40 protein-coding genes, 1 other RNA gene and 1 pseudogene (1 of these 42 cut by a window edge) are annotated in these 57671 nt (G+C 49.2%); 14 read left to right on the top strand and 28 right to left on the bottom strand.

The features are described from left to right. Nucleotides 1-142 precede the first annotated feature (142 nt). Nucleotides 143-1015 (bottom strand): hypothetical protein, encoded by an 873-nt coding sequence (locus tag J0A65_RS06760; protein ID WP_206593378.1) that lies wholly within the window; start codon nucleotides 1013-1015, stop codon nucleotides 143-145. Between the two features lie 70 nt (nucleotides 1016-1085). After that, the gene (locus J0A65_RS06755) at nucleotides 1086-2123 is read right to left on the bottom strand and encodes a S66 peptidase family protein (RefSeq protein WP_206593377.1); all 1038 of its coding nucleotides are present in this window, start codon (nucleotides 2121-2123) and stop codon (nucleotides 1086-1088) included. A gap of 146 nt (nucleotides 2124-2269) precedes the next feature. Between J0A65_RS06755 and J0A65_RS06750 the strand changes: the two genes are divergently transcribed. Continuing rightward, a complete protein-coding gene (locus J0A65_RS06750) occupies nucleotides 2270-3655 on the top strand; it encodes a M14 family zinc carboxypeptidase (RefSeq protein ID WP_206593376.1) in 1386 nt (461 codons plus the stop codon). 11 nt (nucleotides 3656-3666) lie between these two features. On the opposite strand, the gene J0A65_RS27900 is transcribed toward J0A65_RS06750, so the two are convergent. From J0A65_RS27900 to J0A65_RS06710, 9 genes and pseudogenes are all read right to left on the bottom strand, one after another. Then, nucleotides 3667-3981 carry a CZB domain-containing protein gene (locus J0A65_RS27900; RefSeq protein ID WP_232849787.1) on the bottom strand — a complete coding sequence of 105 codons (315 nt, stop codon included), beginning with the start codon at nucleotides 3979-3981 and terminating at the stop codon, nucleotides 3667-3669. An 87-nt stretch (nucleotides 3982-4068) separates the two neighbouring features. Further along, a pseudogene (locus tag J0A65_RS27895) lies at nucleotides 4069-4452 on the bottom strand (methyl-accepting chemotaxis protein); the annotation flags it as partial. A 445-nt stretch (nucleotides 4453-4897) separates the two neighbouring features. Beyond that, the gene (locus J0A65_RS06740; protein WP_206593374.1) at nucleotides 4898-5602 is read right to left on the bottom strand and encodes an OmpW/AlkL family protein; all 705 of its coding nucleotides are present in this window, start codon (nucleotides 5600-5602) and stop codon (nucleotides 4898-4900) included. 133 nt (nucleotides 5603-5735) lie between these two features. Next, nucleotides 5736-7229 carry a tryptophan halogenase family protein gene (locus J0A65_RS06735; RefSeq protein ID WP_206593373.1) on the bottom strand — a complete coding sequence of 498 codons (1494 nt, stop codon included), beginning with the start codon at nucleotides 7227-7229 and terminating at the stop codon, nucleotides 5736-5738. Between the two features lie 125 nt (nucleotides 7230-7354). Beyond that, nucleotides 7355-10150: a TonB-dependent receptor gene (locus J0A65_RS06730; RefSeq protein ID WP_206593372.1), complete on the bottom strand. Its 2796-nt coding sequence runs from the start codon at nucleotides 10148-10150 to the stop codon at nucleotides 7355-7357. A gap of 424 nt (nucleotides 10151-10574) precedes the next feature. Continuing rightward, nucleotides 10575-12464 carry a glycoside hydrolase family 13 protein gene (locus tag J0A65_RS06725; protein WP_206593371.1) on the bottom strand — a complete coding sequence of 630 codons (1890 nt, stop codon included), beginning with the start codon at nucleotides 12462-12464 and terminating at the stop codon, nucleotides 10575-10577. A gap of 64 nt (nucleotides 12465-12528) precedes the next feature. Next, nucleotides 12529-14781 carry an alpha-amylase family glycosyl hydrolase gene (locus J0A65_RS06720; RefSeq protein WP_206593370.1) on the bottom strand — a complete coding sequence of 751 codons (2253 nt, stop codon included), beginning with the start codon at nucleotides 14779-14781 and terminating at the stop codon, nucleotides 12529-12531. A gap of 141 nt (nucleotides 14782-14922) precedes the next feature. After that, on the bottom strand, nucleotides 14923-15930 hold the full coding sequence (locus tag J0A65_RS06715; RefSeq protein WP_206593369.1) for a M48 family metallopeptidase: 1008 nt from the start codon (nucleotides 15928-15930) through the stop codon (nucleotides 14923-14925). Next, the gene (locus J0A65_RS06710; protein ID WP_206593368.1) at nucleotides 15930-17138 is read right to left on the bottom strand and encodes a YjgN family protein; all 1209 of its coding nucleotides are present in this window, start codon (nucleotides 17136-17138) and stop codon (nucleotides 15930-15932) included. The genes J0A65_RS06715 and J0A65_RS06710 overlap by 1 nt, the downstream gene beginning before the upstream one ends. Before the next feature lie 232 nt (nucleotides 17139-17370). Here J0A65_RS06710 and J0A65_RS06705 point away from each other — a divergent pair, with 232 nt between their 5' ends. Continuing rightward, nucleotides 17371-18987, top strand: a complete 1617-nt coding sequence (locus tag J0A65_RS06705; RefSeq protein WP_206593367.1) for an alpha-glucosidase family protein — start codon at nucleotides 17371-17373, stop codon at nucleotides 18985-18987. Between the two features lie 247 nt (nucleotides 18988-19234). On the opposite strand, the gene prsT is transcribed toward J0A65_RS06705, so the two are convergent. Then, entirely contained in the window at nucleotides 19235-21982 is a 2748-nt protein-coding gene (prsT, locus tag J0A65_RS06700; RefSeq protein WP_206593366.1) for an XrtA/PEP-CTERM system TPR-repeat protein PrsT, read from the bottom strand. A 219-nt stretch (nucleotides 21983-22201) separates the two neighbouring features. On the opposite strand from prsT, the gene J0A65_RS06695 reads away from it, so the two are divergent. Then, nucleotides 22202-24058 (top strand): DEAD/DEAH box helicase, encoded by a 1857-nt coding sequence (locus tag J0A65_RS06695; protein ID WP_206593365.1) that lies wholly within the window; start codon nucleotides 22202-22204, stop codon nucleotides 24056-24058. A gap of 59 nt (nucleotides 24059-24117) precedes the next feature. Here the strand turns inward: J0A65_RS06695 and J0A65_RS06690 are convergent, their stop codons facing one another. Genes J0A65_RS06690 through J0A65_RS06675 form a run of 4 tightly spaced genes read right to left on the bottom strand, consistent with a single transcriptional unit; the run spans nucleotide 24118 to nucleotide 28395 of the window. Continuing rightward, on the bottom strand, nucleotides 24118-25329 hold the full coding sequence (locus tag J0A65_RS06690; RefSeq protein WP_206593364.1) for an FAD-dependent monooxygenase: 1212 nt from the start codon (nucleotides 25327-25329) through the stop codon (nucleotides 24118-24120). Beyond that, complete coding sequence (gene ubiH, locus J0A65_RS06685; RefSeq protein WP_206593363.1) at nucleotides 25329-26516, bottom strand: 2-octaprenyl-6-methoxyphenyl hydroxylase; 1188 nt, start codon at nucleotides 26514-26516, stop codon at nucleotides 25329-25331. The genes J0A65_RS06690 and ubiH overlap by 1 nt, the downstream gene beginning before the upstream one ends. Further along, nucleotides 26513-27823 (bottom strand): Xaa-Pro aminopeptidase, encoded by a 1311-nt coding sequence (gene pepP / locus J0A65_RS06680; RefSeq protein WP_206593362.1) that lies wholly within the window; start codon nucleotides 27821-27823, stop codon nucleotides 26513-26515. The genes ubiH and pepP overlap by 4 nt, the downstream gene beginning before the upstream one ends. Nucleotides 27824-27825: 2 nt before the next feature. Next, complete coding sequence (locus J0A65_RS06675; RefSeq protein ID WP_206593361.1) at nucleotides 27826-28395, bottom strand: UPF0149 family protein; 570 nt, start codon at nucleotides 28393-28395, stop codon at nucleotides 27826-27828. Between the two features lie 316 nt (nucleotides 28396-28711). Here J0A65_RS06675 and ssrS point away from each other — a divergent pair. The 5 genes from ssrS (at nucleotide 28712) to serA (ending at nucleotide 32392) form a co-directional block, all read left to right on the top strand. Beyond that, a non-coding RNA gene (ssrS, locus tag J0A65_RS06670) (6S RNA) lies at nucleotides 28712-28894 on the top strand. Between the two features lie 205 nt (nucleotides 28895-29099). Further along, nucleotides 29100-29519: a DoxX family protein gene (locus tag J0A65_RS06665; RefSeq protein WP_206593360.1), complete on the top strand. Its 420-nt coding sequence runs from the start codon at nucleotides 29100-29102 to the stop codon at nucleotides 29517-29519. 152 nt (nucleotides 29520-29671) lie between these two features. Next, on the top strand, nucleotides 29672-30268 hold the full coding sequence (locus tag J0A65_RS06660; protein ID WP_206593359.1) for a 5-formyltetrahydrofolate cyclo-ligase: 597 nt from the start codon (nucleotides 29672-29674) through the stop codon (nucleotides 30266-30268). 47 nt (nucleotides 30269-30315) lie between these two features. After that, nucleotides 30316-30969, top strand: a complete 654-nt coding sequence (rpiA, locus tag J0A65_RS06655) for a ribose-5-phosphate isomerase RpiA (RefSeq protein WP_206593358.1) — start codon at nucleotides 30316-30318, stop codon at nucleotides 30967-30969. 193 nt (nucleotides 30970-31162) lie between these two features. After that, complete coding sequence (serA, locus tag J0A65_RS06650) at nucleotides 31163-32392, top strand: phosphoglycerate dehydrogenase (protein ID WP_206593357.1); 1230 nt, start codon at nucleotides 31163-31165, stop codon at nucleotides 32390-32392. A 178-nt stretch (nucleotides 32393-32570) separates the two neighbouring features. On the opposite strand, the gene J0A65_RS06645 is transcribed toward serA, so the two are convergent. Continuing rightward, complete coding sequence (locus J0A65_RS06645; protein ID WP_206593356.1) at nucleotides 32571-34373, bottom strand: alpha/beta fold hydrolase; 1803 nt, start codon at nucleotides 34371-34373, stop codon at nucleotides 32571-32573. Between the two features lie 126 nt (nucleotides 34374-34499). Between J0A65_RS06645 and J0A65_RS06640 the strand changes: the two genes are divergently transcribed. Beyond that, nucleotides 34500-36497: a winged helix-turn-helix domain-containing protein gene (locus tag J0A65_RS06640; protein WP_206593355.1), complete on the top strand. Its 1998-nt coding sequence runs from the start codon at nucleotides 34500-34502 to the stop codon at nucleotides 36495-36497. Nucleotides 36498-36735: 238 nt separating this feature from the next. Next, nucleotides 36736-37995 carry an outer membrane protein transport protein gene (locus tag J0A65_RS06635; RefSeq protein ID WP_206593354.1) on the top strand — a complete coding sequence of 420 codons (1260 nt, stop codon included), beginning with the start codon at nucleotides 36736-36738 and terminating at the stop codon, nucleotides 37993-37995. A 286-nt stretch (nucleotides 37996-38281) separates the two neighbouring features. Here the strand turns inward: J0A65_RS06635 and J0A65_RS06630 are convergent, their stop codons facing one another. The 3 genes from J0A65_RS06630 to J0A65_RS06620 all read right to left on the bottom strand — a co-directional run bounded on the left by J0A65_RS06630 (nucleotide 38282) and on the right by J0A65_RS06620 (nucleotide 40144). Continuing rightward, nucleotides 38282-38659 carry a hypothetical protein gene (locus J0A65_RS06630; protein ID WP_206593353.1) on the bottom strand — a complete coding sequence of 126 codons (378 nt, stop codon included), beginning with the start codon at nucleotides 38657-38659 and terminating at the stop codon, nucleotides 38282-38284. A 152-nt stretch (nucleotides 38660-38811) separates the two neighbouring features. Beyond that, nucleotides 38812-39465, bottom strand: coding sequence for a tRNA1(Val) (adenine(37)-N6)-methyltransferase (locus tag J0A65_RS06625; protein ID WP_206593352.1), 654 nt, complete (start codon nucleotides 39463-39465; stop codon nucleotides 38812-38814). Nucleotides 39466-39520: 55 nt separating this feature from the next. Next, nucleotides 39521-40144: an NAD-dependent epimerase/dehydratase family protein gene (locus J0A65_RS06620; protein ID WP_206593351.1), complete on the bottom strand. Its 624-nt coding sequence runs from the start codon at nucleotides 40142-40144 to the stop codon at nucleotides 39521-39523. Between the two features lie 89 nt (nucleotides 40145-40233). Between J0A65_RS06620 and J0A65_RS06615 the strand changes: the two genes are divergently transcribed. Continuing rightward, complete coding sequence (locus J0A65_RS06615) at nucleotides 40234-42450, top strand: S9 family peptidase (protein WP_206593350.1); 2217 nt, start codon at nucleotides 40234-40236, stop codon at nucleotides 42448-42450. Nucleotides 42451-42459: 9 nt separating this feature from the next. Here the strand turns inward: J0A65_RS06615 and J0A65_RS06610 are convergent, their stop codons facing one another. From J0A65_RS06610 to J0A65_RS06595, 4 genes are all read right to left on the bottom strand, one after another. Continuing rightward, on the bottom strand, nucleotides 42460-43980 hold the full coding sequence (locus tag J0A65_RS06610; protein ID WP_206593349.1) for a putative bifunctional diguanylate cyclase/phosphodiesterase: 1521 nt from the start codon (nucleotides 43978-43980) through the stop codon (nucleotides 42460-42462). Nucleotides 43981-43998: 18 nt separating this feature from the next. Further along, nucleotides 43999-44373: a PH domain-containing protein gene (locus tag J0A65_RS06605; protein WP_206593348.1), complete on the bottom strand. Its 375-nt coding sequence runs from the start codon at nucleotides 44371-44373 to the stop codon at nucleotides 43999-44001. Nucleotides 44374-44434: 61 nt separating this feature from the next. Then, complete coding sequence (locus J0A65_RS06600; RefSeq protein ID WP_206593347.1) at nucleotides 44435-47323, bottom strand: EAL domain-containing protein; 2889 nt, start codon at nucleotides 47321-47323, stop codon at nucleotides 44435-44437. Between the two features lie 103 nt (nucleotides 47324-47426). Further along, nucleotides 47427-48323 carry an aldo/keto reductase gene (locus J0A65_RS06595; protein ID WP_206593346.1) on the bottom strand — a complete coding sequence of 299 codons (897 nt, stop codon included), beginning with the start codon at nucleotides 48321-48323 and terminating at the stop codon, nucleotides 47427-47429. A gap of 162 nt (nucleotides 48324-48485) precedes the next feature. Between J0A65_RS06595 and J0A65_RS06590 the strand changes: the two genes are divergently transcribed. Then, entirely contained in the window at nucleotides 48486-49481 is a 996-nt protein-coding gene (locus J0A65_RS06590; protein WP_206593345.1) for a serine/threonine dehydratase, read from the top strand. A 95-nt stretch (nucleotides 49482-49576) separates the two neighbouring features. Beyond that, nucleotides 49577-51232, top strand: a complete 1656-nt coding sequence (locus tag J0A65_RS06585; RefSeq protein WP_206593344.1) for an amidohydrolase — start codon at nucleotides 49577-49579, stop codon at nucleotides 51230-51232. A gap of 25 nt (nucleotides 51233-51257) precedes the next feature. On the opposite strand, the gene J0A65_RS06580 is transcribed toward J0A65_RS06585, so the two are convergent. Next, the gene (locus J0A65_RS06580; protein ID WP_206593343.1) at nucleotides 51258-52013 is read right to left on the bottom strand and encodes a LytR/AlgR family response regulator transcription factor; all 756 of its coding nucleotides are present in this window, start codon (nucleotides 52011-52013) and stop codon (nucleotides 51258-51260) included. Then, the gene (locus tag J0A65_RS06575) at nucleotides 51991-53106 is read right to left on the bottom strand and encodes a sensor histidine kinase (protein ID WP_206593342.1); all 1116 of its coding nucleotides are present in this window, start codon (nucleotides 53104-53106) and stop codon (nucleotides 51991-51993) included. The genes J0A65_RS06580 and J0A65_RS06575 overlap by 23 nt, the downstream gene beginning before the upstream one ends. Before the next feature lie 308 nt (nucleotides 53107-53414). Between J0A65_RS06575 and J0A65_RS06570 the strand changes: the two genes are divergently transcribed. Beyond that, nucleotides 53415-56465, top strand: coding sequence for a TonB-dependent receptor domain-containing protein (locus J0A65_RS06570; protein ID WP_206593341.1), 3051 nt, complete (start codon nucleotides 53415-53417; stop codon nucleotides 56463-56465). Nucleotides 56466-56524: 59 nt separating this feature from the next. Here the strand turns inward: J0A65_RS06570 and J0A65_RS06565 are convergent, their stop codons facing one another. Together J0A65_RS06565 and J0A65_RS06560 are read right to left on the bottom strand one after the other, a co-directional pair. Continuing rightward, complete coding sequence (locus J0A65_RS06565) at nucleotides 56525-56767, bottom strand: DUF1653 domain-containing protein (RefSeq protein WP_206593340.1); 243 nt, start codon at nucleotides 56765-56767, stop codon at nucleotides 56525-56527. An 81-nt stretch (nucleotides 56768-56848) separates the two neighbouring features. Continuing rightward, nucleotides 56849-57671, bottom strand: the 3' portion of a protein-coding gene (locus tag J0A65_RS06560; RefSeq protein ID WP_206593339.1) for a M17 family metallopeptidase. The gene runs 734 nt beyond the window's last position; 823 of the gene's 1557 nt are visible here — the last part of the coding sequence; its start codon lies beyond the right edge, outside the window; its stop codon occupies nucleotides 56849-56851.

Genomic DNA, 57671 nt, shown 5'->3' with positions numbered 1-57671 from the left:
GGTATTGGCAAGCCTGACTAGCCAATAGCGCATGCAAGGGCAAATTTTACAATTATGTTACCTAGCTCACATTTTTCATGCAGCTTCCTGCATACGTATTCATCTGTATTCTTCGCGATGCACTGGAATCGGGGGCAAGCAGCTACCTATTCAACGCCAGAAAGGTTTCCACTCGCTGGCGATATAAATCAACCAGTCGACGCGGAAGATATTCAGCATAAATGGCGGACGCCTCGGCCAATAACGGACTGTTTTTTAATAGCTCATTAATCCTGGCTATATACCGGGCCCCCCACTCTCCTTTAGTACAGCCAAAATACAGATACTGTTCATTGTTTTGCGCCATCAAAGGCAAAAAATGCAGATTGTCCTCCAGTTGCCCCAGTTTCTGCACACGTCCTATTTCAGTGGGATTAACAATGGCAATGTCCAGACGTTTTAAGGACACCATGTGCAGCAGCTTCTCTGCGTCATTGGTCTTGGTGAAGGCCATCAGCCTGGACTTCATTCCCGCCTGCGTCAGCAAACTATCGAGTAACTCACCGTTTGAGCGTCCATCGATAAGTCCAATGCGTAACTTAGGCTCCATCAACAAGGCAGCGGCATCAAAATGCCCGTTATGATCATGGCGTTCAATCAGTGCCGAGGAAGATGTCGAGTAGGCCAATCCATTGGGAAGAAAAGGTAAAACGGGTTGCGAAAAATGCAGCAGGCTTTCACGTTGAGTTTTTTTTACCAAGCCGCCAGTGCAGCGCAGCTTGCCTTGAAGAATATCGTTAAAACCGCGGTTATTGTTAGACACCTCTACAACATGCTGTACCTCAGGCATCTGTTGAACCAAATGCAAAAGCAGTATGCCAATGGCACCGCCGGCCAGCCTGCCATTATCGACAATAAATAACGGTTGTGAATCAACCACCAGCCAGTGGATAGCTTCTTGTTCATCAGCATAGGCATAGCTTGTCATCGAAATCGAACATAGCAGCAAAGCCCACCAGCAGATTTTGGCTCGCATAAGCATCTCCTTTTCCTTTTGCGAAGCCAGTCTTGCTTTTCGACATCCCTGTCTGAATCACCTTATGTCTCTAGCCTAACACGCCGGCTTGCATATCCAGCGTACAGGCGTCAGCATCCAAGGTCACCTCACCACCAACAGGTAAGATGTGATTATCCTTAATATGGCCAAACTGAGCCCCGACATAACATGGAACCCCCAAAGGCTTGAGGTAATGCTCCATAACTTCCATCAGGGTAAAACCACCATAACCTTTCTGCGGCTCGCATTCTGTACAGTGACCAAAGACCACCCCGGCCACCTGCTCCAACATTCCCGATAACTGCAAGGTAGAAAGATATCTATCTATACGATAGATGGCTTCTCCCACATCTTCCAACATCAATATCTTGCCACGCATATCTGGTAAGTAGGGCGTGCCTACCAGGCTGCAAAACACGGTCAAATTCCCCCCCACCAACACACCTTTGGCTTTGCCACCTGTGATAGTCCGCGCACGATTACTGCGCATGGTCAGAGCATCACTGTCCTCAGCGAGATTTTGCATCTTGCTGGGTTGTCCCTCGAACAACAGCTTCTGAACTTGCTGGGCCTGAAATTGCCCCCAATACGACAACCCAACCGGACCATGAAAAGATACCAAACCGGTATTGCGGTAGAAGCTATTCAGCAATGAAGTGATATCACTGTAGCCCAAAACCACCTTGGGGTTCTCAGCTATAGTGGCAAAGTCCAGATAGGGCAACAGTCGATTACATCCCCAGCCACCACGAAGTGCCACAATGCCGCTGACTGACTTGTCGGCGAAAGCCTGGTTGATGTCCGCAGCACGATCCTTATCCTGTCCGGCCAGATAACCATGGCGGTCAAGAACATGTTGACTAGGCTCGACTTTCAGCCCCATCGCCTCAAAAGACTCCTTGGCAACATCGAGCTCGATGGGGTCAAAGATAGCGCTGGCTGGTGCAATTAAGCGGATTGTATCGCCTGGCTTTAATGCCTTGGGTCTGACACTGACCCTGGTTTGGGCAGCCTGACCAACCGACGGAATAAGTTGACTGGCCAACAGGCCAGCGGCGGATGCTTTAAAAAAGCCTCTGCGATCCATGATAACTCCTCATATTTGTACCCAGGTTCCGTTGCATAGCGGATAATTCAAGACTAACTGCAGCCAGGACTTTGACTTACACTCGACCTGTCATTAACCTTTTAAAAATAAATTATTACCACAAAATCACATATAAGTAATAAACAATGAAATCCGTTATCTTGCTTGCGAGTCTTTTTATGCCACTGTCAGCATCAGCCGAAAATTGGCAATCATTTCAGGTTGAAGGCTTGAATAAAGCGCAAATCCGCCAACAGGATATTCAGCCTCATCTGCAACAGATTATCGACAGTCCAGTGTTCGACGTAGAACACATTGGCAGTTCCTATCTTGGCCGACCTATCCACCGAATTAAAATAGGCAAGGGCAGCACCAAGCTCTTGCTGTGGTCACAAATGCATGGTGATGAGTCCACCGCCACCTCCGCGTTATTTGATTTAATGCGGCGCATGGAAAAAGACCAAGTGTGGCGGCAAAGTTGGCAGGACAAACTGACCATTTATATGATCCCAATGCTCAACCCCGATGGTGCAGAGCAAGCTACCCGCACTAATGCCCAAGGCATAGATATCAATAGGGACGCCCGCGCACTACAGACACCGGAAGGGCGTCTTCTGCTGGCACAGGCAAAAGAACTGCAACCGGACTTTGGTTTTAATCTGCATGATCAGAATCGCTTTTATAGTGCCGGACACCATGACAACCCGGCCACCATTTCACTGCTGGCACCAGCCTTTAATGACAGGAAAAGCATCAGCCCAGCCAGACACCGCGCTATGCAGGTAATTGGCGTTTTGAAGGAGGTGGCCGATGCGCGCATCCCCGAGCATCTGGGTCGTTACGACGATACTTATGCTCCTCGCGCCTTTGGTGACAATCTGGCTGGCATGGGGATCAGTACCATTTTGATTGAATCCGGCGCTCACCGCCAGGACCCCAACCGTCAGGTGGCCAGGGAAATGAATCTAATCATGCTCAGCGCTGCCATCGATAGTATTCAGTCTGGCAGCTATGCCCAGCAGGATTTATCCGCTTATCAAGACATTCCGTATAATCGCCGGGAGGCATTTCGCGATGTGCTGATGAGTGATTTAATAGTGAAGGAAGGGACACAGCAATACCGCATCGACCTGGCGATTGACTTGAACTTACCTAATGCACGGCAACCCAGAATTAAGGAAGTGGGGGACCTGACAGTCTACTCTGGCTTTTTTGAATTTGACGCCAATGGCTGGCAATTTCAGCCAGCTAAGGGCTATACCCTGAGCGACGTCACCACACTTACGCGTGACGACTATCTTGCACTTCTCAAGCAGGGATACGGGTATTTTGCATCCGATGAAGATAAGCTGGACAACCAAAGTGGCTTACCCATGGCTTTTAGCAACGTCAGTATGTCTGATAGCCGTCCAAGAGCAGGCCATCGGGCAGTATTCTTTCTGGAACATAAGGACGGCAGAAAAATTGCTGTTATTGAGGGCTTATTGATAGACCTTGGCAGCGGCAAGGTGCTGAACAGTTACAGCACCTGAGAAAAAATAGATTATTTACCTATCTGTTGCCCCATGTGCGATAAGATCTTGATCGTCTCATCACTGGCAAGCTCCATTTCTTTTAAAGCAGAAATGGAGCCATGCATATCTCCAGAACTTAGCGTATCCAAAGCTTTCAAACCGCCTTTATGTACGCCTGCATGTGGAGCTTCCAGGCTGGCGTAGCTGTCTAAGTGACGGAAGTTACTTGCTCCTTCACCTTCGTAGTACCATTTACCTAAGCGGCATTGGTGGTGGTCGGAAATTTCTCCATTGGCTCTTTGGTTGTTTAACCAGCGACGATAGATGACTTGTTTCCATACCATATGGTCAAGTTTGACCGTTTCGATAAAGCTAGCCATAGCTTCATCGGTAATAGTCTCATGCATAGAACGTGAATGACCTATAAGGGACTCTAATGATTCGGCAGTGACAGTCGCCGTATCCAACATGTCATTACACAAACTCAAAGTAGAAGCCATATTGGCATCTGCCTGTAGCGTACTCTTATCAATATCGGACACCAGCTTGGCAATTTCAGCGCTGGCTTCACCTGCACGCTTGGCCAGGGCTCGCACTTCGTCGGCGACCACTGCAAATCCGCGCCCCTGTTCACCAGCTCTCGCGGCTTCAATGGCTGCATTGAGTGCTAACAAATTAGTCTGATCGGATATGTTGTTGATGATACTGACAAATTGAGTGATTTCCTGCGCGGCACCACGCAATTGTGCAACTCCTGCATGAGTTGTTTTAACCTCTGAATCTACTTTATTCAGACCACTTAACAGACTGGCCATATTACCCGAAGACTGGTCGTAGATAGTCGCGGAGCTAATAATATTGTCCCGTTCTTTCAGCAAACTATTGGCTAATTCAGCCACTCTGGCACGAATATCAGACAATGGTGTCAGGCCATCAATGGCCAGTTTCATAACCCCCAAGTCATGACGTTCATTGGCTTTTTCCTCTATTTGCAAAGTTAACGCGTCTGCATAGGCTTGAGCTTGTCTTAACTGTTCTTCGAGATCTTGATTTTTCTTTTTCAGACTGACAAGTTCATTTTGAGCATCGATTAGCCGACTGGCCTTAACGAACATAGTGAGAAGTCTCCTTAGGTAGTCACCTGGCACAGAGCTTATCGGCTTTATGTGTTGTTTACCAAAACATAACATTCAAAAAGGTGCGAAAAATAAAAAAGGCGGTGTCTTTCAACACCGCCACCCCTGACAGAGGCTGGGAACTTTAGAAGCTGTAACGCGCACCCAGCATGAAGATCATGGGGTCGATGTTAACTTTTGCAGACTGCACATTAGTGCCATTAATGCGTACTTCGGCGTCAGTATCAATGTCAGCCCAGGCAACCATGGCATGCACGCCCCAGTTGTCATTTAAGCGGTAGTTAAAACCCGCTTGAACGGCAATACCTACCGAATCATCCAAATGCAGGCTAACTTTGTCGCCAGCGGACGCTGCGCCTGTCGCTACCAGCACATCAGTCAGAGCCGGGCTGACCTTCTCAGAGAAGAACAGCGTATAGTTCAGACCAAGGCCAACGAAGGGACGAAACGCTTGTTGCTTGTCCATAAAGTGATATTGGGCCAGCAAAGTTGGTGGCAAATGCTTAGTTTCGCCTACATCCAGACCGTTGACCGCACCTACAGTGCTATCCAGAGTAATGTCATGGGAAAACGGCGTGGCAGCAATCAGCTCCAGGGTCCAGTTGTCATTCAAGTCGTAATCAAAAGTCAGGCCTAACTGAGTATTGCTGTCGACATCCAGTTTGCTGGAATTCTGTGGCAGGCCAGCAACAGTCTCAACAACGTTCAGGTAAGTACTGTCCGCATTAGGGTTAACATTGATGGCGCCTACATTTACATGGAAATCGGCCAGCGCAGCTGGGGCGAATAAAGCGGCAACCAAAGCAGAAGTGGTGAACAGAGATTTCATTTGTTCTCTCCAAAGTGTTGTGTGTCTGGAGAGGATTGTCTGCTCCTATTGATCTTAAAAAGCTGATTGAGATCAAGTTTTCACTTGCTGTTTTAGCAGGGCATAGTGGCAAACAGCACAACTATGATCCAGGTCAACAAAAGGTGCTGGTCGATGCACAATAACTGTTGATAAATTCATCATGGGCAGGGAGACGTTGCACAGTGCCGGCAAAAATAGTTCTGAGACTGTCCAGCAGTTCATTGAGCTGCGCTGCGGATAATGCATCCGCCATCGGATGATATGCCTCAGGCTGAATCCCCTGCCCTAGCATGACCTGTTGCCAGGCAACCTCGGTAAATAACTCGTCCTGTTCTCTGAACACCTTGCCGGTCTTGGCAAAAAGCGCCAGCTTTTGGTTCAAACTTTCGGGGATCGACATATCCCGGCAACGCTGCCAAAACGGCTCGTCCCGTCGATTCAATGCATAATGCAGAATGATGAAGTCACGAACTTGCTCAAACTCGGTTTGTGACTGACGGTTAAACTCATCAATCTCCTGTTGCACCAAACCTTGTCTGGGAAACAACTTAAGCAACCTGACAATGCCACTTTGCACCAGATGTAAACTGGTCGATTCCAAAGGCTCCAGAAAGCCACTGGCCAGACCCAGTGCCACACAATTTTTATGCCACTGCTGCTTGCGTCTGCCTGTAGTAAAGCGAATCAGCCGGGGCTCAGCCAAAGCAGGGGCATCCAACTGCTCCATCAACAGGGCGGAAGCTTGCTTATCCGTTAAATACTCACTGCAGTACACCAGTCCGTTGCCGGTTCTATGCTGAAGCGGAATGCGCCAGCGCCAACCGGCTCGATGAGCGATAGAGCGGGTATAAGGTTGCAGAGGTGCAGTGCGCTCACTTGGAACCGCCATGGCCCGATCGCAGGGTAGCCAGTGACGCCAGTCATCAAACTCGACCTTAAGCGCTTCACCCAACAACAAGGATCTAAAACCGGAACAGTCAATATACAAATCAGCCTGGACAAACTCACCGCTACGCAGCCGCAGACTCTCTATGCTTCCATTTTGCTTGTTGAGGTTCACTTGCTCAATCAGACCTTCAAGGCGCTTAACCCCCCAGCCTTGGCAAAGCTTACTCAGGTACTTGGCATAAAGGCCGGCATCAAAATGATAGGCATGTACCAGTCCGGGTAACTTAGTATCAGGGATGCTGCTGAGCGGTTGAAACTTGTTAGCCTTTGCCGCCTGATAGTTAAGGGAAAAGTCCCACAGGCTGTCGTTGCGACCATGGGCAACAGCACGCAACCAACTGTGATGAAAAGGCGCTAAGCCCATCTCTTTGCCCAAACCACCGAACGCGTGCATATAGCTATGCCCCTGCTCGCGCCAGTTCTCAAACTCAATACCTAGTTTAAAGGTGCCACCGGTTTCCCGTAAGAAGTCCGCTTCACTGATGCCTAACACCCGGTTGAAGTGCTGAATCGGCGGAATGGTTGCCTCGCCCACCCCCACAGTGGCAATGTCATCGGACTCAACTAGCGTAATATCCAGTTGTCGTCCCATCATACGCGACAACATGGCTGCAGCCATCCAACCGGCCGAACCGCCTCCGACTATCACTACGCGCATGTTATGCCACCTTATTGCTGGAATCCGTTAACCACACAATCGTCATTATGCAGACTGAATTTGAATAACAAAACACCCCTGCCGATGACTCAGACAGAGGTGTTTTGTTTAATCAGCAAGGCTGATTAGAACTTGTAGTTCAGACCCAACATAAAGTTGCGGCCGAATACTTGTGCGTCACGTACATCAAGACCATTGCCATCGGCAGTATGAGCCGTGACAAAGGCTTCGTCCGTCAGGTTTTGGCCTTGCAATGTCAGGGTCAGGCCATACAGTGCCTCAATGCCAGACTCAGAGAAATCATAGCTAATTTGCGCATCAACCAGATCACTCCCCAGTACCTGCACTGGTACCTTAGACAAGCTTAAACCAGACACTTCACCCAGGAAGTCACTACGACTACGCCAGCTTACCCGGAACTCAAAGCCCGCATTTTCATAGTAAAGGGTGGCGTTATACACCTCGTCGGACAAGCCTGGTACTGTGATGTTGAACTCACGCTGCTCCATACCACCACTGGTATCGGTTGGCACGTCCAGCATAAAGTCGATGGAACTGTCGAGGAAAGTGGCAGAGAAAATACCACCAAAACCTTCCAGTGCATCAGAGAACATGCCGCCGGATAAGGACAGGGTGAATTCCGCACCTTGAATGTCACCATCACCCAGATTCTGCCAGGACGTCATCACACCAAGTGGCGCAACAGGTTCACCATTAGGCGGGGTCAAATCCGAGGTATCGACCAGGCTCGGGACTTCCAATTGCCAGTCTTTCAGCGATTTGTAGAACACCGCTGCGGCAAAGTAGCCTTCCTCATGGAAGTAGTTCTCATAGGTCAGATCCAACTGGTCAGCCATCACGGGGCGAAGCTGCGGGTTGGCGATATAGCCAGACCACACGCCAACCGTCTCGTTCCAAGACAATTCACCCGAGCTGGCATTCATTCTGTCCATTCTGGAGCGTGACATAGTGCGGGCAGCACCAAATCTCACCAGTTGCTGATCCGCCACATCAAAAATCAGGTTCAGGCTCGGCAGCACTTCAGTAAACTCTTCACCGCCGAAGGTAGGCTGTACATCAATAGTACGATCGGCCAGACGTCTTGCACCACCACCCGTTGACTCCTGCTCGGTACGTACCACTTGCAGTCCCACATTACCTCTTACCGGGATGCTGCCAATTTCGGTTTCCAGATTCGCTTTCACAAAGGCTGTATAAACTTTCTCTTTGACTGTCCAGGTTTGCTTGATACGCTCAGGATCCGATAAACGTGAGTCATACTCGGTGTAGTTGCCATCCTGCCAGAAGCGGAAAGAATCGTAGGCAATCATGTCACCAAAGCCAATGAAATCCAGTGACACATTAGGTAAGCGATATTCTTCCGGAACCGGCATACGGTAGCCTGGGATAACGTTGCCGTTAGCATCCAAGGCTTGCGGCAGGGTTAGGAACAAACCCTGATCGAACTTACTTTTTTCTCTGTCACTATAGTAGCCACCGAACTCGATACTGCTGACGATACCGTCCTCAAATACCCGTTTAGCCGCGAGCTTTAAGGTCATCAGTTCATCATCCACCTCGGGGGTGTTGATAAAACCATCCTGATCGTCATCACTTTCCAAATCGGTCAGGTTACCCCAGCCCCAGGACTGAGGGTTACCCAACTGAATAACATCATGGCTACCGTAGTCCAACTGCGGATCAAAGTTAACCCCTTGATTGTTGTTGAGCATGGTGAACCCAATCTGTTCGGGTTGACGGAAGGCCGCACCGCGGCCAGAGCCAGCGTAAGACTCCAGTGACCAGGTTTTTCTGTCCACCTTTGAGTACGCCGCATCAAACTCCAGGCTCAGTAAATCGGTCAGGGCATATTCGGCGTTAAAACCGACGGCCGTCAGATCTGCCTTGCGCAGGTTCATATCATTACGAATCACCGCACCAACCGGGGAGTCGGCACTGCCGATAACACCCGACTGACTCAGACCATTGACCGTGTTCGTTACTGTTATACCAGCATCGCCCCATGCAGCGGGTATTTCAGCACCACGCAGCAGTTGCTCGTCTTCGAAATCAATATACAGCGCATCCACATTGATTTTGAGTTTATCGTTAGGAGCCACCTCCAATACCGCCATGACAGTGTCACGGGTCAGTTCTGATGAACGAACGAATGGTTTGAAACCACCCACTACACCATCAGGCCATCCCCAGGTATTAAAACGCTCTTCGTTATTAGGTGATTGCATATGCGCCACGGCTACGGCCAGACCCACGGTATCGTCATTAAACTGATCAATGTAAGAGAAGCTGCCACGCCAACCGGTGTCTTCGCCATCAGGGTTCAGCTTGCCAATATCATTCTTCTCACCACGTAGTGTAAAAGACATGCTTTGCTCGCCAAAACTCAAAGGTTTAACCGTGCGCATATCAATAGTGCCGCCAATACCCTGAGTCATCAGAGACGCATCGGGGGTTTTGTAAACCATGACTTCATTCATGATTTCAGAAGGATATACATCGAACTCAACGCCGCGGTTATCCCCTAGCGATACCTGTTCACGACCATTAAAGGTGGCGGCGCTGAAGTTTTCACCCAGACCACGAATAGAGATAGAGCTAGCACGGCCATCGAGTCGCTGTGCGGCCAGGCCAGGCAGTCTGGCAATAGATTCTGCAATACTGGAATCAGGAAGTTTGCCGATATCTTCGGCGGTAATCACTTCAACCAAAGAAGTGTTATCCATTTTTAACGCCTGAGACCGCTGTAAACTGGCACGGATACCAGACACTTTGATCACTTCAACGTTTTCTTCTGCGCTTTGTTCGGCATTTGCCTGCTGTGCCATTGCGGGCAAAGACATCAATGTCAAACCACCGGATAACAAAGCCATGGTAATGAGATTGGGTTTAAATGTTTTCATGCCTAGTGTCCTGAGTTGTTGTGTGCTTTTAACCAGCCCGCACATGCGTGCCGAACTTTCACAAACAGATGCGAAAGTGTGTCAAAAATGTTGCAAAGGATAGTATCGCTGGCGGTTTAATCGGCACAACCATCTGCATACGTATTCATAAGTCAGGGAAGAACATTTTGTTAACATTCCTTTGTTGACCCCAGTATTTACAAGGTGTGAATAGAGTAGAAAACTAAAGATAACCTTAGAACACTGTACAAGATGTTTACAAATCACACCAAGTTAAATACTTGAAAGTCAAACTGAAAGCTTTCAGCTTTAAGCCATTGTAAACAGCCAAAGTAACAGGCGGGCGAAGGTCTCTGGCCTGACGCCGGATAAGAAAACGGGGAGCTTAAGTGCTCCCCGCGCGATTCAGACACCGGATATGGCGTTATTGGGATCCTGCCACTAATACGGCTCCCCAATAAGGCGGTATCGATAGTTGCAGCTTACCTTCTTTAATTGCGGTAGGAAGGTTGCTGAGCAGCTCCTGCCAATGTTGTCCGTCGGCATTATCCAGTGCTACCTGACGAGACTCTGCGCTGTTGTTGAGAATCACCCTCACTCGCTGCCCCTGATGTTGACGTTCATAGCCGTACAAGCCTTTTTCATCATCTACCAGTATGCTTTGGTAGTCACCTCGCTGTAAGGCCGGATGCTGATTACGAATATGAATAAGCTTACGATAATGAGCCTGAAGTTGCTGATTAACCTCCACGTTGTCAGCCGCACGCTTGCTACCGTCAGAGTTGGTCACTTCGTCTTCATATTCTATGTCAGACCAGATCATGGGCTTGCGGTCATCCGGGTCATTAGCCCCCCACATACCCACCTCATCGCCGTAGTACACCATCGGTGCCCCAACATAAGTCATTTGCAGGATCACAAATAGCTTCTGAAGTTGCAGCTCGTCATCATTGGGTTTACGTACCTGATAGTCGGGGTTGTTACCCACCTGCGAAAGATTGAAATACTTACCCCAGTCACGGAAGTTCCCAATCCCCCGATTCACAATGTGAGAACCAATACGATTCGAATCATGGCTGCCAAACAAGTTCTGCGTCACATAAGCCACGCCTTTAGGGTAAAGCTCGCGCATCTCTTTGAGTTTGCTATCAAACTCACTGGCACTAATGGCCATGTGAGGCGGGTTGAATAAAAACTCAGCCGCCGTAAAAGCAAAGTTGTAATTCATCTCACCATCGAATTCGTCCCCTTGCAGATAGGGCTTAACCTTGTCCGGATGGTCAACAATTTCTGCGGTAAGGTACGCCTCGGGATTCAGGCCTTTGACATGGGCACGCCAATCCTTCCAGAAGCCATGACCAACACAAAAGGCAACATCCAAACGCCAGCCATCAATGCCTCGGGAAAAGCCAGCGCCTTGAGGTTTCATCCAGCGTTCGGTGGCAGCAAAAATATATGCCTTGGGCCCAGGAGCCAGGTCTTCCTCGGTTTCACGAAACTCGGGTAAAGACTTCACACCAAACCAGCCTAAATAGTCGAATTCTGTGCCCTTTTTGGGGTCATCCCAGGACACCACATTGAACCAGTCTTTATAGGGAGATGCCTGCTGGTTCTTTTTTAGATCCACAAAGGCAAAACTGTTAATCCCCATATGGTTGAATACGCCATCGAAGATAATACGTATGCCACGCTGGTGAGCTTGCTCAATCAGTTTCAGGGCAAGCTTATCGGCTTTAGTCCATACCCAAGTGCTGGGATCCCAGGCCTGTTCTGTGGCCATTAGGGCTCTGTCGCCTTCTGGATCCGGACCGAAATTTGGGTCGATATGGTGATAGCTGGCACCGTCGTATTTATGTAGCGAAGGTGCATCAAAAACCGGATTGAGATAAATGGCACTGATGCCCAGGTCTTTTAAATAATCCAGCTTATCTATCACCCCTTGCAGATCACCACCATAACGACGGCGAAGCATATGCATCCACAAGGCCTTTTCACCATTTTCCAGCTCATAAGGCTGTAACTTGTACCAGTCACTGCCCCAGGGATGGATATTCCAGGCCTTGGGAGGCTGCGCCGGGTCAGCACCTGCAATGTCCTTAACCTTGGGATTATTGCTAGGATCGCCATCGCGAAAACGCTCTGGAAAAATTTGATACCACACTACGTCCTTAGCCCAGGCTGGCACAAATTCACCATTGGCATCCAAAGCAATAGGCCCCCTTGGTGTAGCGTCTGAATTTTGCGGGCACTGCGCCAGGGCAGCATCATTAGCAGTCAGGCAGGTTAGCAAGGCAAATAGTTGACGCTTTTTCATAGGTTGTGACACTGTCCTTATCTAAAAGATGGGACTGATTGCTGACAACCAGCCCCCCCCTCAGTTATTGAAACGTATGCAAGGGTAAATCCACTACCCCAGATGCTATTGCAGATGAACTGGCTGAGCGGTTAGCGCCAGACTCCCAGGTTACATTACCCATACTGTCTTTGATGATGTACTTAAATTGGATATTAGTTCCCTTGGGAACACTGACAGGTAAGAACCACTTCCACCATTCACTTGGATTGGGATTATGGAACGCGTCCAAGGCTTTGGCCGGATCCCAGTTACCCAGTTCAGGGATATTCCCCACCACATACACTTGCTCCCCAGGCTGGGTGTAAGCCACCACATGGAAGATCATCTGATTCTGATCATCGGATAGCACTTCAAATGCAAAGGTATTGCTAGTTACCCCACCTTTTACCACTGACACTGAGCGAGAACCGGCAGCAACAGCAGGGATAGTCACAGTTGCACTGTGATAATCGTTGGCGACAACAGTGGCATTAGTGGTGTCAAATTTCACTTGCAACGAGCCGTCAAGACCAGTACCAAAGAGCTTGACCTGATTACCGCTGCGCCCAATAGTGGATTGCATGTCGCCAATTTTTGGCGCAGTACCGAGGTTAGGGTCATAACTCCATACGTTAACTTCTTGCTGACTAAGTTGGAATGACGCCAGTTGTCCACCACTGACACTAACACTGCTACCGCCCAGCTCACCGGTCAACACGTCGGTATAGTTGCCGGCTGCCATCGAGGTGGAAAGCGTAGGCACGGTGTAACTGTTGTAGGGACTGCGGTTAACCGCAATAATGACTTGTTTGTCGTAGAACTTACGGGACATCACCAGCACGTCGGCACTGGAATACAAGATGCTGGTTTGGCCATAAGCTAATGCATCATTTTGCTGGCGCAGTGCCGAGAGCTTTTGAATGATTTTGTAGGCTCTGGTGGTCTGACTGAAGCTGGTATCAGTTTGCATAAATACCCGCCCACCATTCTCACTACCGTCATGCCCGTTCACATACTGCTCAGTACCATAATAGATGTTCGGAATACCACGCGAGGTTAATGTCAGGGCCAGCGCCACATCCAAACTGCGTTGGTCACTGTTTACCCGCAAGAAGCGCGGTACATCGTGGTTATCGATAAAGGTAACCGTTTGATTTTCATAGGCGTAGTCGTTATCGGTGTACTGATAAAAACTGGCCAGGTCCTGCATATTCTGCGAACCGTTGCCTATTACATTGGTCAGGGTACGAAAATACTCAAAATCCAGATTATTGATGCCTGTGCGGTCGGGAAACGACTCATATTCCCCATACTTGGGATCGGGTTTACCAATAAAGAACTCACCAAAGTGGGTTACCGCGCCCCCCGGTGCTGAATCTATGGCGTCTCTGAAACCTTTGGCAAAAGCCGGATTCATATGCAAGGTGGCATCGTGACGATAACCATCTATGCCCTTGCCTTTCCAAAAGGTAGCCGCTCCTTCCAAATAGGCCACAACCTCGGGAAGCTCATGGGTAAAGTCAGCCAATGAGCCAAGATCACGATAACGATAGCCAAAGCGGCTGCTGTCGGTGCCTCGGTCACCTATACTGTGAAACCAGCCGGGATTGGTTGTGCCATTGGGGTCAGCAATCAGGTTGTCACTACTGCCATCGCTGTTTAAATCAACCGGATTGCCGTTTCCATCAAATACAAAATTGCCGTTGCCGTCACGGTCTGGCTCGTAAAGCTTACCGTTCTCTGCTGCAAAACTATTAGTGGGATTCTGCCAACGGCTACTGTGGTTGGAAACAAAGTCGATAACTACCTTAATGCCCTCGTTGTGCAGCGCATTGACCATGTCGGTAAAATCCTTCATGTCACCAAAATGCGCATTGGTTCGGTAGTAATTACTGACATGATAACCATGATAGCTGGACCATACCATCTGACCACCGCCAGACTGATAATCAATGATAGGTTCGTCGCGGTTGGCATAGGGTGCTGAAATCCAAACAGCCGTTACCCCCATGTTCTTTAAGTAGGGAATTTTGTCGATGATGCCCTGAAAATCGCCGCCCTGATACAACTTCAGATCACTACCTGTACCATCAAAAATCTGAGAAGGTGAACCGGTTGGAATGTTATTGGTACTGTCACCATCGTAAAATCTGTCGGTTAGGATTTGATAAACTACATCCTTACCTGTTACCGGCCCGATGGCTTGTTGAGCCAGGGCCAATGTGGAAAAGCAGGTTAATGCCAGTAAGCTAAGTTTGCTGCGGATACTTGCGTATCTAAAATGACGGAACTCCATGCTATGCCTCCTATTCGTGATTGAAATCGCGAAGGTACCGCTCGACGTTTCATCCTTCGGGACCAAGTAAAAGGCAATTACATTTTATTAACAACAGACTGCATACGTATTCAGCAAAGAACTGTACAGACTATTCCTGAACTATCGACGGGCGTTATCAATCCGGTCTTTTAACATAGGGTGGGACGACAACCACCGTTCCATACTAGAAGCTGGGGCCAGACTGGCTAGCTTTTCCATTGCCAACGCAAAACTTTCGCCGTCTTGTCCAAGCTTGTCCAATTGTGCCAGCGCGTAGTTATCAGCCTCCCATTCCAGATCTTGGGAAAACTGGTTTTGCACTAAGGTAGTAGAAGCGCCCGCGAATAAATCAGCCATACCGGACATATCGCCAAACAGATAGCTGATGACAACAGAAGAGGCCAATGTCTGGGCAATAAGGCGCATAGAGTGACGATGCTCCACATGACCAATTTCATGCAGCAATACCGCCTGTAACACCTGTTTGTCTCCTTCCAGCAAGGCCACCATCTGATCGGTAATCACTATAGTACCGTTTGGCAAGGCAAAGGCATTTGGCCCAAGCTTTTCAGCGTGACGAAACTGGATATGATACCGACTTGGTGGCAGTCCCAAGCGACTTACGGTGTTCTGCCAGTAGGTCAGATATTCCTGTTGGGTTGCCTGGTTAAGCTGACTGGGTTCCAGAATAGATTCATCCAGCGCCAGCAAGGTATGTTCAGATGCCGTATTGATATACGCCTGCGGAACATAATGTGCGAAGCTGACCGCCATAGCCGGTATACCGAACTTAAACAGCCCAAACAGAAATAAAGGGGCCAGCACCAGGCTGGCTATCACGCCCCATCTGTTTGTTTCCAGCGCAGCTAGGCGGGCCGACAGCTTCTGACCATCCAACCAGCGATTAACCTCTGCGGACGCAGGAACATGCAGCAGGCCGCCATCCGGCAATTTAATATCCCTTGGCATACGGCCAAGTGCAGCCGGACTAGACACACTTTGTTTGGTATAACTGTGCCAACTGTCGCTGACCAGAACACGCAGCTCTCCCTCACAAAGGTGCACAAGCACCGGGCAGCTAGCGCTGCTGCCCGGTGGATACAGAGTTCCTTGCAACTCGTGACGCATTAAGTCAGGCCTATATCCATATCAAATATATCCGACACTTCTTCGGCGATGGCGTTAGGCTCGGCGCTATACTCAGCCAGCACCTGGTCAGCCTCGCTCAGCACTTTGATATGGGTGGCTTCGGCAAATAGCATTGCGGTTCTGACTTTAACCCAGGGATAAGCCAAACCAAGGCTGCAAACCAGCATCACCAGATTCACCAGACGCAACTTGGCAAGTGCCCAGAAACTAAGCGCCGATTCAAGTTCTGCCACATTATCGATTTGGGTGTTGTTATACAGATGGTTACGAATCTGTGCCTGGTAGTAACAGCTCGCCACCGTCAACACCAATACATAGACAAGCATGGTGGCAACAAGAAAGCCAGTAGCCGCCGCACCGCCAGGTTCTTGCATGGCACCACCTCCGGCGAGAAAAGCAATCAACATAGCGGCTGGGACAAAAATGACGGTAGCCACGATACAGGCAATAATGCTGGTACCTATGGCGGCAACATAGTATTCACCGGTGCGCAAATGAGTCCGGAACTGACGGTCCCCAAAACGCATCCCGCCATAAATAAACTCGTCGATCTTCTTCAACACCAGCGGCATGGTCAGATAGAAAGTAAAAATGCTCAGAATCGGATAGATCATGAACAATACATAGGCACGCCCAAAGCCGCCACGAAAGGCAAACCTGATATTTCTATAGGCTGTCATACGCATATTGAAGCGTAAGCTAAGACAGATCATCACCGGCATCAGGGCAAACAGCAGTAGCATAATAACAACCGCCACAAAGGGACTAAGGTAACTGGCCAGAAAATAACTACCGAACAGCAGTAAGCCAATAATGCGACCTTTTAGAATTTGTAATGGCTCAGCCAGATAACTGAATCTATGCCCATCTGCTTCCAGATTGCCATAAAAATATCTGTTGGTTCGCACCTTCGCCCAAGCAGAGTAAATACCCAGTGTTACTATGCTGAGTAGCAGATTGACAATCCAGATACCGAAAAACTCTTGTCCGTCACCATGAAAACGCACTGCTGAGCGGCGCGCCACGCCGGATGTATTGCCGGTTGAGGCGGTTTGCGGCTCTTGCTGGCGATGAGCTATCCAGGCATCCAGTATCTCGGCATGCTCAGGATGCATGCTGTCATCTAGTTGTTTACGAGCCTCATAAAGCTCGCTGAGGCTGTAAGTTGAATAATCGATGGGTTCCATTTTTTCCCCTGAAGTACGGTGATATTCCATTTTACTGCCCTATTCCAAGGGCTTAGGCGCAAGCATAAGCGAAGACACCGGCCAGGAAAAGCAAAGCGTAACAAAGTGTATCAGAAGCCCATTATTCGGCTCGCCAGGAGAGGTATTCGCGTTGAATACGTATGCAGGGTTTTTACAGTCGCAAGGCCGCTGACGTATCCTTCGGCAATCGTAATTAATCATCAAGCATTCCATGACAGAGCAGCCATGGTGGCGGGGCGCCGTCATCTACCAGATATATCCACGCAGTTTTTTTGATACCAATCAGGATGGCATTGGCGACTTGCCCGGCATCATAGAGAAACTGGATTATGTGGCCAGCTTAGGGGTAGACGCCATTTGGATTTCCCCTTTTTTTAAGTCCCCAATGAAGGACTTTGGCTACGACATCAGTGACTACCGTGATATCGACCCTATGTTTGGCGCCATGGCAGACTTTGAAAGGTTGGTGGAAAAAGCCAATCGGCTAGGTATCAAGCTGATGATTGATCAGGTGCTTAGCCACACCTCTGACCAACATGCTTGGTTTGAGGAGAGTCGTCAGAGCAAGGGTAACCCTAAGGCCGACTGGTACGTATGGGCTGACGCCAAAGCAGATGGCTCCCCCCCGAATAACTGGCTGTCGATTTTTGGTGGCAGCGCCTGGCAATGGGAGCCGAGACGCTGTCAGTATTATTTGCATAACTTCCTGGTCAGCCAACCGGATCTGAACTTCCATAATCCTGATGTTCGCCAGGCGGTGCTGGATAATGTCGAGTTCTGGCTGAAGAAAGGGGTACATGGCCTGCGTCTGGATGCCATTAACTTCTGTTACCACGACGCACAGCTGCGGGACAACCCTGCCAAACCAGCGCATGAACGCAAAGGGCGGGGTTTTCGAGAAGACAACCCGTACGCCTTTCAATATCACTACTTCAATAACACCCAGCCAGAAAACCTGGGCTTTATTGAAGCACTCAGAGCACTGCTGGACAGGTATCCCGGTACGGTTTCCCTTGGTGAGCTGTCATCGGAAGATTCGTTAGCCAGCATGGCCGAATACACCGAAGGCAACAAACGCCTGCATATGGGCTACAGTTTTGAGCTGCTCTGTGATGATTTCTCGGCAGCTTATATACGCCAAACAGTGCAAACACTGGAAAACAAAATGCTTGATGGCTGGCCGTGCTGGGCAATCAGTAACCATGATGTGGTCAGAGCCGCCAGTCGCTGGGGTAAAGGCGATGCATCCCCACAGTTGGCCAAATTACTGCTGGCCATGCTGTGCTCATTACGCGGTAGTATCTGTCTGTATCAGGGGGAAGAGCTTGGCCTACCGGAAGCCGAGTTGGCTTATGAGGATCTGCAAGATCCCTACGGCATTACCTTCTGGCCTAATTTTAAAGGGCGTGACGGATGTCGCACCCCGCATCCTTGGCTAAGGACACAAAATGGCGGTTTCAGCAGCCACAAACCCTGGTTGCCCGTACCTGATGCGCATCTGCCGCTAAGTGTAGAAGTGCAGGAAAAACAACCAGATTCGGTGCTGAATTGTTACCGCAAGCTGATGAAGTGGCGTAAAGCGCAACCCGCTCTGCTATTTGGTGATATTCAGTTTATCGACACAGACGAACCCATTTTGGCATTTGTCAGGGAATGGCAGGGTGAACAGCTACTGGCCTGTTTCAATTTGTCAGGTGAGGCAGCAACTATGGCAATTCAACAGTCACTCGGCGAGTTGATTGAGGGACATGGTGTGACAACTGGCACAATAGTGCAAAACACTATCCACCTGCCCCCTTACGCCTGTCTATTTGCCAGGCTCGGGTAGAGAGTCAAGGTGCAATTCCTCAAGCAGGCTTTCTAACGCCTGCTTGAGTTGTCGCATTTCTTCGACACAGGAGGGATCAGCCTCCAAACAATTATTAAATTCCCTGAGCTTATCTTTTAACTGCACAATGGATTTGGGCGTGGCAGCCATTTTTTATATTCCTTGCTTATGAGCAGGTTATTTTTTGCGCAACAAAGCCTAACAGATTTTTTGCTGAGCTGAAAAGCAACTTTTCAGCTCAGTTTTCTTATAGCTGTCCTGCTAGCTTGTCTGCTCGTTCCTGAGCCCCTTCTTGCTTGTATTCGCGCTGGGCTAATCTGCGTTTAGCAAGTTCCTTCTTACCCCTTTTAATCAGCAGATCAACATAGTTAAGGTAGACCTCATCTGTCACCGCCTCGCTGTTTACGGCCTGCTCCAGATAGGTCTCAGCCTGCGCCATATCTTTCTTAGCTATCAGGATTTGCGCGGCGGTATCCAATACCGAAGGCTCCGTTGGATTCAGTTCTATTGCGCGCTTGGCAAACTTCTCAGCTTCATCCAACTTGTTTTGTTCGAACAACAGATAAGCCAGGTTGTTTAGCACCAGATAATTGGCCTCATGTAAAGCCAAGGACTTTTTATATAACTCAATGGCTTTGCCTTTATCTCGCGATAACTCCTGCTCAGCCAGTAACATGATGGCAGGTAAATCTTTGTCATTTTGCCCAACATGCTGATTAAGCATCTGATAGGCCTGGTCTTTTTGACCCAAGCGGTTATAACAGAAAAGCGCCAATGTCAGGTTGCGCTGATTCTGTTTCGATCCATAGGCTTCTAGAATATTTGGCAAGGCATTCTGACAGTCACCTTCTCCGGCCAGCAGTCTGCCCAGCATCCCTTTGCCTGTAGGGGTGGATTTAAGCGCCGCGGGCAATGTATCAAACTGTTTGCGCCCTTCGGCATAATTGCCTTTCATTAACAAAAAGTGGGTATAAATCTGCAAAAAACGTACATCGTCAGGGTATGACTCCAGCATAGACTTAGCCAGCGTCAATCCTTGATCAAAGTTGCTACGTACATCCAGCAGGAAGAGTTTGCCAAGAATAGCGCGCGTGTTACCAGGTTGTGCTTTCAGCCATCTGTCATAATGGGCCTCTGCGTCCACCACCTTGTCACTTTGCAAGTAAGCTTTACCCAGCAAATCCCAGTATGCACCGGACAGAGCCTTATCATCCTCGTCCTTCACCGCTGCCAATAAAGCAATAGTGTCTTGTCTTTGACCCAAAATCATATAGGCGTTGGCTAATAGCAAACGCAATGACATGTTCTGAGGTTGCTTGTCAAAAGCCTGCTTTATCTTTGCCAGGCCCTTTTCACCTTGCTGCTGCACTTGCATCAGGTCAAAATAACGTGACAAGGCGGCAATATTGTCCGGGTAGTCCTGCAAAAACGCGGCAAGCTCCTTACCACCTTCCTCGTATTGTTTATCCACCAGTTGAATATCAATCAGCGCCAAGCGCACCTTAGGATTATCAGGGGAAAGCGCTTTGGCTTGCTGCAGCTCGGCCATGGCCTTGTCTTTTTCACCCTTGCGCTGATAAGCCGTTGCCGCCAGCAGGTAACCTTGTTCTGACTCGGGTTCTTGCTTCTTCCAATCCGCCGCTAAAGACAGGGCTTTGTCGTATTGTTTGGTTGCCAAATAGGCTGTGGCCAAGGTGGTACGAGTGACTTCCTGATCCGGTGCCTGCTCTAGTGCTTGTTCCAGATTCAAAATGCCATCTACGTCATTCATAGACAGTTGCAGTATGCCCAGGCGGGTTAAATCCAATGCAGAATGACTAACCTGCTCTGATTTCTCTATCATGGCCTGAGCTGCCTGTAAGTTTCCCTCTCTTAACAGGCCAAAGCCGGCGGCAGAAAACAGCGAAGCATCGTCTTCATTAGCGCCTTCCAGCTTGTTGAGGGTTTCCTCTGCCTGCTCATTCAAGCCTAGTTTTAATTGTGCAGCGGCCAGCAAACGCAAAGCAGGATGGTTAGGCGGAAGATCGCTTGCCACCAAGGACAAATGCGTGCGCGCCCCTTCATAATCTCCGCTCTGGTAAGCTGCAAAGCCTGCGGTTAGACGCATGGCGGGATCTGTGGTTTCTTTTAACAGGGCTTTCTCGGTATAGGCCAGGGCCCCTTCGAAATCACCGGCGTCGGCTCGGCTAAGCCCCTTGAGCTGGTTAAGACGTGGATTATCTTTACTCAGTTTCAGCAAGGCATCCACTAACGGCTCGGCTTCTTTAGCACGGCCGTTATCCGTGAGTAAACGCGCCAACATAAAAGTAATCTCATGGTCCTGAGGATTAGCCTCATGATAAGCCTGATAGGTAGCAATCGCCTCACTCATTTCGCCTTTCTGCAACTGCAGACGGGCCTTCAATTTCAAGGCATCTGGTTGTGCGGGAGTGGCACTGAGAATGTCATCCAACTGGATTCTCGCGGCTTCAATATTTTCTTCCAAGAGGAAGTCGTACACTAACGCCAATGACTTAAAAGGTGACTTGGTCTGATAGTTTTTAATCTCTTCGATCAAGCTTCTGGCTTTCTCTTTTTGATCTAACCTAACCATGGACTCCAATCGATAAAAACCAACCTCGGCGGCTTCGGCTTCACTTAAGCCTGCATAGCGATTCGCCAGTTTACTCAGTGCTACGTCGGCACCCGTTTTCTGATAGGAACGGGAAAGCAGTGGCACGACCTCTGCCGCTGGATGGCCATACTCCATAGCCCTGTTCAACTCTTTCTCTGCATCCTGATACTGACGTTGTTCCAAGTACAGTTTGCCCAATTCAAAACGCGCTTGTGCATTTTGTGGCGCAACCTGCACGGCATTTTTTAACTGCAGTACCGCGGCCTGTGTATCGCCTTTAGCCAGGGCATCTCTGGCGGCAGAAAGATAAGTGTCTGAATCTTTTGGAGAACAGGCCAGCAGGCTACCGAGCACCAGGGAAGCAATGAGAGTTCTACGCACTTGAAATCCTTATATCTGCGAAAGGGGTCACTAAGCTAGTTAACTCCCTAGGCTATTGCGCTTGAGACTTTATTGCAATGACCAAGACGTGCTTTTGCGAAGGATTATTGGCATAAATTTGTCCACAACATGGTGTAAGTTGCGCTGATCTAATATAATAGCGCTTTTGCAGTCGGCCCAAGCAGTTGTAATTGCCTTGCCACCCTTTCAGGATCCCAGATGACCAGCACCACAGACCTCAGCTTCAAAGACCTTAACCTGCCAGAGCATTTGCTCCAAGCCCTGGAAAAAGTGGGGTATGAAAAGCCTTCCCCTATCCAGGCGGAGAGTATTCCCCTGCTGTTGGCAGGCCACGACCTGCTGGGACAAGCACAAACCGGTACAGGTAAAACGGCGGCTTTCGCTCTGCCTATGCTGGCCAGACTGGATCCTGAAGATACCACCACGCAATTGCTGGTGTTAGCACCGACCCGCGAGCTAGCTATTCAGGTAGCTGAAGCTTTCCATACCTATGCCAGCTTCAATCGTGACATCAAAGTACTTCCGATTTACGGTGGTCAGTCTTATGACAACCAGATCCGCCCTCTTAAGCGTGGTGTGCAAGTGGTGGTGGGTACTCCTGGTCGTGTTATCGACCATATCAAGCGTGGCACGCTGAAACTGGACAAGCTAAGATTTCTGGTACTGGACGAAGCCGATGAAATGCTGCGCATGGGCTTTATAGACGATGTGGAATGGATCCTCAGCCACGCCCCAAAAGAGCGCCAGACTGCGCTGTTTTCAGCGACAATGCCAGATCGTATCCGCAACATTACCAACAATTACCTGAAAAATCCGAAGCTGGTAAAGATTGCTTCCAAGGTCAGCACTGCTAGCACTATTCGTCAGCGTTTTTGTCAGGTTGCAGGCCATCACAAACTGGAAGCTCTAACCCGTATTCTGGAAGTAGAAGAGTTTGACGGCGTTATCATATTCGTTCGTACTAAGACTGCTACGCTGGAACTGGCGGAAAAGCTGGCTGCCCGCGGCTATGCGGTGGAACCGCTAAATGGTGATATTCCGCAGAATTCCCGTGAGCGCACAGTTGAGCGTCTGAAAGAAGGCAAGATAGATATCCTGATTGCCACCGATGTTGTGGCCCGGGGTCTGGACGTAGAGCGCGTCAGCCATGTTATCAACTTTGACATTCCGTACGATACCGAATCCTACGTACACCGCATCGGTCGTACCGGTCGTGCTGGACGTCAGGGTGACGCTATTCTGTTTATCTCGCATCGCGAGAAGCGTTTGTTGTTTGCTATCGAAAAAGCCACCAACCAACGCATTGAGTCCATGCCGATTCCGTCTGTTTCTGAACTAAATGAACAGCGTCTGAAGCGCTTCAAGCAAGCCGTGGTTGAAGCCATGGAAGATGACAGCATTGAGTCGTTGATCCCTATTATTGAAGCCATTCAAGCCGAAACCGAAGCGACGCCGGAAGTATTGATGGCAGCGCTGGCGAAAATCGCACAAGGCGATGAACCTTTGCTGCTGAAAGAAACTGATCGCCCGGATCTGTCAGAGCGCGCCCCTCGTGGTGACCGTCCAGAGCGTGGTGAAAGATTCCGCGAACGCGGTGAGCGTGGCGAAGGTCGCGGTCGTGGTGACAGAGGTGGCGAACGTGGTGATAGAGGTGGAGAGCGCGGTGACCGTGGCCCTCGTCGCCGCAGTACACCAGATGAAGGCATGCAGCGTTACAAGTTGGAAGTCGGCCATGCCCACGGTGTTAAACCAGGCAATATCGTTGGCGCCATTGCCAACGAAGCCGGTATCGAAAGCAAGCACATCGGCGCTATCGAAATTTACGACAACTACAGCACGGTGGATTTACCTCAGGGTATGCCGGCTGAGATCCGTCAGATCCTGCAAAAAGCCAGAGTTGCCGGTCAGCGCATGAACTTGCGTGAATGGTCTGATGAGCCACCACGTCGCGACAACCGTGACAAGCCAAAGTTCGACAAACCCAGAGGCGACAAGCCCAGGGGTGACAGACCTCGTTCGGATCGCCCAAGACGCGACCGAGCAGACAAAGAGTAAATAGAAAAGGGGCCAGATAGGCCCCCTTTTTTATTCAGCTAAAAAAATACCTATTTCAATCAAATCAGCGGTTTAGCCAGGTTCGGTGTATCGCCTGCCAGACCAGCAGCCATAGCCATAGCTTGTTGCTTCAGCAACGGCAAATGATTGATGGCCGACATGCCAGCCCCACGCATGAGCTTTTTCAGTGGATGAGCACCGCTGAACAAGGTTTTAAAACCGCCCATCGCCGCAAGCATGCGCACCGCTTCCGCTTTACGCCAGCGCTCATAAGGGCGCAGATTAGCCAGTAGCCCGATATCTTTATTATCAGATTTAAGCTTTAGTAAACGCTCCGCCAAGGCTGCGGCATCCATCAACCCCAGATTAGCGCCCTGCCCCGCCAATGGATGAATAGTATGGGCCGCATCACCCACCAGCACCAAACGCTCATCCAGCCAGCGTCTGGCATAACGCATGGTTAAAGGGAACGCCAGTCTTTTGCTGTGCACCTGACATACCCCGAGTCTGGCATCAAAAGCACTGGTCAACGCATGAGAAAAGGCTTGCTCATCCAAAGTCATCAATCGGTCAGCTTCACAGGTGGTTGCTGACCAGACAATAGAGCACAGGTTCTCTTCATACAGGGGTAAAAACGCTAATGGTCCATCCGCTGTGAAGATCTGTCTGGCACAAGCGCCGTGCGGCAATTCAGTCTGTACCGTGGCAACGATGGCTTTATGTTGATAGTCGGCAAAGCTGATAGGCAGCCCGGCTTGCTGTCTTATTCTGGAGTTGGCACCGTCCGCACCAACCAACAAGCCGACCCGATAAGTGTTGCCATCCGCCAATTGCAACTCAACCCCATCATCCTGTCGTTGCCAGGATTGTACTGATACTGGCGCCAGTAATTGGACATTATCGGCATCCAGCAAAGACTCCCACAAGGCATTCACCACCACCTGATTCTCGATAATATGCCCGAGATGACCTTGATGCAGCATCTGATGGTCAAACTCAATCGCAGCAAAACTATCCTGCTCCCACACGTGCATATGACCATAGGCTTGCAAGCGAGCAGCTTGAATAGCCGGCCAAACGTGCAGGCGGCGCAACAAGTTCTCGCTGGCCTGATTGATGGCACTCACCCTGAGTTCAGGCTGTTCAGTCAAAGGCTTAAGAGGAAACTGTGCGTCTACCACCAATACCGACAACCTACTGTTCTTCAGGGCGCTGGCCAGGGCCAGCCCCACCATCCCGCCGCCGATAATGGCAATATCAACATGCTGCATCAGTTTTCTCCGTTATAGCCCATGGCTTGCCACGCCAGCAGATTCTTAACCCCCTGACAGCCTTGTAAAAACGACAATCCCAAATTACGTCCCATCACCAGTGGCGCATGCTGATTAGAGAAGATTCGCACCAGTCCATCGGTTAAACCAATCACTTTACGTTGATCCCAGTGGCGCTGCTGTTGATAGCGCTGTAGCAGGTCGAAACCACCAGGGTCAGCGCCATTAAGCTTATTTAACTGCGACGCCAGCTGCTGCACATCTCGAAGCCCGAGGTTAAATCCCTGCCCGGCAATGGGGTGTAAGGTATGAGCAGCGTTGCCCAGAATCACAGCTCTATGCGCGATGCCGCGCTCGGAGCGCACCAACCTTAGCGGATAAATAGCTCGTTGACTGACCCGGGTAAAACGCCCTAAATCGTAACCAAAGGCCTGTTGCAGGCGATGCAGAAACTGAGTATCCGATAGCTGACCAAATTCATTCTGACTCGCCGTATCCAGGCTCCAGACCAAACCAGCCTGACGTTCGTCGATAGGCAATAGGGCCAGTGGACCATTTGGGGTGAATCGTTCAAAAGCACGTTGATGATGGGGCTGCTCGGTTTCAACATTGGCCACCAATGCCACTTGACCATAATCATGGATGTCACTGCTAACCCCCAGCATTCTGGCCGTGCTGGAGTCACCGCCATCGGCCACCACCAACAATCGGGTTGTCAGTTGTTCACCCGAGGTAAGCGAAACCTGCACAGTGTCGGCTTGTTGTTGCACCGCTTCAACCTGCTCCGGACAAAACCATTGCATAGCTTGCGTGGCGAGCTGCGAATACAGCATATTGCCAAGGTGCTGCTGACTAATGACATAGCCCAGGGCTTCAATGCCCTGACTTTTGCTGTCCAGATAACACTGACCCAAATGTCCCTTGTCGGTAATCTTGATACTCAAAATAGGGGTGCTGGCGGCCTGCAGCGCGGACTTAAACCCGAGCTGCCAAAGGTAGTGGGCGGAATGACGTGCCAGTGCCAGCGTACGACTGTCAAAACCAGGATGGTTTTGTTGAGCTTCATACGGCCGGGCTTCCACTATGCCCAGTTTCAGCCCGGAATTTGCCAGGGCGCGCGCCAACAAACAACCGACGACACCGCCACCCACAATTAATACGTCCAGATTGATACGCTGTGCTTTCACTGCTTCGCCATTAATGCTTCTATCTCTGCAATCTGCTTGGGACAGGCGGCGGTCAGGTTTTCATGTCCGCCAACTGTTACCAACAGATTGTCTTCAATACGGATCCCAATGCCGCGCCACTTGGCGTCCACATCGGCCTCTTCACTGATATATAAACCCGGCTCTATGGTTAATACCATACCGACTTCAAGAGGCAAGTTTTCGCCGTCGCGCTTGTAATCACCCACATCATGCACATCCAGTCCCAACCAGTGACCTATGCCATGCATAAAGTAAGCGCGGTAGCTCTGCGAATTGATATTGTCTTCCAGTTCGCCGGATAAGATACCGAGCTGGATCAATCCTTGGGTTAAAACCCTGACGGCCGCATCCATCGCATCCGGTAAAGTACCGCCAGGACGGATATGCTCAAAAGCCGCCATTTGCGCATCCAATACAAGCTGATAGAGCTGAGCCTGTGCAGGATTGAACCGCCCATCAACCGGGAAAGTACGGGTTATATCAGCGGCATAGCCGTCCAACTCAGCACCGGCGTCAATCAACACCAGGTCGCCGACTTTCAGCTCATCAGCATTTTCCGTGTAATGCAAAATACAGCCATTCGCGCCACTGCCAACTATGGTGCCATAAGCGGGATATCGTGCGCCTTGCATGGCAAACTCATGGTGCAGTTCTGCTTCCAACTGGTATTCAAAGCGGCCGGGCTGACAAAACCTCATGGCCCGTATATGCGCCTGACAGGAAATATCTGCAGCGCGGCGCATTAAACTCAGTTCCGCCTCTGATTTGATATGCCGAAGAGCATGTAAGTTCGGACGAATATCCTGCATCAGGTTAGGCACATTAAAGCCGCGTTTAGGCGTATTGCGCAGGGCAGCTAGGGCGGCAAACAAGCGATTATCCAGCGCATTGTCTGCGCCCTGGGCGAAGACTAAACGTGTTTTACCGGTCAGCCTGGCGAACAACTCTTGATCAAACTCGGCTAAAGGAAAAGCCTTATCCACCCCCAGGACCTCAACCGCACGCTCGGGCCCAAGACGACGGCCTTGCCAGATCTCGGCAACAGGATCCCGCTCGCGACAAAACAACAAGGCTAAGCTGTTGCCCTGGTACTTTTCCAGCAGCAGTATGGCGTCAGGTTCGTTGAATCCGCACAAATAAAGAAAGTCGCTGTCCTGGCGAAATGGAAATTCAGTATCCCGACTGCGAGTGACTTCCCGCGCCGCCGGAATCACACAGACCACGTCGTTTTCCAGACTATCCAGTAACTTCTGTCGCCGCGCGGCAAACTCGCTCTTGTTTATCATGATTAGTGCAGGGTTTTATTGGTTTGTGCCGAAGGACCGCGATGTGCGCCTAACTCACTGAAACACAGCATGGCAGACATACGTACATATTCCATCACTTCAAACAGCGCCTGCTCGGACTCTTCGTTCTCCGGCATTTCTTCGTCCATGCGGGCAATTTCAGCGAAATCTTCCAGCGCTTCTTTCACGTCCTCTGAGCAGCGGGTTAAATCGGCCTGATGCAATCCGAACCCGAGCATAAACCCCTGCACCCAATTAACCAGTGCCTGACCACGGTCGTTAATCGGAGCCGCATCGTCGGGCATACACAAGAGCAGAGCAAAATCTCCGGCTTTCAACTGCTCACAAGTTAAATCAAACAAAGACTGTACTGCATTCTTTACCTCAAGTGGCAACGCTTCGCCCTGGTTAACAAAATCAGCCAGCGCGCCCATCCATTCTTTATTGTCCGTCGGCATGCCGCCAGCCAGCATACCAATCTGCATACCTTGCAACTCTGCGGCGTCACTGGCGATGCTATGACGGTCCAAAAGTGCGCTTAACTCATCAAAGGTGTTGTTCAGGCTGCTCAAACCTATTCCATCCCAATCAATTTCATAATCTGCATATTACCCCCAAACCCGCCCACACAACAGCGTTGCCGCAACGTGCAATGCGTTGGATAGATTATGCCTTGTGCAATACGCTGGTTTATTCGGCTATCGGTCAGTTAGCACTGGTTTTCCTGCCAGGCTAAGGCCTATAATGAGCAGGTCGAGATGCTACTGCTACAACAATCACAATAACGTCGGCGCCTATGCGCCCAGCCGCACTCTCTTTACACGGAAAATCCTGATACGGATATATATAAATTCGGCTCATCCGCCCTGGCGGGTTAGCCAACCGGTTTGTCTCCTGAAGTGTTCGCCAGTTCAGTAACGTCCCTGGCCGATGCTATCAACTCAGGGGGTTGATTCGGCTGCTTTTGTGCAGGCTCGGCTCGTACCGAGAAGCCTACGGTAGTGATGATACTCCCGCCCTGAACTTTTCGGTTCTAGGGCTAATTCTGGGCAGCGGCATTTTGGGAGACGCCCTCTTCTTTCTCTCTTTTACTTCGTCAAGCCAAATAATCTATCTATGTCCTACTCGGAATGATATTTGTTGTCTGAGGATGCATAGCTACGAAAACCTATCAAAATTCTAATTTTAAGAATATAAAGTTGAATTTTACCTAATTTTAATTCTTAAAATTCGGACTATCATTAATCTCGTCAACCACATTTAACGAGGCATATTGATGAAAACCGAAATCCTGACCATCACACCCGATTCTACCTTTTCTTCGCTAACTAACCTGTTGGCACGAGTACTATTAATCATTTTGTTTTTCCTGGCCGGCACCAGCAAAATCAGTGGTTATGAAGCCACAGCTGGCTGGATGGATGCTATGGGCGTACCCGGCAGCCTGCTGCCGTTGGTGATTTTGGCCGAGATTGGCGGCGCACTGGCACTGCTGGTCGGTTTTCAAACCAGACTGGTAGCCTTATTGTTGGCGCTCTTTACCCTAGCCTCTGCCTTTATCTTCCATATGAATCTGGCTGATCAAACCCAGTTCCTGATGTTCTTCAAGAACCTTTCTATCAGCGGTGGCTTCCTGGCCCTGATGCTATTAGGTGGCGGTAAATTCAGTCTGGATGCCAAGCTTAACAAAGCTTAAGGTAAACCCAAGGCCGTCTGCAGACGGCCTTGGTGCTTTTGCACTTCACAAGTTCAATCAACCATCTCTGAGCAATCGCAACCACGTCCCTTGACATTCGAGGCAATCCCAGAGAAAAGAAGGGGCATATAAACTTTCGGCTCACATAACTGATGTCTGTATCCAGCCCGAATTCACTACGCCAACATTATCGCGCTTGCCGCAACGCGCTTTCACTTCAGGAGCAACGACAGGCTGCCAATTGCCTGGTCGAACAATGCATGGAGCTTGCCGCCTTCCAGCAAGCCACTCGCGTGGCTTTATATCTGGCCAATGACGGAGAGCTTAACCCCTGCGAACTGATAAACCATTGCTGGCAACAAGGTAAAGCGGTGTACCTGCCGGTATTGCACCCATTTACCCCAGGAAATCTGGTATTTGTGCACTACCATCCTAGCTCCCCTATGGTTGCTAACAAGTACGGTATTGCCGAGCCGAGGGTAAGTAGCACCAGTATCTGTCCACTGCCGTGGCTGGATATTGTGTTTACCCCGCTGGTCGCTTTTGATAAATCAGGTAACCGTATGGGAATGGGAGGCGGCTATTACGACAGAACCTTAAGGCCCGTAGAGCGTGACGAGCTTAAGGTAGACGTTATCGGCCTGGCCCACAACTGCCAGCAATGCGATAACTTGCCGGTTCAGCCCTGGGATATTCCTATGCATAAAATTATAACCCCCGGCAAAATCTTTCATTTCCAAAGCCGCTAACATTGAGGGATGATATGCACCCAGCTTATTTCCTGGTGCAACCTCACATGAACCAAAACGAACTGAAGAAAGCCGCCGCTCTGGCAGCCTTGGATTTTATTGACGATGACAGCATTGTAGGTGTCGGCACAGGCTCTACGGTAGGCTATTTTATTGAAGGACTGGCCAGTATTAAGCACAAGCTGCAAGGTGCGGTATCCAGCTCCGAAGATTCATCGAACAAGCTGCGCGCCCTGGGTATTGAAGTATTTGACCTCAACTCAGTGGATAATCTGGATCTGTATGTCGACGGTGCGGACGAGATCACCGTACACAAGCATATGATTAAAGGCGGTGGCGCTGCACTTACCCGCGAGAAAATCGTTGCTGCTGTAGCAAAAACCTTTGTTTGTATAGTAGACGGCAGTAAGCAGGTAGATGTGCTGGGCAGCTTCCCATTACCCGTCGAGGTGATCCCTATGGCCCGCTCTTATGTGGCCCGCGAGTTGGTTAAACTCGGGGGGGATCCGGTCTGGCGCCAAGGCGTGGTGACAGACAACGGTAATGTGATCCTGGATGTGCATAATCTGGAGATTTTAAATCCAGTAGAACTCGAAGCAAAAATTAATCAGATCGTTGGGGTAGTCACCAACGGCTTATTTGCCAAGCGTGGCGCTGATATTGTGCTGGTCGCCAGTGAATCAGGTGTGAAACAACTCTGAAACAACTGATATACATCCTGGCCGCCAATTGAAATAGTCCTCAAATTGGCGGCAAATTCAGCAAAAATTCCCTTTTCGAATAACTTCAGTTCTGTTATTTTAGACGTCCAGACGCCTACATTTAGGAATAACTATTCCAATTAAGCGGATGGTTATTCATTCCCCAAGCATGCAAACCAAGTTGGAAATTTCGATGAGCAAAGTGTCACTGCCAAAAGACAAAATCCGTATTCTGTTATTGGAAGGATTGCACCAAAGTGCCCTGGAAACCTTGAAAGCCAATGGCTACACCAATATCGAGTACCTCAAGACCTCTCTGCCAGAGGCCGAACTCATTGAAAAAATTCAGGATGTACACTTTATCGGCATCCGTTCCCGTACCCAACTTACCGAAAATGTGATCGATGCAGCACAAAAGCTGGTTGCCATTGGTTGCTTCTGCATTGGTACCAACCAGGTGGATTTAGACGCCGCACAGCGTCGCGGTATCCCGGTATTTAACGCCCCATTCTCCAATACCCGCTCGGTTGCTGAGCTGGTACTAGGTGAGATTTTGTTGTTATTGCGTGGTATTCCGCAGAAGAACGCCCAGTGTCATCGTGGTGGTTGGGACAAGAGTGCAGTCGGCTCATTTGAAGCGCGCGGTAAAACCCTGGGTATTATCGGTTATGGTCATATAGGTACACAGCTGAGCATTATGGCTGAGCATATCGGAATGCGCGTGCAGTTTTACGATATCGAAGACAAACTGGTGCTGGGTAATGCTCGCCAGATTAAGAGCCTTAACCAGTTGCTGAAAACCTCTGATGTCATCAGCCTGCATGTCCCAGAAACGCCGCAGACCAAGAATATGATTGGCCCGGCCGAACTGGATGCCATGAAGCAAGGTGCTATCCTGATCAACGCATCACGTGGCACTGTGGTCGACATTGATGCCCTGGCTGATAGCATTAAAGATAAGAAGCTGTCCGGTGCTGCCATCGACGTATTTCCGGTTGAGCCAAAGTCTAATGATGAAGAATTCGTTTCTCCATTACGCGGCCTGGACAACGTATTGCTGACCCCACACGTAGGCGGCTCTACTCAGGAAGCCCAGGAAAACATCGGCATAGAAGTCGCGGGCAAGATGGCCAAATACAGTGACAACGGTTCGACCTTGTCGGCGGTAAATTTCCCCGAAGTATCGCTGCCTGAGCACCGCGGTCGTTCACGCCTTCTGCATATTCACCGCAATATTCCAGGGGTACTGACCAAGATCAACCAAGCCTTTGCTGAAATGAACATCAACATTGCCGCTCAATATCTTCAGACAAATCCAGAGATTGGTTACGTGGTAATAGATGTGGATTCTGACGATGCCGAGCAAGCCTTCCAGCGTCTGATCAGCATTGAAGGCACGATTAAGACTCGTATCCTGCACTAAGTTAAGTGCCTTAGAGAACAAAATTGCTCTAACAATGCCGTTCACCAAAAGTGAACGGCATTTTTTATATCAACAACAAGTGGCTATCTGTCATCACAAAGATCCTAAGGGCACGAAGTGCAGACGTGCCTGCATTCCTTGTCACTTTTTGTGCCCTTTATAGTAAGCGGCTCCTACGCTACTGCCCATGGGCCACCAGCCAATCAATGGCCTGCTTAATTGCTTCAGGCTTTTGAAACATCACCATATGGTCAGTCTGTTCCAGGCTGATATATTGCCCGCTGGAAAATTCGGCAACCTGTTTACTCCAGGCCGTGCCTTCTTGTTGCCACAGACGCAGCATCTCAGCATTATCTGGGTTATTTTGGATGTCCTTCTCCTCGAAATCCGAGTCAATCACAGACACCGGCACCGAGCTGGGTAAGGCAAGGACGGCGTAAGCATCAAGGTCATTAGCATAGAAAGCTATCTCCCTGGCCCGGGTTTGTTGCGGCCCGACCAACATGCGCTGCTGGCTGACTACGTCCAGGAAATTCCAGTCCATCAGGGGCGCCACCGCCTCTGGAATCAAAGCCGCAATCTCCTCTCGCTCCACTACCAGTTTGTTCCAGGTCCGGGCTGTCCACTTACCCTCGGCCAATATTGGCAGCAGCGCATCCAGGTTGGCCAGATACCAATCGGCAGGATAACCTTTGTACAAACTCAATGAGTGAGGCCCGGCAATATCCGGATCAATCCACAGCATGCCGGCCAGTTGAACGTCATCACTGCGATGCTGATAGAACTGGCTGGCTGTAATACTGGCGCTGGAAAAGGCCACAAGTAGCACATGTTTCTCATTGATTTCATTCAGAATACTATTTAGATCCTCAGCAAAGCGGGTGAGATTAACCTCTTCGCTCATATCACTAAAGCCATTACCCAGTCTGTCGATGCTGTGTACCCGGTAAGTTTGCGCCAGATAGGGCTGCAACAAAGAATACCAGGCGGAATCATTAAAGTAGTTATAGTTAAAGCCCGGCAGTAACAGGATAGCTGGACCAGTATTCTGCTCCCCCATACTACGCACATGAAATTTCTGCCCTTGCACTTCAACCAGTTGAGAGTGCTCCGGGAGCTCAGGTGCATCCAGACCGGCGAAGAACGTCAGGATCTGATTGGAAGTATCAAAGTTAGAAAATCGCCAGCTGTGACCTCCACCAATGATGCTATGTAGCTGCACCTTCTGGGCACCGTTAGTGTAATGGATTAAGCCGATATTCTGCTCCGAAGACTTGAGCAAAGGGTTAGGCAGGCTACCACTCAACTCTGCAAACCTGGCCACCGCTTCCTGACTAGACAATAGGCCCCAATTGGCATGATCACTGCCGTAGTAGGACAGCACATTGTCCGCGGTACCATGTACCATCATGACTGATACAGGGGTTTGCATTGGACAGCTCTGTGCCAGTTGTTTAGACATTGGCGCTGCGACTGTGGCAATGGCTTTAACCTGGTCGCCCATATTGCACGCGACGTTTTGTGCAAACAATGCGCCTTGGGAGAAGCCCGCCGCATATATTTCCCCTTCTTGCAGCGCATAGCGTTTGCCCACATCCTCAATAACTTGCTGGATAAACCCCAGATCATCGGCGCCCTTACGGTGAGCGATATTACAGTCACAGCCTTCATTCCACTCCACTTCCAACGACTTAGGGTAGGCAACGATGTAGTCAGAACTAAGCTGCTCAAAACGCGCTGAGCTGCGCATACCATCACTACTTCCGCCTGAACCATGAAAAACCAGCAGTAGTTTGTGTTCTTTGTTCTTATCAAAATTAGCGGGTAACCCCAGCAAATAACTGCGCTCACCTAGCTGAATATTCTCTGAGCTTTCAGCTGGCTCTGCCGCACGACCACTATTGCCGGAAGAACCGCAGGCTGTTAGGTTGGTTATTATCATCGTCAGGGCTAGTAGCCCCCCCAGTGACACAGATTTCATAGCAAACTCCTTTGTTAGGTATTCAGTAACCTAACGATCCGGGCTGTTTGGCGACATCACTGGTACTGATATTTTTGTGATGAAAAGCTTACGAATAATAAAATATAGTAAAATCAGGAAGATAAATTGAGCTTACTTGATCAGGAAGAAATCCGTCTGGGCAACTTAGTCCTATCCAGGCAAAGCCGCGAACTTCGCTCAGCAGAGCATAAAATCGCACTTGAACCCAGAGTCTACGAATTATTGCTGCAAATGCTCAGCAGCCCCAATCATCTGGTCAGCCGCGACCAACTGATAGATAGCGTCTGGCAAGGGCGTGTAGTCAGTGACAGCGCCATCAACCGGGCCATATCACAACTGCGGAAATGTCTGGCTGAGCTGGATCCAGAAATGGAGTATATAGAAACGCTGCCTAAACTGGGTTACAGGTTAAAAGTTGTGCCTGAAGCGGACTATCCCACGTCTTCAACTGCCTTAGCTAAATGGCCATTTTTTTTGCTGGCCGCAGTGGCCGCAATAATGATTATCTGGTGGCAAAACGGGGTTAATACTCCTCCTGTATCAGAACGTCTAACCATTCATAATAAAACCGTGCAGCCAATCAGTGGTGACGATGGCATCGAGTTCGACCTCAGTCTGTCAAAAGATGGAAAAGTCATCTTGTTTCATAAACCGGATGCAAATGGACGCATTCAACTATGGCTGCACCGTGATGCGCAGAGTTATAGATTTAGCCAGGGCGAAGCCGATCATCTGGATGCCAAATTAAGTCCTGACGGTAAGCAGGTCGTGTATGTACAGCAGACCGACAGCTGTAAAGTGATGCTGGCTGATATAGCCCAGAACCAAATGACCACCTCACCGCTATTTGATTGTCATCCGGATAACGCCTTGCGCTTTGTCTGGATGCCGGATAGCAAAGGTTTCTACTACCGTTCCAGACAGGATAAAACTCAGCCTTTTGCTATTTATGCCTACCGTTTAGATACGCGCATAGGTCGCCAGCTAACCTTACCCGTCAGTATCAGTAACGGTCTGGGGGACTTCGCCATGACACCAACCCATGAAGGCGAACAACTGGTGGTAGCAACTTATCAAAGCCAGCAAAAAACCGTGCTGACAACCTATCGCACTCAAGATATGTCGGTTCTCGGCCAAAAAGAAATGTCGCTCGGCATTAAAGACATACAGTGGCATCAGGCAACTAACAGTCTAATCGTCAGCCATGGCCCGTATTTGTATCAGTGGTACAACAATGAAGTGTCGCCTTTGTTCTATGCCGGACAACCTATTCAGTCTTTTGCGGTATCAGGGCAACAGTTAGTGTACAGCGATAGCCTGCAACGCACCTCCATTTGGCAAATGCACCTTTCCAATGCTTCACTTGAACAGCTCATCACCAGCTCAAAGCTGGATTTACAACCCAGGCTCAGCCACGACGGCAACCACATGGCATTTATCAGCACGCGCCAGGGTAAACACCAGATCTGGTTGCAAACTGGACTGTCTGAAGCAAAAGTTCTGGCAGACTTACCTGCTGGCTTTACCCGGTTAAGCTGGCAAGCCGATAATTCAGCCCTGCTCTATTCACATCAAGGCGGCATCTATCAGGTGCAAGTAGAAGACGGGGCGACCACACAGCTTCTGTCAGAACAAGCCCAGGCCTATGTGGTCAATCCTGGCCCGAATGGCGCACTGTTGTATAGCAGCATCAAAAGCGGCGACTGGCAGCTATGGCTGTGGCATCCGGATTCAGGACATCGTCAGTTGACCAAGCAAGGTGGCTACAGCGGTTGGATTTGGCAAGGCCAGCTATTTTACAGTAAATACCATCAAGCTGGTTTATGGCAGAAGGACCTCAAAAGTGGTAACGAGACCCTGCTAATAGATGATTTTGCTGTCACTAACTGGCTGAACTGGCAACTGATGGACGGTAACATTATTTACCATCGTCCAGGCGTTGGACTGTTCGACTTTAATCCTCATACCCAAGAAGACCGACAGATCCTGACACAAAGCGCCGACTTTGTTCATCAATACAGTCTTAGTGGCGACCAACTGGTTTTTGTTAGAGCAGACACTGCACAGGGGGATATCTACCGATTAACCTTAGCCTCGCCTTAAACCTTATGCAGCTGGTGAGCATTATCCACCAGAGTAACAATTGCGCAGTTACCGCTCACTGGGAACTACAATGTCCCAAAAACACAACATAGAATTAACAACTTAGCACAATTTTGCAGCGAACGAGCCAAAGTTAGTCGCTTAATTGCAGGAAAGTTACGACAAATCTCTTACTATCCCGCCTCCGAACTCCGTATGATCGGCCCCCTTACCCTCTAGCAGTATTAAAAGAGACAACATGCAACTGAACAAAACCCTGCTGGCAGCTAGTATTGCCCTGCTATCCTTAAACGCTCACGGCGCCGCCTTTCAACTAGGTGAACATAGTGCTGCTGGGTTAGGCCGCGCATTTGCCGGTGAAGCTGCCATTGCAGAAGATGCCTCGGTGCTGGCCAGAAACCCAGCCCTGATGTCTGAATTTACCCGTAACCAGGTCAGCCTGATAGCCAGCTATGTTAAGCCCGATGTCAGCCTTAAAGGAACCGGCGCACCTTCTTATGCTGATGCATCCAAACTTGACGACAGCAGCATTGCTCCCTCGGCCATCATTCCCGCCGGTTATATGGTGATGCCCATCAACGAGCAATTCGCCTTTGGCTTTGGCGCTTTCTCTAACTTCGGTTTATCCACCGAGTTTGCTGACGACTATACCGCCGGGCAGTTGGCTGGTCAGACCGAAATCGTTACGGTAAATATGAACGCCAGTCTGTCATATAAGATAAACGAGCAATTCGCCATTGGTGGTGGCCTTAACTATGTTTATGCCGACGCCAAGATTGTGCGCCACTTTGGCACTTCTCCCCTATCCATCCCCGCCCAAACCGAAGCCGCTCGCCTGGAAGGCGACGATTATGGTTTTGGCTGGAACCTGGGGGTAAGCTATGAGCCGTCCGAAGGTCACCGCTTTGGTCTGCATTACCGTAGCGAAACCGATATCAAGTTTGCCGGTGAATACAGCAACCAACTTCCCGCCCAGTTGGGTGGCTTGCAAGGGCAAAGCCTACCGGGTCGGGTAGAAATCAGCCTGCCAGCAATAACAGAGTTTTCAGCTACCCATCAATTGGATCAAACCATCGCCCTTCACTACAGCCTGATGTGGACTCAGTGGAGCAGCTTTGACAAGCTGCAAGCCTTTGTTCCGGGGCGTGAAACGCCGGTTTTCCACAAGCAAGAAAACTTCTCCAACTCCTGGCGCTATGCCATAGGTGCAGACTACCAGTTAAATGCAGAAACTAAGTTGCGCGCCGGTATTGCCTACGACAAAACGCCAGCGGATAAAAACCATATGTCCATTTCCATTCCGGATACCAATCGCTTGTGGTTGAGCGCTGGTGCCAACTATCAGTTTAGTGATGTTTCATCCCTGGATCTGGGCCTGAGTATATTGCGCGGCGTCAACCGCCGATTTAGCGAAACCGACAATCTGGGCCAGGTATGGCAGTTTGAATCTGAAGGTAACGCCTATCTGTTTGCCGCTCAGTACAATATGGCGTTCTAATGCTTGATAAAAAAGCCACCTTTCGGTGGCTTTTTACTATATGCAGATTGGGTTATTTACTCCCTGACACTTGCACCTGCATAAAATTGCCTTGGGCACTGATACTCTTAACCCGAATCTTGGTACCGGTATGCGGATTTATCACACCCGCAGTCGGCGTTTCGGGCTAATTCTTTCAAGATAATTAGCCTCCGACAAACCCGGGGAGATTCACTAATGTCCCGAGTTCCTTAAAACAGGAACCCACTGAACTGCCATTTTCAGCATTAAAGTATGAATCAGTTCCTCAACAAAACGCCTTCACAATATGCGGGACTGCGCGATGCTGCATGGATAAACGGACATAATCACGCACCTTGTCGGCCGGATAACCGAATAGCCCAAAGCGATTACCTTTGTGATGGCTGATGATGACAACATGCTCAGGAACGCTATCGATACAGCCCAAGAAGGGGTCGAGCACCGGGATCTGGTATTTTTCTAACTGGATAATGCCCATGCGCTTGCCGTCAATAAAGGAGTAACGGTCAAACACCGGCTTGTCTAGGATGGCATAGACGGCGAATTTGGGGATCTGGACGCAGCGGCCTTGCCACTCCAATTCCACTAGCTGCAAAGTATCGAATAATGACAGGATACTCTCGGGTAACTTGTTGGCGTACATAGCTTCCCCCCAATAAATTGTATGGTTAGTTTGTCGTGTCGCGTCTCTCTTCTTGCTCTGTGGGTATCATGTTGGAATAAACAATTACACTAAGACTATAGCTGGCATTTGTGCTTTGAGCGAGAACGGCGCCAACCGACCTCGCATACTTATTAAAAGTTCAGATAATAGTCACGGCATAAGCTTTTATATTGGTCGGTATAAGTATTGTCTAAGTCATAAATACTTAGCAGCTGCATTTCTGGCTGAGGTGCATGCTCATAGCCCATTTCAACCAAAATACGAACGGGCATTTTGTCTTCCCTGGTTTTTATCCAAAGCTGGCGCTGCACATACAAACCATGTGCTTTTGCCATGTCGACCAATTCGAGCCCTGGCGTTGTAGGTAGAACAAAGGCAAATCGCCCATCGCTGGACAACAACTGACAAACGATTTCAATCAATTCCTGATGACTCAGCTCACCTGTATGCCTGGCTTGCTGGCGCTGAGGGTCAAAGGTTTGACCTGGAGGAAAATAGGGAGGATTGCTGATTATCAGCTCATATTGTTGATGCGTCCCAAGCGCTTGCAGTGGTGTACAGCGAAAATCCAATTTTTGCGGCCAGGGGCTTGCTTGGCCATTATCCCTGGCCTGAGAAATGGCTGCATCGTCGATGTCTATACCCAGAATCTGGGCATCATCGGCACTTTTCTGCGCCATCATCACAGCCAACAGACCACTGCCCGTGCCAACATCCAATATATGCTGGGCATGCAGGGGATTAACCCAGCTACCCAGCAAAATACTGTCCGTACCGACCTTCATGGCACATTGGCTGTGCCCTATGAAAAACTGCTTAAAGGCGAAACCGCCCTGCCCCTTAGCCAAAATATTGTAGCCCTATCATTTGTTCTGCTACCTCTTCGGCCGCTATCGGCCGGTACTTGGCAAGTCGTCCGTGCAACAGGTGCGAATACAAGGGTGCGAACATAGTGCCTAAACGCTCAAAAAACCGAAACTCACGTCGCTCCCCAAGCAACAATGAGGGGCGAACCTGTGCAGGCCTTTTTAACCCTTGCATAGCAAAGATGGCCTCTTCTAACTCGCCTTTAGTTCGCAAATAAAAACTGCGACTACGTGCATCAGCACCTACCGACGAGATCCAAACAAAACTCAGGGCTTGCTGCATGGCAGCGAGCTGTGCAGCCTGGTAAACCAAATCAAAATCTACCGACCGAAAAGCGGCTTTACTGCCAGCCTGTTTAATGGTTGTCCCCAGACATACATAAATATGTGAGGCCTGAAAATAACTGGCATAGTCCTGCATACGCGAAAAGTCCGTTATGACTTCCTGACAGTTATTGCCTTCCAGCCCGGCAGAACTGCGTACTAAGCAGGTAATTTGCCGATAGCGTTGGTCATTTTTAAGTTGGGCCACTAGTGTGCGACCCACCAAGCCTGTAGCGCCTAACACTAATGCTGTGCAGAGATTTGCCTCCTGCATGTGTACCTACCGGTTGATAATCAATAATATAAGTGTCGAATTGCCCGCCCCACAAGGTGCGGTACTATTAAATCAGGATAACGAGACAAATGAAAAAACTAGCTACCTTGCTGGCCCTGGCGCTTACGGGCACCAGCCTCAGTCTGTCGGCCGATTCGCTCAGTATTGAACGCATTTTCTCATCCCCTTCCCTGGATGGGGATGCGCCAATCAAACTCAGAGTTTCACCAGACGGCAGCCGGGTTACTTTCCTCAAAGGCAAAGAAACCGATTACGAACGCTATGACCTGTGGGAATACCATATTGAAAGCGGTAAAACCCGCATGTTGTTTGATTCAGACAAACTGCATAGTGGCCCAGAACAATTATCGGATGAAGAAAAAGCCAGACGTGAACGATTGCGCCTGCACGGCAGTGGCATAGTCGACTATCAGTGGTCAGATGATGGAAAAGCCTTACTGTTCCCACTGGCCGGTGATGTTTTCTATTATCGTCTTGGTGATACTCAAGCCAAGCGTCTGCTGCAAACCCCTGAGTTTGAAACTGACATCCGCTTCTCCCCCAAGGCCAACTACATCAGCTTTGTACGTGAACAGAATCTGTATGTTTTGAACATCAAAAGCGGTGAAGAATCTGCCATCACCACAGATGGCAAAGGCCCGATCAAATACGCTATGGCCGAGTTTGTTGCTCAGGAAGAAATGGGCAGAATGACGGGCTACTGGTGGTCACCGGATGAAAGCCAAATTGCCTACACCCGAATTGATGAGTCGCCCGTTGAGGAAATTACTCGCAGTGAAATCTACGCCGACTCCATCAAGATGATCACCCAGCGTTACCCCAGCACAGGCACACCCAATGTAAAAGTCGCCCTGGCGGTGAGCAGTCTCAACGATAAACAACCCCATTGGGTAGATTTAGGTAAAGACGACGACATTTATCTGGCCCGGGTAAAATGGCAGCGTGATAGTCGGCATTTAACTTATCAATGGCAAAGCCGCGACCAGCAAAGATTGGAGCTACGCCGGGTAAATACCGACAATTGGCAGCAAAAGTTGTTACTGGAAGAAACGGCTTCAACTTGGGTCAATCTTCAGGATGACCTGACCTTCCTGCGCCACAGCCCTCAGTTTATCTGGTCATCAGAGCGAGACGGCTTCAAACATCTGTATTTGTATAAAAATGACGGCAGCTTGCTGCGTCAGCTTACCCAAGGCAAGTGGGTGGTAGATGATATCGCAGCAGTCGATGAAACTAACGCTTGGGTGTATTTCACTGGTCGCAAAGATACTCCGCTGGAGAAACACTTATACAAAGTCAGTCTGAATGGCGGCGAAATTACCAAAGTCAGCCAACGCAGCGGTTTCCACGGGATTAGTTTTGACCGCAAAGCTCAAGTTTATATAGATAGATTCTCCACTATCAATACACCGCCCCAGGTAAGTCTGCACAAAGCTGACGGCAACCGACTGGCCTGGTTGGCAGAGAACGCACTGGATGCAAGCCATCCCTTAAATCCTTACCAGCAGCAATGGGTCAAGCCCAGCTTTGGCAGCTTTACCACTGAGCAGGGTGTAGAGCTTTACTACCGATTGTATACACCACAAAACGTCAAAGGTAAGCGTCCAGCCATAGTGTACTTGTATGGCGGTCCTCATGCGCAGGTGGTTACCAACAGCTGGGCTGGCAGCCGTGGCTTGATGTTCCAATATTGGGTAAACCAGGGCTACGTGGTATTCAGCTTGGATAACCGCGGTTCCAACTATCGCGGCAAGGCTTTTGAAGATGCCATTTACCGCAATATGGGCGATGTAGAAGTTCAAGATCAGATTGAAGGGGTAAAATTCCTGCGACAATTACCCTATGTAGATGCACAGCGCATTGGTGTGCACGGCCACAGCTATGGTGGCTACATGACCCTGATGAGCATGTTTAAGGCCGGTGACTACTTCCAGGCCGGGGTATCCGGGGCGCCTGTCACTGACTGGTTACTGTATGACACCCATTACACCGAACGTTATATGGCGCATCCTGCCGAGAACGCCGAGGGATATGAAAAATCATCAGTCTTCCCCTATGCCAAAGATCTCACAGGGGATTTACTGATTTACCACGGTATGGCTGATGACAACGTGCTGTTTACGCATAGCACCAGGCTATACAAGACATTGCAGGATCTGGCCATTCCTTTCGAGGTCATGGATTATCCAGGCAAGAAACACGGTATTCGCGGTAAACAGACACAAATCCATCTGAATCGCACTATTACCAATTTCTTTGACCGTCACATTGGTAAGGAAAAATAAACAATAAATTTACGCCTGGGCTTTATCCTGGGCGTCTTTTTGTTTATCTAGAAAACTGGCCAGCTCATCAATTGCCATGGGCATGGCCAGTAAATAACCTTGCACTTCCTGGCAACCACAGGCGGTCAGACACTCTAGCTGCTCTCGGGTTTCCACGCCTTCCGCTACAACATTAATGCCAAAACCTCTGGCCATGGCCGTGATCGCTTCCACTATCGCAATAGTTCGGGGCTGTTTGAGTAGATCGCGAATAAAGGCACGGTCAATCTTCACCTCATCAATAGGTAATTCTTTCAACATCATTAACGAGGTGTAGCCGGTACCAAAGTCATCAATGGCAAAGCGCAGGCCTTTTTGCTTAAGACGGGATAGTTGCAGAACACTGGCATTAAGATCCGTTAGGGCTGCGGTTTCGGTAATTTCCAATTGCAAAAACGGCAATAACTGCGGTACGCCATTAAGCTCTTGCTGCAAGGTATCCATCAACGCCGGATTATTAAATTCCAGCGCTGATATATTCACAGATACTCTGGGCAACTGGTTACCGAGCAGCCCCTTTGAATCCAGCTCAGCAGCAGTTTGACTTACCACCAATGCCGATAATGCCGATATCAGATTGTGCTGCTCAGCCAGACCGACAAACTGCTCAGGGGGCACCCATCCAAGCATAGGGTGGCACCAACGGAGAAGTACCTCACAACCTGTTATCTGCCCTGACACTGCATTAAACTGAGGTTGATAAACCAACGACAAGGTTCTCTCTTCAATGGCCTGACGCAGATCTGCAACCAATATCTGACGTTTCTCCTCGGCTTCAGATAAGGCTCGGTTAAACAATCTGATACTGTCAGGGCCCTCTTCCCTGGCACTGGCCAGCGAGGCTGACGACGCCAGTAGTAAGGCTCTGGCATTGTCGCCATCATCCGGCCCCAACGCCACGCCAATACAGCAGCTCACTTTCAGATTGTGCGCTGCTGCAGTCTGAGAAAAGCATCGATTTAGGGCCAACGCTTGTTGCTCCCAGCTGCCCTGCTGCGTCCCAATAGTGCGGGCCACCACAAACTGGTCCGTCCCTAATCGGGCTAATAAGGTATCGGCCTGATAAAAAGTCCGAAATTTATCTGCCAGTGCACGCAAAAAGCTGTCTGCGCCACGGTACCCCAACTCTTGATTGAGCGACTTAAAATTATCAATATCCAGATGTAACAGCAGTACTTTTTCATTGCGACTGGCCGCTACATGCATCAATTCCTTGAGGTAGGTAATAAACTGGTGATGGCGGTACAAATTGGTCAACGGATCGCGCTGGTCTTGCCGCTCGAAGCGTTTTAAGGCTTCACGAATCAGCCAATAAAGTAACAAAGCATTGACCGCTACGTAAAACCAGCCCTTATAGGTCTGTAACTGGGTCATCAGAGCAAGATCAGTGATGGTACTTTGCAGCGCCTTATCTGAAAACAGAATCCAGGCGGCACCAAGTACCATATAAACAGCAGCGATCAGTGCTGCTATGCGAGAAGTTCGTTTCATATCAGAGAGCAGCTATAATCAGCCAAACATCCAGTTGGCCAAACTGCGCTGAATCCCCACCGCTGTGTTCTTTTTCAGTTCCTTTTTGATGGGCTCTGCACTACCTGATATCCAAATACGCAGTTCGGCATCCATGTCAAAATGCCCGGCCGTTTCCACTTTGAATTGTGTAATGGCACGATAAGGGATGGAGTGGTACTCGACTTTTCGCCCTGTTACCCCTTGCTTGTCAATCAACAACAAACGCTTGTTAGTGAACACGTACATATCACGAATTAGCTTATATACACGGTCAATATGTTCATTGTCGGCCAAAATAGGCGCAAGTTCTTCGGCAACCTCGCTTTTATCGACCTCAGAGGCATTACCTAGCAAAGCATCAAGAAATCCCATGGGGCACTCCTTTAATTCAACAGCCCCTACTAATAACAGAGATGACGTACGAGCGCCACAATCAAACAGCTGTCAGGTGTCGTATGATGACTTTCTGCTCGTTCAGCAAATTTTGCAGCGGTGCCGGCTTACCTAACGCAAAGCCCTGTGCAAAGCTGATGCCCAATTTGGTTAGTGCGATACGGGTTTCCTGATCTGACACGAATTCGGCAACAGTGAGTTTACCCATACTGCTGGCAATTTCATGAATGGCTTTAACCGTAGCGTAGTCACTGCGGTCCCGGCACATATTACGCACAAAGGAACCGTCAATCTTCACATAGTCGACCGCCATGTTCTTCAGGTAGGTAAAAGAGCTCATGCCTGCACCAAAGTCATCCAGTGCAAAACGACAGCCCAGTTCACGCAATGCATCAATAAAGCGCCCTGCTGCAGCCAGGTTGGTTACCGCTGCCGTTTCAGTAATTTCAAAACAAATCTTCTCAGGTGGCACAGTGGAATGGCGTAAACGGCGGATAATTTTATCCAGAAATTCCTCATTACCCAGTGTCATCCCGGATAAGTTAATGGCGCATTTGTCCAGCGCTTCCAAATGCTCGGGATGCGCTTCCAACGCACTGATGGTGCGTGTAAACACCCACTCATCCAGCTTATTCATCAAGCCATATCGCTCAGCAACAGGGATAAAAATCCCCGGATTCAGATATTCACCTTTAGGGCTGAGCATACGCAGCAGGATCTCGTAATGACGGCCCTTAGCAGGTTGATTTAGCGGTTCAATATTCTGATAAAAGAGCTCGAAGCGATCTTCAAGAAGGGCCTTTTGGATCTCATTCACCCACTCGAGTTCGCTTTGCTGATAGTTCAGTTGCTGATCGCTTTCGTCAAACACATGGTACCGGTTGCGGCCAAGATTCTTGGCGCTATAGCAGGCATGGTCAGCCGCCTTAATCAGTTCTGCACTATTGAGCGTTTTGGCATTAATCTCCGCCACGCCAATACTGGCACCTATATGAAAAACTTTATCTTCCCAGACAAAGCGAAAACTGCGAATGGCATCCAACATCACCGCCAGCTTTTCCAGCACCTGGCTAACTTGCAAATCTGCGTAGACAAGACAAAATTCATCGCCCCCTACCCTGGCCAAAATATCGCCCGACTTAAGTGAGGTGCCCAGCAGATTCGCCACCTGCCTCAACAATTCATCCCCCGCCTGGTGCCCACAGGAGTCATTAACCAGCTTAAACTGATCCATGTCGATATAGCACAAGGTTGAAACCGAACCCTGAGTTCTTATTACACTCAATCGCTCCTTGAGCATACGGTCAAAGGCATAGCGGTTATACAAACCCGTGAGTTGGTCATGATTGGCCTGATAGTAGACCTGCTGCTGCAAAGCCAAATCAGCCGTGACATCACGGCCAATTCCCTCTACGGCAATAAGTTTATGCTGCTCATCAAATACCGGAGAGTCGCGGTATTCGATTTGCCGGATTTCCCCAGCCTTAGTGAAATACTCCACCACATAAGGCTCTGGGCGCTCACCCGCCAACAATTGCTGGCGTATTTGTGCAGCATTTTCCGGCTGGCGCTTGACGCAATGGCGATAATTAAGCTTAAAGTGTTCAGGGCTGTACCCCAATATGTCCTGCACACTGCTGCTGACATAGCTGATACGCCCACCCAAGTCATGAGAATAAACAAAGTGACCGTTGAGGCCATCCACCAGACGGCGAAACTTTTCTTCGCTTTCCTTAAGTGCCTGCTGACTAAGCCGCCTCGCGGTAATATCTCGCACCGTAATTGCAATGCCACTCCCGGCTTTTACCACTTGAATTTTAATCCACTGCGCACTTATCAGGTCGCTGTTGGTTTCCAAATATTGTTCGTAGGCCTGACCACTTCGGCAAACTTCAATACAGATGGGGAGTAAAGCGGGATGATTCAGCTCTGCCAGCTGCTCCGACAGCAGTTTAGATTTTAAATGTTCTGCACCAGTGGCAAACATTTTCTGCGCCACTCGGTTTGACTCCGCGAGCTTGAAATCAACCACAAGATGCTGGCGGGTTAGCGCCTGCAAAACCAAAATGGCATCTAAGGAAGACTCGCTGGCGGCTTTATAGCGTTGCTGAGATTGCGTTAGCTTAAACGCACTGCGTAACTGTCGGCGCAGAAAAATGCTGATGATAAGTGACATCAACACACCGATAGCCATGACAATTCTGCCTATTTCAAAGCCACCGCGATTGCCCTGCAGCTTAAGCAGCCATTCGCGGCCAGCAAATTCGATGGTTTGCTCAACAACAGGCTCATGACTATTTAGTGTGCCATTGGCCATAAGCTGATGTTTACCGTCAGACAAGGTCAGGCTGAAATCCGAGCCAATCAATTCTCCCACCATGGCTGATAAGGTCATTTGCAAATCGAAGCTGGCTGCCACAAAACCGTAGCTTTCGTCGTAGGGGTTGATTGCCCTTCCCACTATAGCCAGGTAGTGGCCACGGGGATTTTGGATCAGCGCATTGGCAAAGCCGAGTTGTTCGCTATTTTGCAGGGCCAAACCAAAGTCCATTAACTGTCGGTGCAACAAAGCATCGCGATCCGCGCTTTTTATATTCCACTGAATTTGCTGATTCTCATCAGCCCAAACAATGTCATCAAAGCCGGGCAAAACATGCTGCATAGTGACTGCGTGAGCATTAAACCAGTCGGTAGGATTAGGGTGATATTCAGGCCAGGTAATCATCAGGTCATTCAGTGCGCGCTGCCGGTCGGCCGAAAACACTTCAATGGTATTGGCGACCTGCTGGGCCACTATAGCGGCCTTGGCCGCCAGTCGCCGCTGTTCCTGATCTTCCAGATACAGACTAAACAGGCCAAACACAAAACACAGGATAAAAAACAAGGCAACGGGCAACCCATTTCCCCTGTCCAAAGGCTTAAACTGCATAACCCCTGTTCGCTAGCAACGCATGAAGGGCCGCAGTGTAAGCCGCTTAGATGACAGAAGTGTGAAGCTGCTGGCGGTTATTTTTCACAGTGAAGACCGGCAATTAAGGCACGGTATAGCCCCGCGCCGCCTCCAGCAGACTAAACCATTGTTGGCGGGTCAACTGAATATCCACAGCGGCCGCTTGTTGACGCACGCGCTCAATATTACCACTACCTATTATCGGCAGAGCCTGACAGGGCAATGCCAGCACAAACGCCATCAGCACCTGATCCAAACTGGCATTATGCTGTTCACCGATGCTTGCCGCACAATCTCGCAGGGCTTTGTACTGAAAATCATGGAATACCCCGCCACCACCCAGGCATGACCAAGCCATAGGTACAACCCGATGCTGTTGCAAATAATCCAGATTACCGTCGAACAAATAATCACTATGTACGGCACTGATTTCTAATTGATTGGTTACCAGCGGAAAATCCAGACGAGACTGCAGTAAGGCAAACTTGGCAGCAGAAAAATTAGATACGCCAAAATGCTTTACCTTGCCCGCCTGCTGCAAACGGCTAAAGGCTTCAGCGACGGCATCGGCATCCATTAAAGGATCAGGGCGATGAATCAGCAAGACATCCAGATAGTCTGTATGTAGCTCCCGCAAAGAACGCTCAGCCGCGGATACTATGTAGTCGGTTTCATTGTTGTAATGCACCACATTCACATCCGGCAGTCTCTCACAAGGAAACAAAATGCCGCACTTAGAGACTATTTCTATCTTGTCCCTAAGCCCTGGCGCCAATTTCAGCGCCTGACCAAACATCCCTTCTTCGCTGAAAGCACCATAAACATCGGCATGATCTGTAGTGGTGATGCCTAACTCCAGGCCCTGTTCAACAAAACGGACAACATCCTGGGCTTGCATATTCCAATCTGTCAGGCGCCAGTACCCTTGCACCATTCGGGAAAAACTCAATTGCCCTGGAATTAAATTCACTCGTTGCATCTTCAACCTCTGACTTTAGATTTTTGCCGCATGGTATCAAAACCAAAGACCTGGCGGTCACTAATTATCCTTTCTCCCAGGCCCCAGGTTAAATTCCTGGAGCAACTCTACAGTGCTGAATAAGCGTGCTACATTGCCAGCTTAGGTTTCCAAGGAGAACTCATGCAGCTACCAACCTTTGATGATGTGCTCTTAGCAGCACAGCGGATTTCTTCACATGTGCACCGCACCCCGCTCCTCAATTCCAGCCTGCTGGACAGTTGGCTGGGACATAAAGTTTATTTTAAAGTCGAAGCGTTGCAGCGTATCGGGGCATTTAAGCTCAGGGGCGCCATCAATGTCCTTGCCTGGCTGGAAGAAAATGGCGCGTTGCCTCAACATATTGTCGCCAACAGCTCAGGCAATCACGCTCAGGCCGTCGCTTACGCAGCCAGTTTGTTCAATATCCCTGCCACTATCTATACCACCAAAACCGTATCCAGAGTAAAAGCGGCAGCGACTCTGTATTATGGTGCACAGCTGGCACAGTTCGATACCCGCAATGAGGCTGATGCCGCTGTTGCTACTGCCGCTCAGCAACCAGGTACTATGTGGATCCCCCCCTTTAATCACCCCCAAATCATTGCCGGGCAAGGTACTGCTGCGCTTGAAGCACTGCAAGATCTTAAACAGGTAGACGGGGTTTTCGCGCCCGTTGGCGGTGGTGGACTCATGGCCGGCACCTTACTGGCCAGCCGCGGGCTTTGCCCAACAGCTCAGGTAATAGGCGCCGAACCACTGGTTGCAAACGATGCAGCAAACTCACTACGTGAAGGTAGGATAGTTGCCTTGCCGGGGCCTGCTGACACACTAGCAGACGGCGCTGCCACCCCAGCGGTGGGCGACCTGACCTTTCCGTTTTTACAGCAGTTGGATGATTTCTACGAAGTCGAAGAAGCGCAGATAGCCTATTGGACACAGTGGTTGCAGCACTTACTAAAAATCCATGTAGAACCCACCAGTGCCATGGTGATGGCAGCGGTCGTCAGCTGGTTGCAGGAACAAGAGAAACCCAGCACGGCTTTGGTCATTTTATCCGGCGGTAATATCGATCAGACCCGCATGCAACAAATCTGGCAGACCGACTATCTGAATCAGCCGCCCATTTTGGTCGACTGACCGAAAAGCCCCAGCGCGGTCATTGGCCGCGCCATGGCTTCATGCTAAAAAGAATAAAAAAACACCAGTTAACTGGCCCACAACAGGATGTCCCCATGACAATACGTTCACTTATTTACAGTGCCCTGCTGATTCTTAGCCCTCAGGTGCTGGCGAACCCCACCGCCATTACCAATGTAAAGGGCTATCACATAATCCCTGATGGGGGTTTACAGCAGTTTGATACCTTGGTGTTTGAGCAAGGCAAAGTTCTGGCAAACGGCAACGCTGAACTCTTGAAACGCTACCCCAATGCAACAGTGGTCGACGGACAGGGGCAGACTCTGTTACCCGGTTTGACCGATGCTCATGGCCATCTTCTGGGGCTGGGTGAAAATCTAATGCAAGTTGACCTGCGAGGCCTGCCAAGTGAGAAAGCCGCCGTTGCCAAAGTCAAAAGCTATCAAGCCAGCAACCCCAGTCTAAACTGGATTGTTGGACGCGGCTGGAATCAGGTGCTGTGGCCGGGCAAAGCCTTTCCCACTGCCAGTCAGCTGGACGAATTTATTCCCGACAAACCAGTCTGGCTTGAGCGTGTTGACGGGCACGCCGCGTGGGTTAACAGCAAGGCACTGCAACTTGCGGGTATCGGCAAAGACACACTGGATCCGCCTGGCGGACAGATCATTCGTGATGACAAAGGAAATCCCACTGGCGTGTTAATAGATAACGCCATGTGGCTGGTAGCAGAACACCTGCCAAAATCCGATGCAGCTATGATGCAGGCATCCTTAAAGGCCGCTATAGAGCACCTGCTCAGTTTGGGCATCACCAGTATGCATGACGCCGGTGTCGACCAGAAAACCTACGATTTCTATCAGCAACAAGCCAAGGATGGTCAATTGCAAGTACGCATCTACGGTATGCTTTCCGCTGCCGACCCCAAGCTCAAGGAAATGCTGGAAGCCGGGCCATTTCAGGATACAGAAGACATGCTATGGGTACGCAGCGTGAAAGCCTTTGCTGACGGCGCCTTAGGTAGCCGAGGTGCAGCCATGCTGGAGGCCTATTCTGATGACACTCACAATCATGGCTTACTACTGACCTCGGAAGAAGACCTACCAGCCCTGTTTGAGTTGGTGTTAGGTAAGGGTTTTCAACTGAATGTGCATGCCATTGGCGATCGGGGTAACCGTTTGGTACTGGATAACTTCGCCCAAGCCTACGACAAGGTAGGAGGGCAATCTTTTCGCAACCGCATTGAACATGCCCAAGTTGTCAGCCTTGAAGATATACCGCGCTTTAAGGACCTGAATATCATTGCATCAATGCAGCCGGTGCATGCGACAAGCGATATGAATATGGCAGAAGACCGCATCGGGAAAGAAAGACTAAAAGGTGCTTATGCGTGGCAAACGTTCTTGAAGCAAGGCACGGTTTTGGCCGCAGGCTCGGATTTTCCGGTGGAGCTAGCCAATGCATTTCATGGTTTGCATGCGGCGGTTACCCGCCAGGATCACGAGGGAAAACCGCCCGGTGGCTGGATCCCCGCTGAACGCCTGAGTGTTGAACAGGCATTACGCGCCTTCACTCTGGACGCCGCCTATGCAGCCCATCAGGAAAAGGTTTTAGGTAATCTGGAGTCGGGTAAGTGGGCAGACTTCATCCTGATTGACAGGAATATCTTCGAAGTCCCGAATACAGAGATATGGCAAACCCAAGTACTACAGACTTGGATTGCAGGACAGCAGCAGTTTCAGCGCGCAGAGTAAAAAGCGCCCACAACACGCGGTTCAACTATTCGAGCAATGATTCGAGCTTGTGCTTGTTGCGCCGCGACAATGTCAGCTCATGACCACATTTAAGAATGACCTTATAGTCTCCCTTGTCTGTGGACTTCAGCTCACATATGTTGCTCTTTCTGACAATGGAAGATCGGTGGATCCTGACAAACACCTCGGGATCCAACTGTTTTTCCAGCGTCCCCATTGTTTCTCTATGCAAGATCGACTTACCGTCCTTTAAATGCACCTCGGCGTAATTCCCAGCACCAACGATAAAAAGGATATCTTCCACATCCAACAGCCGGATACGACCAGGATCTTTGACAATAAGCCTGCTCTTAAAGTCGCGATAGGGTTCCGCCAACATATGTTTAAATAGCCGTTGAACTTGTTGAGCATCACCAAAGCTATTCTCTCTGAGTCTTTCTTTAGCGCGTTGCAAAGAATGAAAAAAGCGTTCATCGTCAAAAGGCTTCAACAGATAATCTATAACATTCAGTTCAAAGGCAGCGATTGCATATTGATTGTAAGCTGTGACGAAAATCACCACACATCGATGTGCCAGCTTTTCTGCCAATTGAATTCCATTTAATCCTGGCATTTGAATATCAAGAAACAAGATGTCCGGCTGCTTGCTTTCAAACATGGCCAACGCTTGCATTCCATCAGATGCTTCGAGTATCTCATCTACATCGCAATCTTGAGCCACCAGTGTCCTGATTGATTGTCGGGCCAAATATTCATCATCAACAACCATCACTTTTAACATGCAATACTCCTCTTGGCACCCTCAGCAAGGTTTCAAAATACCGGTTATCAAGTTCCTTCAGTTCGAGCAAAAAATCCTTACCATATAATTTTTCCAGCCTTTCTCTTGTATTGCGAAGACCAATTCCAAGCCCATGGTGTTCATCATGTTCAGGCATCCTATTAATCATACAAATATTTAAGTATCCATTTTTCTGACTAATACGCAACTCAAGCCGATTTTTATCTGAATCAAGCTGAGACCCATGTGCGATTGCATTTTCCACTATAGGTTGCAATAACATAAATGGAATAGGAAAACTTAAACACTGAGGTTCAATATCCAGACAAACATCCAATTTTTCTTCAAAACGCATTTTCTGGATAGTTAAGTAGCTTTGGATGAAATCAATTTCTTCCGACAGCGGAAGAGTTTGCGCTTTTTGATTCTCCAAAACCTTGCGCAACATCAAACTCAATTCACTAATTGCCGTCACTGCTTTTCTCTTTTCATCGAGCCGAACTAGGCTGGCAATAGTATTCAAAGTATTAAACAAAAAATGAGGATTCAATTGTGACTTCAGCGAATCCAACTCTAACTGCATTAGTTGCCTCAAAAGGCTCTCGTTTCGGGCTTCTTCTGAGCGAGACTTCTCGTAATATTGTAGGAAGTAGCCGATACATACGACCGCAGTGAAGACAATAAAGTCTAAATGCCATGCTCCCCGTTTAAGCATTAAATTCATCGCTTCAGACAGGCTTTCACCATCCAGTCCCTGCATTTCGAGTTGTGCAACTAAAGGCACAGCCAACAACAAAAAGACCAAAAAAGTCATAAGAGTCAGTACAAGTAGTTTGCCGGGGGTACGCAACCAACGATGCTGTTCTAGCGAAATGAAACGAGTTGCAGCAATAACAAATGGAGAAATCACAGCCCAAGGTAACCACCAGGGAAGGTAGTAAATCCATACATCCAACCAGGCAACATCTTTACCTGCGTCTCGCATCCCCCTATAGCTGAGGTCTGCCGAAAATGAATTCATTAGTAACCAAAACATCAAGCCCGAGATAAAAAAACGCCATCCAGGGAGTAGGCGTAAATAATGCGCAAACATGGATTTCCCACTTTTTATCAATCTTCTATTTTTCATTTTATTAGTAAGCAAAAAAGAAACGTCTTAAGCAGCACATCACTACCGTATCCCTATTAAAAGAGAAGAATAGATTAAAACGAAGGTAATTATGAAAGAAAACAAAACTAAAAATATGAGTAAAAACCGATAATCACACAATTCATACAAGTAGACACTCAATTCAAACCTTTCACGTATTGCATCTACCGAATATGCAAATCTAGCTCTAGCGTAAATCTGATAACTTCATGTTATCAATGTAAAAAATAATACCTCAACAGGAGATGCACATGTTTAACAGAAATAGAATATCTGTAGCAGTAGCGACAACTCTGGCGTTAAGTTGTAACTCCGCTGCACTAATCTCTATACCAGCCATGGCACAAGAAACTGCAAAAGAAGAAGCCGCAGTAGAGAAAATTGCTATTACTGGTTCGCGAATTCGTAATCCCGACTTAATATCTAACAGTCCAATGCTGACAATTGATTCTGCGGAACTGAACAGTCGGTCTGACATCACTCTTGACACTTATTTAAATACCTTACCGCAGGTGAATCCTGCTGGTACAACCACATCCAACAACCCAGGGAACGGCGGTCAATCCAATATTAACCTACGTGGATTGGGCTCAAACCGAAACTTGGTATTAGTAGATGGTCGTCGCGTAATGGTATCGGCGTCTGATATGACAGTAGACTTAAATACTATTCCGGCCGCATTAATAGAGAGCATTGAAGTGATAACTGGTGGTGCTGGTGCAGCGTACGGTGCAGACGCTGTGTCAGGCGCAGTTAACCTTAAGCTGAAAGACGACTTTGAGGGATTTGATTTTCGGCTAAACCACTCTAACCATATAGAAGAGCGGGACGCGGAAGAATATAGCTTCACAGGCGTACTGGGCGCTAATTTTGAAGACGACAAGGGTAATGCCGTTATTGCCTTCGATTATTCTAAGCGTGAAGGCCTGATAAAGTCGCAACGAGCGTTTTCAGCTAATGCGACTTCTACCACCAGTTTCTTTCCTGAAGGACGCTACTTCAGTGCAGGAAACCACCCAACCCAAGCTGCAGTAGATGCTGTTTTTGCAGGTTATGGTGTGGCAGCCGGGGCTGTACCAGCAAACGGCAGTATCATGGGTTTTAATGACGATGGGACAATGTTCTCAGCGGGTGTATTCAATAGTCCTTTGGATGTACAAAACTGGCGTTATCCCGTTGATTTATCGGTAAATGGGCCACTGTTCCCTGACGTTTACAGTTATAATTTCGACGCTGTAAACATTCTCGTCCTGCCATTGGAAAGAAAGACATTTTCGACAAAATTTGATTATGCCATTAGCGATAGTGCTGAAATTTTCGCCAGTGCATCATGGACTAACTATCAGTCAGAAACAGCATTGGCACCGACCCCTTTCCCGACAGTGCAAATTCAGGGTTTAGACGGCACAGTCCCAACTAGGGCGACATCAGCATTAGTAGAGAATGGCAGTACGGTAGCAAATCAACTGATCATTCCGGTTACGAATCCCTTCATTCCAGATGATTTCAGAACTATTTTGAACTCTCGGAGCGGCGATAACCCGTCTTTGGTTGGCAGTGGGGCTGACGAACCCTTCTTGATGAGACAGCGCTCTTTATGGGGTGGATTACGCGGTTCTCAGCGAGACAATACGGTTGTTCAATACATGATGGGGCTGCGTGGAGAACTCAGTGATTCTTGGAGCTATGAAGTTTATGCCATGCAGGGCAAAACCAACATCAAGCAAACCCAGACAGGCAACCTGGATACCCAGCGGATTCAGAATCTACTGGAAGCAGCAGATGGTGGAAACAGCATATGTGAGGGTGGCTACAATCCTTTTGGTCGTCTATCAGTATCTGACCAATGCGTGAGCTATATTACGGTAGATGCCACGTTGGCCAGGGAGTTTAATCAACGCATCATACAGGGGTACGTAACTGGTGATTTGGTCGAATTACCCGCGGGTTACATGAGTGTGGTGGTGGGTGTTGAGAGTCGCAAATTCGACTACGAGTTAGATCCGGGCTCATTAAGCGGACCGATTTCTGGCTTCAACACGCAGAATCCGGCAGCTGGAGAAAACGAATTCAACGATGTTTTCTTGGAAGCCTTTATACCATTAGTTGATGACGCCAGCTTTGCTGAATCTGTAGACCTTAACTTAGGTTATCGGACGTCTAAATCTAAGTTTACCGATATAGCTAAAGAGATAGAGGGAGATGAAGACCGCAACAATGCATTCAAAGCAGAGCTGAGTTGGAATATTGGTGATGGCCTACCTCGCGTACGTGCATCTTATCAACGCGCGGTGAGAGCCCCCAACTTCACAGAATTGTTTGATGGTGGCGGCAGTGCTCCACAGTACTTTGACCCATGTTCACAGGGTACGACATTCCGTGATCAAAATGGCGCTGCTGGTGCTGCACTCTGTTCAGCGACGGGTGTGGGCTCACCGGATACCTATGTACAAACGCCAGGAACACAAGCTTCCATCAATACGTCAGGCAACGTTGATCTTAGACCAGAAACTGCTGACACCTTTACTTTGGGTCTGGTTCAGACCTTTGACAACGGTCTCGCTCTTTCCCTAGACTACTATAGCATTGACGTTAAAGACGCCATCATAAACCCGAACGTTAATCTGATCATCGCAGATTGCTACAATTACTATGGTAATAACTCAAATTTGAGTGCTGACTATGCATCTTGCCAATACATAGTTCGGGGCGGCGGTGATATTTTCTTCCTCGCCGACCCCAACACCAGTGACGGCAATATTCCGGGTATCAACTCAGGCTTTATCAAAACCTCAGGTTTGGATTTTCAGGCTGGTATGAGGTTTGATACTGACGTGCTTGGCGGTGCTTACATTAAAATGGATTTGTATGTGAACTATTTGCTTGAGTATGAAACACAAGAATTGGACTTCTTACCTTCCATTGATTACGCGGATACCGTTGCTTACTTTGGCGCTGGATTGGGACAGTCATTCCCCGAATGGAAAGCCAACCTTAACACTCTGGTGACATTTGGTGATTTCGATATTGCCTTAAAAGGCCGTTTTATAGATGGAATGCAAAACCGTCTTGCCGTTGAAATGCCGGGAGAAACGCGCCCCAGCGGAACAGGCACCACTATGTATTGGGATACATCAGTTACCTATAACATGTCTGAAAACCACTCTTTACGCTTAGGGGTGAATAATCTGTTCGATAAGGAGCCAGAACTCTATGCTCCTAATGTTCAGTCAGGTACTGATCCATCACTTTATGACGTAATAGGCAGAAGGATAACGCTTTCAGCCAATCTTAAGTTCTAAACTCAAAAAAAGGGAGGCTTAGCTTCCCTTTTTTTAATTGGTCGTAATTGGGGAATGACTCAAAGTGCTGTTGAGCTGCTTTCATTAGTGGAAACGCTGATGAGCTTAAAACGCGGGACTGAACATCCTTCTACCTCAACATTTTCAATAAACATGTCCAGAGGCCTCACCCAAAGTTCTCTTTCACCATACAAGGGCCGATAGACCACTAGTAGTGACTCATCTTCTGAGTGACGGGCAACGCCAATAACTTCGTAATCCTTACCTTTGTAATGCCTGTAAAGGCCGGGTTGCAACCCCATAATTCCTCCGAATTGCCATATAAAATGCTACTTAGCGCAGAGTGCCATTGCAGAGCTAACCTGCAATGGCAAAACAAATACTCAGCCCTTGGGCATGTAACGAGCAGCCAGTGCAGTCACTGGTGCGGCAGAAGGCTTGCTGTGCTGCCAGTCGCCACCTTCTACGCCACTACCGGCGATATCCACGTGCGTATAGGGTAAGGGTAATTCACTACTGAGTTCGTGCTTATCCAAGCCTGACGCTATACATAAAAACGCAGCCGGGAATTGATGACCTCGCGCGGTAACGGCTGACGGGCCGTTATTCGAGGAAAGAATGTCATCAGCTTTGCTGCGCGGACGAACAAAATCATAATCCTCGCGACGCAAACGTGACGTCTCACCGGGATCACCCCATAGATCACCCAGTTCGCACAACTTGTTACCACAATCCGCCTGACGTGCGGCGCCATTTTCCACATACGCGGTATAAGGGCCGTAAGCGCGGGCAGCATGTCCCGTCAGGGTCGCAACCGAGAACAAACTGGGTGACACCGCGTGCAAAGCATCTTCCCGCAGATGCGACAATAAATCCGCCAACACTAAGCGCCCTTCCGCATCTGTGTTACCAATTCGCACTCGAACGCCAGCATGACTAGGAATAATCTCATCTGCCACAAAGGCATCGGAGCCAATGCTGTTGCGCACTGCGCCAATTTCGGCGATGGCTTTCACACCCTTGGGTTGATACTTGGCCAAGCTCAGCATAAAGCCTGCAACCGCCGCCGCACCGCCCTTGTCGCGGCTCATGCCAGCCATATGGCCGTCGGTTTTCAAATCCGCCCCACCGGTATCAAAGGTAATGCCTTTACCTGCCAATAGCAGCGTGTTTTCAATAGCTCCCTGGCCGGTGTATTCAAGGCGA

Source organism: Bowmanella yangjiangensis (assembly GCF_017255015.1).
In the GTDB taxonomy this organism is placed as follows: Bacteria; Pseudomonadota; Gammaproteobacteria; order Enterobacterales; family Alteromonadaceae; genus Bowmanella; species Bowmanella yangjiangensis.
Note: the sequence above shows the minus strand (reverse complement) of the source record. Positions and strands in the feature narration are given on the sequence as shown.

Bases quoted from the DNA above. Each gene is read 5' to 3' on its own strand.
- J0A65_RS06760 (WP_206593378.1), bottom strand. From the start codon at position 1,015: ATGCGAGCCAAAATCTGCTGGTGGGCTTTGCTGCTATGTTCGATTTCG.
- J0A65_RS06755 (WP_206593377.1), bottom strand. From the start codon at position 2,123: ATGGATCGCAGAGGCTTTTTTAAAGCATCCGCCGCTGGCCTGTTGGCC.
- J0A65_RS06750 (WP_206593376.1), top strand. From the start codon at position 2,270: ATGAAATCCGTTATCTTGCTTGCGAGTCTTTTTATGCCACTGTCAGCA.
- J0A65_RS27900 (WP_232849787.1), bottom strand. From the start codon at position 3,981: ATGGTATGGAAACAAGTCATCTATCGTCGCTGGTTAAACAACCAAAGA.
- J0A65_RS06740 (WP_206593374.1), bottom strand. From the start codon at position 5,602: ATGAAATCTCTGTTCACCACTTCTGCTTTGGTTGCCGCTTTATTCGCC.
- J0A65_RS06735 (WP_206593373.1), bottom strand. From the start codon at position 7,229: ATGCGCGTAGTGATAGTCGGAGGCGGTTCGGCCGGTTGGATGGCTGCA.
- J0A65_RS06730 (WP_206593372.1), bottom strand. From the start codon at position 10,150: ATGAAAACATTTAAACCCAATCTCATTACCATGGCTTTGTTATCCGGT.
- J0A65_RS06725 (WP_206593371.1), bottom strand. From the start codon at position 12,464: ATGAAAAAGCGTCAACTATTTGCCTTGCTAACCTGCCTGACTGCTAAT.
- J0A65_RS06720 (WP_206593370.1), bottom strand. From the start codon at position 14,781: ATGGAGTTCCGTCATTTTAGATACGCAAGTATCCGCAGCAAACTTAGC.
- J0A65_RS06715 (WP_206593369.1), bottom strand. From the start codon at position 15,930: ATGCGTCACGAGTTGCAAGGAACTCTGTATCCACCGGGCAGCAGCGCT.
- J0A65_RS06710 (WP_206593368.1), bottom strand. From the start codon at position 17,138: ATGGAACCCATCGATTATTCAACTTACAGCCTCAGCGAGCTTTATGAG.
- J0A65_RS06705 (WP_206593367.1), top strand. From the start codon at position 17,371: ATGACAGAGCAGCCATGGTGGCGGGGCGCCGTCATCTACCAGATATAT.
- J0A65_RS06695 (WP_206593365.1), top strand. From the start codon at position 22,202: ATGACCAGCACCACAGACCTCAGCTTCAAAGACCTTAACCTGCCAGAG.
- J0A65_RS06690 (WP_206593364.1), bottom strand. From the start codon at position 25,329: ATGCAGCATGTTGATATTGCCATTATCGGCGGCGGGATGGTGGGGCTG.
- pepP (WP_206593362.1), bottom strand. From the start codon at position 27,823: ATGATAAACAAGAGCGAGTTTGCCGCGCGGCGACAGAAGTTACTGGAT.
- J0A65_RS06665 (WP_206593360.1), top strand. From the start codon at position 29,100: ATGAAAACCGAAATCCTGACCATCACACCCGATTCTACCTTTTCTTCG.
- J0A65_RS06660 (WP_206593359.1), top strand. From the start codon at position 29,672: ATGTCTGTATCCAGCCCGAATTCACTACGCCAACATTATCGCGCTTGC.
- rpiA (WP_206593358.1), top strand. From the start codon at position 30,316: ATGAACCAAAACGAACTGAAGAAAGCCGCCGCTCTGGCAGCCTTGGAT.
- serA (WP_206593357.1), top strand. From the start codon at position 31,163: ATGAGCAAAGTGTCACTGCCAAAAGACAAAATCCGTATTCTGTTATTG.
- J0A65_RS06645 (WP_206593356.1), bottom strand. From the start codon at position 34,373: ATGAAATCTGTGTCACTGGGGGGGCTACTAGCCCTGACGATGATAATA.
- J0A65_RS06635 (WP_206593354.1), top strand. From the start codon at position 36,736: ATGCAACTGAACAAAACCCTGCTGGCAGCTAGTATTGCCCTGCTATCC.
- J0A65_RS06630 (WP_206593353.1), bottom strand. From the start codon at position 38,659: ATGTACGCCAACAAGTTACCCGAGAGTATCCTGTCATTATTCGATACT.
- J0A65_RS06625 (WP_206593352.1), bottom strand. From the start codon at position 39,465: ATGAAGGTCGGTACGGACAGTATTTTGCTGGGTAGCTGGGTTAATCCC.
- J0A65_RS06620 (WP_206593351.1), bottom strand. From the start codon at position 40,144: ATGCAGGAGGCAAATCTCTGCACAGCATTAGTGTTAGGCGCTACAGGC.
- J0A65_RS06615 (WP_206593350.1), top strand. From the start codon at position 40,234: ATGAAAAAACTAGCTACCTTGCTGGCCCTGGCGCTTACGGGCACCAGC.
- J0A65_RS06610 (WP_206593349.1), bottom strand. From the start codon at position 43,980: ATGAAACGAACTTCTCGCATAGCAGCACTGATCGCTGCTGTTTATATG.
- J0A65_RS06605 (WP_206593348.1), bottom strand. From the start codon at position 44,373: ATGGGATTTCTTGATGCTTTGCTAGGTAATGCCTCTGAGGTCGATAAA.
- J0A65_RS06600 (WP_206593347.1), bottom strand. From the start codon at position 47,323: ATGCAGTTTAAGCCTTTGGACAGGGGAAATGGGTTGCCCGTTGCCTTG.
- J0A65_RS06595 (WP_206593346.1), bottom strand. From the start codon at position 48,323: ATGCAACGAGTGAATTTAATTCCAGGGCAATTGAGTTTTTCCCGAATG.
- J0A65_RS06590 (WP_206593345.1), top strand. From the start codon at position 48,486: ATGCAGCTACCAACCTTTGATGATGTGCTCTTAGCAGCACAGCGGATT.
- J0A65_RS06585 (WP_206593344.1), top strand. From the start codon at position 49,577: ATGACAATACGTTCACTTATTTACAGTGCCCTGCTGATTCTTAGCCCT.
- J0A65_RS06580 (WP_206593343.1), bottom strand. From the start codon at position 52,013: ATGTTAAAAGTGATGGTTGTTGATGATGAATATTTGGCCCGACAATCA.
- J0A65_RS06575 (WP_206593342.1), bottom strand. From the start codon at position 53,106: ATGTTTGCGCATTATTTACGCCTACTCCCTGGATGGCGTTTTTTTATC.
- J0A65_RS06570 (WP_206593341.1), top strand. From the start codon at position 53,415: ATGTTTAACAGAAATAGAATATCTGTAGCAGTAGCGACAACTCTGGCG.
- J0A65_RS06565 (WP_206593340.1), bottom strand. From the start codon at position 56,767: ATGGGGTTGCAACCCGGCCTTTACAGGCATTACAAAGGTAAGGATTAC.